Genomic DNA, 57,452 nt, shown 5'->3' on the forward strand with positions numbered 1-57,452 from the left:
GCGCGAGGGTCGCTGGATCCAGGTGCACGACGGGGTGATGGACTTCCGCCGGTTCGGCATCCTGGACGACAAGGTCCCCGCCGACGCCGCGCTGGACGCGATGGTCAACGACCCGTACGTCCACCGCGTCGAAGCGCACAGCGACCTGCTGTTCGTCAAACGGCACACCTTCGGCCGCTCCCGGATCGTGCTCGACTTCGGCGGACACACCGTCCGCACCACCGGCATCGAGAAGAACACCCACGACAACCCCTTCGGCGCCGTCCTGTACTTCAAGGGCAAGGTCACCGACACGGTGATCAAGTACCCGCTGGCCGAGACCGTCATCGAACTCACCGACGCCTTCCCAGTCCCCGACTCGGGCGCGTTCAAGGTCGGCGAGTGGTGGACGGTCGAGATCGATGCGATCGCCGGTGGCGGCACCTACGAGCGCGAGTTGCAAAAGCTTGTCGAGATCACCCAGATCGTCGACGGCAAGCACATCCGGGTGGACTATCTCAACGGCTGGGAACTGGCCGCCGGACGCGGCATCACCTGGACCCGGGTCGAACCGGTCCGGCGCGCGGACGTGCGCAACATGGTGTTCTTCGGAGCAGGCCCAAACGACGACGAGTACACCGGCTCGCATCCGATCGCCTACGAGTACGCGGTGCGCTGCGACGTGAGCGGGATCGAGGCCACCGGGTCGTTCTGGCCGGTGATCATGCGCCGTTGGTGCACCCACTTCCACACCGCGCGTTCCTCGCTGAAGAACCCGCCGACGGTGATGTACGGCGGCGCGGGCTACCTGACCCAGCAGATCTACTGCCTGTACGGCCGGGTCGAGGACTGCGTGTCGAGCAACGCCCGGCACCTGAACGACCTGACCGCGTCCGCCTACTGTCACGTGGTCAACTGCCACGGCGACGGCGACGACCAGGGCGGCAATCCGTTCACCACGCACGGCCAGTACGAGCACGACCTGCTCTTCGAGGGCAACTCCGGGCTGATGGACATCGCCAACTCCGGTGTTCTGTGGGGAACTTCGGCCAAGCGCATCACCGTGCGCGACCACACCTGCTCGTGGTTCGTCGCGGGCACGAAGATCACCGACCTGACCCTGGAGAACGTCCGGGTGGTCCCCCGGCCGACGTTCGACCCGGGCGGCACGCTCCAGGTGAACGCGGACGGCGTGCAGCTGCGCGGGTGCGTGGCCCGTACGTTCGCGATCGGACAACGCTCGGCCCGCTCGACCCGGCCGAACACCATCGAGGGCTGCACGTTCGACCTGCCCGCGAAGCAGGTGCTCGTACAGACTCCGGTGACCAACACCGTGCATTTTCGGGACTGCACGTTCACCGGCGTGGACGGTGCGATCCTGCGCGGCTCGGGCGAGGTCGACTTCGACGGGTGCACGATCGTCGGGGCCTCGCCCGCGGCCGCGCCGCTGGAGGTCGGCTCGGCCGTGCTGCGGCTGACCGCGAGCACGCTGAGCAACACCGGCGTACTGCTCTCCGCGGTCCGCGACCAGAGCGTGCACGTGAGTGCCGGCACCCGGATGACCGGCGGCAACGGCGCCGGCGCGCTGCTGTCCCGGGCCGCCGGAACGGGCGTGGCACGCTGGCAGTTGCACGATGCGGCGTCGACCACCGACGGCGCACACGTCCGCCTGGACTCCGGGGTCAACCACTGGATGGCCACCGGAACCCGGTTCACCGGCGGCCGGTTGGAGCTGCGCCCGCAGGCGTTCGCCGGCGCGTCGTCGGTGCTGCACACCACGTGCGTGGAGGACGGCGTCACCCGGACCGCGCTGCCGGCCGACGGCGCACGAGTGGTCACCACCGGGAACCTGGCGATCTGAGATGGAACTGCGCACCACCACCGCGGCCGACGACCCGGCGCTGCACGCCCTGTGGGCGGTGGCCTTCCCGGACGCGCCCGGTCTGCCGGCACTGCACGCACACGACCCGGGCCGGCACCGCCGCACCCTGGTCGCGGCCGACGAGGGCACGATTCTCGCCGTCCTGCACTGGCAGCCCCGCGCGATCCGCGACGCGGCGGGCGGAGTCGCGGTGGTCGGTTGCGTGGGCAGCGTGGCCAGTGCACCCCGGGCACGCGGCCGGGGACTGATCCGCCGGCTGCTGGCGATGGCGATCGACGACATGACCCGGTACGGCTGCGCGTGGTCGCTGATGTTCAGCGGCACACCGGGCGTGTACACCGGGTCCGGATGGGAGACGTTCCCGGCGCCGTACCTGCGCGGCGTGGCCGGTCCCGAAGCCGGGTGGGGCGACCTTCGGGTGCGGTTGGCGCAGCCCGCCGACCTGCCCCGGATGGTCGCGGCGCACGCCGCCTCGAATGCGAACCGGGCGCTGACCACGGTGCGTTCGTCGGCCGACTGGGCGCACCGCTTCCCGCACTGGTACGCCACGCCCGCCCGGGTGTTGGTCACCGAGGACGGCGACTACGCGGTGGTGCGCCCGGACGCCGGCGAGGTGGTCGAGCTGGCCTGCGGCCCGGGCCGTCCGTACGCGCTGCCCGCGCTGTTGCGTCAGGCGCTGTGCGAACTCGGCGGCCCGGGCACGGTGGTGACGTTGCGGGTGCCGATCGATGCGGCGCTCACCCGGGCGATCGGCACGCTGCTCACCGATCTGAGCACCGGCCACACCACGTTCGGCCTGGCCCGGCCGATCCAGAGCGACCGGGCGCGAGTGCGCGCCACGGTCACCGCCCCCGGTGCGATCCACTGGCTGGGGGATGCGTTCTGATGGATCGTCAGGACGCTCGCACACCGCCCGGCTCGGCGAGGAATCACCCCGTGCCGCCGAGCCGGGCACCGATCCTGATCGGCGCCGACACCACCGTGGTGTGCGAAGCCGATCCGGACACCGGCACGCTGGTCGAGACCGGGTCGCCGCTCCCGGTGCGCACCGCGTACGCGGCCGCTCATCCGCGCCTGGATCTGGTCTACGGCGTGGACGAGGCACTCGACGGCTCGATCACCGTGATCGAGCCGGGCCCGGACCCGCGACTTCGCCATCGGGCGTCCTCGCGCGGCTCGGTCCCGTGCCATCTCGCGGTCTGCCCGGACGGCGGGCATCTGATCACGGCCAACTACGGCAGCGGCGACCTGATCGTGCATCGCCTCGACGAACACGGCTCGCTCGCGGGCGTGAGCGAGCAGGTCGCCCTGCCCGGGCCGGGGTCGAGGGCGCACCCGAAGCGGCAATCCGCGGCGCATCCCCACCAGGTCGTGTTCGAGGACCACGACACGCTCACCGTCGTCGACCTGGGCGGCGACGTCCTGCTCACCTACCGGCTGAGCGCGGGCCGACTTCGGCTGCGCTCCACGCACCGCGTCCCGACCGGCACCGGACCCCGTCACCTCAGCGGCCGTTGGCTGCTGGGCGAGCTCGACCCGGCGATCCTGAGCCTGCCCGATCTGACCCGCCATCCGCTCGCCGCGCCGGGCCTGCCCTCGGCCATCGTCACCTCCCCCGACGGCGCGCACGTGTACGCGGCCAACCGCGGCCCCGGCACGATCACCACCCTGGCCACGGCCGCCCCGCACCCGATGTCCGACCTGCCCGCCGGCGGCGCCGACCCGCAGGACCTGGCGTTCGTCGGCGACCTGCTGTACGCGGCCCTGCCCGACGCCGATGCCGTCGGCGCGTTCCGCTGGACCCCCGGCACCGGCATGCTGCGCCCCCTCGGCACGGCGCTGCGCACCCGCGATCCGCGCTGCCTGTTGCCGCTCCGCCGGCTGCGCCCGAAGGCACCCCGACCCCGCCGGGGCTGAGCCGACACGTGCCTGGCCCACGGATCCCGGCCGCCCGGATCAGCGCCCCTCGCCCGCCCGCACCACGCCGTTCTCGTACGCGAACACCGCCGCCTGGGTGCGATCGCGCAGATTCAGCTTGGCCAACAGTCGGCTCACATGCGTCTTGACGGTCTGTTCGCCGACCACCAACCGCGCGGCGATCTCGGCGTTGGACAACCCCTGCGCGATCAGCGAGAGCACCTCCGTCTCCCGCTCGGTGAGTTGCTCGACCCGGGCGCGCGGCCCGCCGGTGGGTGGGCCGAGTCGGGCGAACTCGGCGATCAGCCGGCGCGTGACGGTGGGCGCGAGCAGCGCATCGCCGGCGGCCACCACCCGTACCGCGTGCGCGAGTTGCAGCGCCGAGGCGTCCTTGAGCAGGAATCCGCTCGCACCCGCGCGCAGCGCCTCGTAGACGTACTCGTCCAGGTCGAACGTGGTCAGCACCAGGACCCGGGTCGTACCGCCCGGGTCGGCGGTGATCTCGCGGGTCGCGGCCAGCCCGTCCAGCACCGGCATCCGCACGTCCATCAGCACCACGTCCGGGCGCAGTGCGGCGACCTGCTCGACCGCGTCGCGTCCGTGCACGGCCTCGCCGACCACATCGATCCCGGGCTGCGCGCCGAGCAGGACGGAGAAACCCTCGCGGACCATCATCTGGTCGTCGGCGATCAGTACCCGGATGGCCATCGATGTCACTGCTCCTCGGTCGGCAGGAAGACGTCCACGTGGTAGCCCCCGTCGGGAGTATGCCCTGCCTCGAGGGTGCCGCCGATCATCGCCGCCCGTTCGCGCATGCCCATCACGCCGTGTCCGGAGCCGTCCCGCGCGGGTGCTTCGGGGTGCGGCGCGGGCTCGTTGTACACGCGCAGACCGATCCCGGTCGGTACGTACGCGACCTCGACCCGCACCCGGGCACCGGGTGCGTGCCGCAGCGCGTTGCTCAGTGCCTCCTGGCCGATCCGATAGGCGGACAGGTCGACGCCCTGTGGCAACGGGCGCGGGACGCCGACCGTGACGCAGTCCACCGTCATACCGGCCGCGCGCACGTTCTCGATCAGCTCGGGCAGCCGCTCCAGGGTGGGCAGCGGAGCCGGCCGGCCCTGCCCGTCGAACTCGCCGCCCTCCTGCTCGGTGCGCAACAGACCCAGTACGCGGCGTAGTTCGGCAAGCGCGTCGACCGCGTTGGCGCGGATCGTGACGAAGCTCCGGACCAGTTCGGGCGGTGGGTCGGCGACCCGATACCGGGCCGCCTCGGCCTGGATCGCAATCACCGACATGTGATGTGCGACCACGTCGTGCAACTCACGGGCGATCCGCGCACGTTCCTCCAGGAGCGCGCTGCGCTCGCGCTCGGTGGCGGTCAGATCGGATTGCAGCGCGAGTTGGCGGCGCGCGTCGCTGCGCCCCCGGAAGGCGACCACGACCACCATCACGATCGCGGTCAGCATCGCGACCGCCGGCATCGTGCCCCAGTGCGAAGGGTCGTGCTGCGCGTTGCGGACCAGCACCAGGCCGAGCAGCGCGGTAATCATCCACGTCTCCACAACGATGCGCAGCCGGGCGTGGAAGGCCACGTAGGCCATCACCACGACCTGCGCAAAGATACCCACGGCCGTCCACGGCCACTGGATGTGGTCGTGCCCGTTCGACTCGCCGGCGAGGGCACACGCCACCGTCGCGCCGAGCGACATCCACCACGCGACGAGCGGCCGTTGCGGCGCGAGCAGGATCGGCACACCGGTGGCCAGGCCCAGCACGAAGGCCAGGCCGCCGGACACCCCGGGGTAACCCGCCAGGACCGCACCCTGGATGCCCACGGTGATCACGACCGCCGCGTAGAGCAGGCCGCGCGCGACCGCCACGCTGCTGAACGGGGCCGGCGGGCGCTTGGTCCGGACCCGGACGTCGAACAGGTCCTCGCGCAGCGCGGTCAACCCTCGGTTCACCCGACCGGCCCGAGCCGCAGCACCGCCGGCCACGTCGAACGCCCCGGCATCGCCCACTCGCTTCGCTCTGCCCGCCTCGACGCTCACTCGCAGCAGGCTACGAGGCGCCGCCGGTGCGCGGCATCCCCGCCCCGGGTGATCCGGGGTGTCCCTCTCAGGAGTTACTCCGGGGGTCGCCGCGGCCCGGGGCGCCCGTTTCCCAGCGATGGAACACCGCCCACAATCCGAGCAGCACGCCCGCGAACACCGGCATCCACCCGATGCGCGCCCCGACCCAGGGCACCTCGTCCGGCACCGTGCCCAGGCCGGGCAGCCCACCGAGCGCGATGCCGAGCGAGGTCACCGCGAGCATCGCGCTCTGGTGCCACAGGAACACCGTCATCGCGGACAGGTTGACCAGCGCGACCACCGCCCACGTACGCGGGTGCCGGCGCAGTGCCCGCCGCAGCGGGGCTCGGACCAGCAGCGCGAGCCCGCACTGGGCCAGGCCGAAGGCGACCGCGGCCGACGTGGGCGGGTTCAGGTTGGAGATCGCCTCGCCCGGGACACCCACCATGCTGACCGGGTATCCGCCGTAGCGGATCAGCCCGGCACAGGCGATCGTGCCCGCCACCAGCAGCGGGCCGCCGAGCCGCTCGATCCGCGCCCGGTGCGGCCCCGCCCAGAGCACGCCCAGGCTGTACGGGACGAGCCACCCGGCGAGCACGTTGAGCCAACCGACCACCGCCGGCCCGTCGGCGGCGAAGCGGATCAGGTCCACCGCCAGGACCGTGCCGATCGCGAGCACGGGCCCGGTCCGGCCGAGCCGGACCACGAGCGGGGTGAGCGCGGTCAGGCCCGCGTAGACGAGCACGAACCACAGCGGTGACAGCACGAGTCTGCCGACCGTGTACAGGGTCTCGCCGGCCACGAAGTCGGCGAGCAGCGCCATCGAGACGGTCCACACCACGAGCAGCGCGGCGATCGGCCGGCCGAGCCGGATCATCCGCCGCCGGGCCCACGGTCGGTAGCGGTCCGCGCGCGCCTGGGACTGCGCGGCCACATACCCGCCGACCAGGAAGAACACCGCGAGCGGCTGGAGCAGCCAGGTGAGCGGCGCATAGTCGGGCAGGTGTCGCAGCGGGCTGTCGGTCTGCCAGTGGTCGGCGCCCGCGTACACGCCCGTGACGATCCAGTGGCCGAACACGACGCCCAGGATGGCGATCGCCCGCAGGCCGTCCACCTCACGCTCGCGCTCCACCGGTGTCGAGCTTTCGATCCGACGAACCAGGACGCCGGGTTCACGCATGGGTCACCTCCGTGGCGCGGCCGCGCGCGATCAGCGCGAGGTTGTGCAGGGCCGGCCCACCGGGCCGCAGGTAGTCGGAGTGGCCACCGCCGCCGGCCGCGAACTCGCGGGCGCCGAAGCCGTCCGCGGTCGGGTCGGCGCCGAAACCGACGGTGGTGTCGAAGAACGGGATGCGCACGTTGGGCACCAGGTCGATCCAGTCCGAGCCGCCCCGCCCGGCCCAGACCCGGGCGCCGGTGCCCAGTTCGTCCCGGTCGCCCACGCCCAGCCCGGGGCTGCCGAACACGGCCAAGTCGGCGACGTCGATTCGGGAGACCACCCGCCCGCAGACCACCGAGCCGTACGAGTGGCACAGCAGCGAGAGCTGCGCGGCCGGCGCCACCGCGTAGAGCCCGGCAACGAATCGGCGCAGCTCGCGCGCGCCGTCGTCGGCTCGGCCGGTGGTGAGCACGTCGAGGCTGATCGTGTGCGGCGGCGAATAGCCCAGCCAGGCGATCACCGCGACCCGCGCGCTCGGGTCCTGGGCGCGGATCTCGTCGTACAGCGCGCGGGCGCCGCCGGCGGGCGTGGAGTACGGCTTGTCGCCGCGGGTGTCGAAGTGGTCCAGGTCGCTGTCGCTGCCCGGAACCAGGACCGCGATCCGGTCCGCGCCGGCCAGGTCGCCGAGCACCTCGACCGCGCGGACCCGGCCGGCGCGGCCGTCGAAGGCCAGGAAGGTCCGGGCCGGGTCGGCCATCCGCGCGAGGTGGTCCGCGCGTCCCGCGTGTCCGGTGTCCCGGGCCAGGCCGGCCGCCTCGGCGATGGCCCGCTGATTGGCCGTGTAGCGCTCGACCAGGGTCGCCGCGGACATCGCGGGCAGCGTCGGCGGCTTCGGTGCCGCGGCCTGCGCCGCGCCGACGCCGGGTCCGGCCAACGTTCCGGCCACCAGCGCCGCGACCAAGCCCATTCGCAGTCGACCCCGCATGTCCCGCTCCCGTCCTCGAAGTACCGGACACGAAGCTAGGAATGGGCGTCGGTAGCCTGCGTCGCGCCAGGGAGTGGACTCGACGGGTAGCTCTCGAGGACTACGCGGGTCAGCCGCGCGCCACCGAACCGGACAAACCGCGATGGGCATGCCTGCCCGCGATTCACGCGGCGGCGGACCGGCCGACGCGGGGGCGAGCCTCAGGTACCACCCCGGCTCTCCTCCGCTGGGGTGACGCGCGCCGGCCCAGGCCGGCTACCGTTGAATCCGTGACTTTTCGCCCCGTCGAGTCGGCCCGCCGCCCGTTCCCGTCCTGGTCCCCGGCCCGACGCTCGCGCGTCTTCGACGTCACACTCGCGGTCTCGGTCGGGACGCTCACCGCCGGGCTCAACTTCGCCCAGCACCTTCGGGATTCGGGCGGCGACTTCACCGACGCCGGCGCCCGGATGTCCTTCGCCGTCGAGTTGATCGCCGGGCTGGTGCTGGTCATCCGGCGGCGGCATCCCGTGCTGTGCGCGTGGATCGCCGCGCTCACGCTGTTGCGGGAGCAGGCCCTGGGCGGTTGCTTCGCGGCCTACGCCGTCGCGGTGTACGTGAGCGATCGGCGCAGGATGTGGCTGACCATCGGGGTGCTGTGCGTGGCCACCTGGCACCCGTGGGATTGGCGGGATCTGGGCAACGGCACCGCGAACATGCTCGCGATCCTCACTCCCGCGTGCTACGGCCTGTACATCGCCTCCCGCCGCCGACTCATCGCCGCGCTCGGCGAGCGCGCCGAACGCGCGGAGCGGGAACAGGAGTTGCGTGCCGAGCAGGCCCGCGAGGAGGAGCGCAACCGGCTCGCCGGGGACATGCACGACATCGTCACGCACCGGGTCAGCCTGATGGTTTTGCAGGCCGGCGCCATGCGCTCGCGCGCGCCCGACGACGCGACCCGTTCGGCGGCCGAGGACCTGCGCTCGACCGGCTGTCAGGCGTTGGCCGAACTGCGGGACCTGGTCGCGGTGTTGCGCACCGCCGAGGAGCGCAACGCGGGAGCTCCGGTGGAGCCCGCCGTGCTCGACCTGTCCGCCCTGGTCGACGAGTCGCTCGCGGCGGGTGTGGATGTGCGGCTGGACGTGGAGGGCAGCGTGCGGCCCGCCTCGCCGGTGGTGGTGCGCACCGCGTATCGGGTGGTCCAGGAGTCGCTGACCAACGTGCACAAGCACGCCCCCGGCGCCTTCGTCCGCGTACTGCTCCGGTATGCCCCCACCGAGGTGCGGATCACCGTCACCAACACCGCGGCCACCCGTCCTCGCGAGATCGAACTGGGCGCCGGCGGCACCGGACTGGTCGGCCTGGCCCGGCGGATCGAGTTGACCGGCGGCACCTTCGGTGCGGGCCCGCGGCCGAACGGCGGTTTCGCGTTGGACGCGCGGCTGCCCCTCGCGCCGGCGGAGTCGGGCGAGCCGACGAACCGGCCGACACCGGGCCCGACCCCGCCGCAGCGCGCCGCGGCGTCGGACCCGGTCGAATCGCCCGGCGCGGCCGAGCGGCCGACGCGATCGCATGCGTTGCGGGTCGCCGGCCGAGCACAGCGACCGGCCGTGCGCCGATCGCAGGAGGAACCGGAATCGGCACCCGGAGTGCTCACCGGGTCACGCCCCGAAACCGGCTGATACCCGGCGGAACCGGCGGCGCCCGTTTCCGCATCCTCGACACGTGTCACCGGCGCTTGGGTGTTGACTTGGCAAGCCCTCGGATGGACCCTCGGGCCAGCCACATCGCGGGCCGCCGGCGGCGGGCGCCGACTCGGCATCGCACCGTCCAGGCACGCCGTCACGTCGTGGAGCCGGGCACGCGCACCGGACACGGCGCAGCACCGACATCGCGATCCACCAGGTAAGTCGGCACCGCAGCATATCGATCGTCCGGAATCGGAATCTCCGCTTCCGCATGTCGAATTCCCCCGGGCTGCAGGCCCTCGGGACGCCCCGAAAGGCGACCTGATGCCACGACCGAGCGACACGAATCCGGATCACCCCACCGACCCCCCGGCCGGCGCGTCGAACCCCCTGCCCGGCGTACCCTCGCGCCGGGCGATCCTGGGCGGCATCGCCGGCGCCGCCGCACTGGCCGCGACCGGGTGGACTCCCGTCGGCCTGATCCCGGCGACCCGGGCGGGCGCCGCGCCCGCTCCGCCGAACTTCCCGCCCGGCATCACGCTGGGCGTGCAGCAGTACCGGAACTGGTCCGGCGAACTGCGCGCCGACGACGTCTGGACCGCGGTACCCGCGCGCCCCTCGGATGTCGTGGTGTTGGCGAACTGGGCGCGGGCCAACGGCTATCGGCTGCGCCCGCGCGGAATGAGCCACAACTGGTCGCCGATCCTGATCCCCGCCGGCGCGGACACCTCGCACACCCTGCTGGTCGACACCACGCAGAATCTGACCGCGCTGGTGGTCAACCCGGGATCGCCCACCACGGTGACCGTGCAGACCGGGTGCAGCGTCGAGCGCCTGCTGACCCAATTGGAGCAGGCCGGGCGCGGGATGATCGCGACCACGGCGCCGGGCAAACTGAGCGTGGGCGGCGTACTGGCCATCGGCGCGCACGGCAGCGGGATCCCGACACCGGGCGAGACCCTGCCCCAGGGCGGCACCTACGGCACGCTGAGCAATCTGGTGTTGTCGCTGACCGCGGTGGTGTGGGACCAGGCCGCGGGCGCCTACGTACTCAAGACCTTCCAGCGCAACGACCCGGAGATCGGCCCGTTCCTGGTCCACCTGGGCCGCGCCTTCGTCACCGAGGTCACCCTCCAGACCAACGCGAATCAAAGGCTGCGCTGCCAGAACTTCTACCACGACCAGATCGGCACGCTGCTGGGCCCACCCGGCGGCGGCGGCAAGAAGCTCGCCGACTACATCCGCGACTCGGGCCGGGTCGAGGTGATCTGGTTCCCGTTCACCACCGTGCCCTGGCTCAAGGTGTGGAGCGTGGCACCGAGCAAGCCGTGGGTCTCCACCCGGATCGACAGTCCGTATCCGTACACGTTCGCCAACTTCGTCACCGAGGACCAGGCCCACTTCCTCGCCGACATCGCCACCGGCAATGTGAGCGCCACCGAGGTGTTCACCAACGCCGAGATGGCGGTGGTGGGTTCGGGCCTGATCGTGACCTGGACCTGGGACGTCTGGGGGTGGTCGAAGAACACCCAGCTCTTCGTCGAACCGACCACACTGCGCATCCACGAGGGCGGCTGGGCGGTGTTGACCGCGCGGGCCGACGTGCAGCGGGTGCTCAACGAGTTCTTCGCCAAGTACACGGCGTTGTTGGGCGCGTACAAGGCCAACGGCCAGTATCCGTGCAACAGTCCGATCGAGCTGCGGGTGACCGGCGTCGACCGGGCGAGCGAGGTGGTCACCGCGAACGCGGTCGAGCCGACGTTGTCCGCCGCCCGCCCGCGCCCCGACCACCCCGAGTGGGACACGGTGGTCTGGCTGGATGTGGCCACCCTGCCCGGGACGCCCGCCAACCACGACTTCTACCAGCAGATGGATGCCTGGATCTGGGGCAACTACACCGGCGACTACGCGTGCGTGCGGCCGGAGTGGTCCAAGGGCTGGGCGTACGGGGTCGGCGGCGCGTGGACCGACACGGCTGCCGTGACCGGCCGAATCCCGAATTCCTTCCGCACCGGCCTGCCCACGACGAGCAACTTCGACGCCGCCCGAGCCACGTTCGCCAAGTACGACCCGGGCCGGATCTTCTCCAACTCCTTCCTCGACGTCCTGCTGCCCTGACGGCACCATCCCGGCACCCGGCCCCGGTCACCCGCCTGCCGCGGAGCGACCCGCGCGGCGCCCTCCCCACCCGGTCCCGGCCGGGCGGGGAGGTACCGTTTTGCGGTGCGCACCGTGGAACTGACCCTGGACGAACCAACCGAACTGGCGGTCCGTCGGGTGTGGGACGAGTTGGCCGAGCTCGGCCTGCCCGGGCAAGGGCTGCGGCCGTCCGCCGCCAACCGCCCGCACCTCACCCTCGGCACATGTCCCGAACTCACCGACCCGATGCGCGCGTCACTCGCCGAGGCGCTCACCGCACTGCCCCTGGAGGTGGAGTTCACCCGCCCGGTGCGCTTCGGTGGCAGATCGCGCACCGTCGCGTGGGAGGTGTCGCCGACCGACGCGCTGCTCGCACTTCAACTGCGGGTGTGGCGCATCATCGATGCGCCGAACCCGTACCACCACCCGGCGGTCTGGACCCCGCACGTCACGCTCGCGCGCACGCTGCGCCCCGGTGACGCGTGGCAGGAGCGCGCGTGGCGGCTGCTTCGGGGACGGCCCGCCATGCCGGCCGTGCTGACCGGCGCGCGCAGCTACGACCATGCCACCGACTCGGCCGAGGACCTGCCGCCCGCCGACCGGGCCGCGCCGACAGAGGAGTGACCCGACTCGACCGGGCCGGCCTGGGCCGGCCGGGTCGTCACCGCGCGTTGGCGCCGGCGCCGTCGAGCCAGCCGTCATCCAACGCACCGTTGTCGTCGTGGACGACGAACTCGCGTTCCACCGAGGCGATTTCGTACCCGGTCAGCGCGCTCACCAGGGCCGCCGCCGCGGCTGCGGCAAACTCGTCGCCGACCCGGTGGCAGCGCTGGGTGACGAACCGTTCGGATCGCCCGTCCGCCCGGACGCGACGCGCGTTGTGCGACAGGTGCGCGCCGTGCCCGACCACCTCGGCGGCCAGTGCGGCCAAGTCGGCATCCCGGGTCAACACGAGCTTGAGGTGGTGCTCGAAGTACAGGTCGGGCCCGAGCGCACGCGCGTCCGCGTCCGTGCGCGGCACGCCGGGATGCCACGGCGCCGCCTCGATCTTGGTCCGGGTCACCGCGTATCCGTCCCGGCGCAGCACCACCGCCAACGCGGCGGCTCGCTCGCGGGCCCGGGCCAGGGTCGTGGTCGCCCGTTCGGTCAGCATCGGCTGGGACGTCGTGCGCCCGCGCGCGAGCACGATGTGGGTCAGCCCGACCCCGTATCCACCGGCCCTGCGAGCCAGTGTGTCCACGTCGTCCGTACCCACCGTGACGTGTGTCTCGAACTCCCCGACCAGGTCCGCGGGGAAGGCGCGGAGCTCGTCGCCGGCTCGGTGGGCCCGGCTGGTCTTCGTGGTTTCGGTCGACGCGTGCACCGCTTCATCCTCGCAGCAGGCCGCGGAGGGCACCGGGAATAATCGGAGCGCGGGCCACCTGCTCGGCTCCGCATAATGGCCCGCATGCCGACCCGAGCGGAAGAACTCGCCAGCACCCTGGACGCGCTGCCCCACCGCGAACGTACGCGGGAGATCGCCCGCGTCGCCCGGCAACTCCGCGACTCGGCCGAACTACCGACAATGCTGGGGGAGTTGGCCGGCCCCACCGGCTACGAGCGCGGGCTCGCGTTGACCATGGCGATCGTCGCGGGTGACGTCGAGTACGTGGTGCGGGCCACCCGCGATCGTGATCTCGCCCTGGCCCGGCGCGCGGTGAGCGCGGCCCGGACGCTCCCGGTGCCCGACGCGGTGTTGGCCGATTTGCTGGACGACGCCCCCTCGGCGCTGCGCGACACGATCTACCGCACCATCCGCACGGGCCGGCGCACCGCGCCGGCGGATCGCCTCATCGCGCGGGTGCTCGCGGTGCGCGGACCGACCGAGGCGGCCCGGGTGCTGCCGGCGTGCGGTCCCACCGCGGCGGCCGAGTACGTCGGGGTGCTCGGCCACGTCGACCGGGTCTGGGACACGTTCGTGCGCCGGTATCCGGCACTGGGCCTGGACGACGCGGAGCGCCGGCTGGCCGCCCTGCCCGTCTCGGACCGGGACGGGTGGTGGGCTCGGCACTGCGCCGGTGTGGTCGCGGCCGGTGAACGGTTCCCGCATCGGGTGCTCGACCTGATCGAGCGTCACCCCACCCGCGGGCCGCTGCCCTGGGCCTTCGTCGGCGGCGTCCAGCCGTTCGTCACCGCCGATCGGGCCCGGGTGCTGCGGCTGCTCGCCGCCTCAGAGCGGCGCGGTCGCACGTTGTCCGGGGTGAGCACGAGCGCGCTGCGCCGACTGGCCGCCGCCGGTCCCGGCTCCGCCGAACTGCTCGCGCTGGGCCGCGCGGTGCGCGACGACGAGGCGAGCACGGTCCGGCTGCTCAAGGCGCTGGCACCGAGCCTGCGCTCGGCTTTCCTCGACGCCGTACACGCCGACCGGGATCGCAGCCGGGACCTGCTCGGCGGTGCCCTGCTCGACGTGCTCCCGCACGCGCGTCGCCATGCCGAGGCGCGTCGGATGCTCGCGCTGCCCTCGATCGCGGCCGACGAACCGCGTCGGCTGCCCCTGCTCGCCTACCTGCCGCTCGCCGAGGCGCGAGCCGAACTCACCGCGACCACCCGGCTGCCCGACGCCGGTGCCCGAGCCGAGGGCTATCGGCGGCTGATCGCGTGTGCGGCCCGGTCCGGTGACCTCGAGCAGTTCGGCGCGACGCTGCGCACACTGACCCGACTGCGCAACGAGCAGGACCCGGTGCGCGGGGCCGCGTTGTCGGCGATCGCCGAGGCGCATCCGCGCCTGTTCGGCGCGGATGCGGTGGACGTGCTCACCGAGTTGGTGCGCGACACACTGGAGGCGCGGGACACCTCCTATCGCACCCGAGCCGCGCTGACAGACCTGGCCGGACGGCTGTTGACCCATCATGTCGTGGGCGGCGCACCGGAGTTGACCGGCTGGTCGCTGACCACCTTCGAGCGGGTGGCGGGCCGGTCGGGCACGATCCGCCTGGCCGGGCTCGCCGACAATCTGCGCCGAGGTCGCGAGCGGGAGATCCTGGAGGCACTGCTGCCGTGGATTCGGGCCCAGGTCGCCCGGGGCGACCTGTGGCTCGCCTTCGCCCTCGCCGGGACGCTGGGCCGGCGGGCCTGGGCACTGGAGCCGTTGCAGGAGATCCTGCACGAGGCCACCGGCGCCGGGTCGGACGCCGTCGCGAGCACCGCGATCTCGCTCTGGTTGGCCGATCCGCGGCGGCGCGCCGAACGGGTCGCCGAGCTGATCGGCCGGGACGAGTCGACAGCGACCCTGCCGGTGGTCCTGCGCGCGCTCGCCCAGCGGCGGACCGACCTGCTCGACGGCTACCTCGACGGCCGCACGTTGCGTGGCCGATTCGCCACGCGTGGCGTGCGGTGGATTCCGTACCTGCCGTTCGAGGCCATGGCCCGGCTGTTGCCCAGGCAACAGCGCGCCTATGCGGCGCGCTTGGTCGAACTCGCCGACGACGTCCGCCAGCACGGCGACACCCGGGTGGACGCGATCCGTCGGCTGGCCCGGGTGCCTCGGTTCGGCCGCCCGGAGTTGCTGCGCTATCTGACCGCCACCGAGGTGCCGTTGGTCGAGGCCGCACTGAGCGGGCTCACCCATACCGACGACCCCGGCGCGGCACTGCCGATCCTGCTGGCACACGTCGGCGACGACCGGGCCCGGGTGGCCGCGTACTCGATGGCGCGCGCCGCCCGGTACGTGGCGCCGAGCGTGCTCGAACCGGCGCTGCGCCGGGTGTTGTTCGAGCCGGCCAAGGTGACCTCGCGCAAGGAGGCGGCCCGGATCGCGTTGCGCGAGGCGCTGCCGGGCGCGGTGGAGCTGTTGGCGCAGGCGTGGTCGGCACCGGATCAGCATCGTGACGTGCGTGGCGCCATCGCGGCCCGATTGTCCACCCGACTGGACGACGAACGGTCGTGGGCCGTGCTGCGGGCGGGGATCGAGGGTCCGCGGGAGGCGGCCCAGGCGATCGTGGCCCGGCCGCCGGCCGCACTGGCGCCGGCCTGGCGGCCCGGGTACGCGCAGTTGCTCACCGCCGCGTGTGCGAGCGAGGACGTCCAGGTGCGGCGGGCCGCCTATCGGGCCTTCCCGCGCTGGGCCCGATACTCGCCCGCCGGTGTCACCGCGATCGCGAACGCGGTCCTGGACCCGACCGACCCGATCGGCCGGCGCGAGGCGGCCGACGCTCTGCACACCTTCACCACGGACGGCGTCGCACCGACGACCTACCTCGACGTGATCACGTCGTTGATCGCACAGGACGGCGCACCGGACGCGCCGAACGCCGAGCCGGATCGGGATCGACCGGCCCGGCGGCGGCTGACCGTGCTGCTCGACCGGGCGCGAGCGTGGGCGGAGCACAGCCCGGCCGAGTCCGCCGCGGTGTTGCGCCCGGTGCGCGCCGCGCTGGCCGCCGTGCCGGAGTTGCGGATCGAGGCGGCCACGCTGACCGCGTCCGGTCTGCCGTTGACGGGCGACGCGGTCGAGGCCGAACTGACCGACCTGGTCGAGCTGTGTGCCGGCCGGGCGTTGCCCGCGATCGCCGCGGCCGGCGTACTGCGTGATCGCCTCGCTCGGGCCGGCGCGCCGATCGAGTCGGCCGCGTCGGCGGCCGCCGCACGCGCGCTGGCCGCGCATCCGGCCCTTGCGGCCGGACTGTTCGGCTGCGAGCTGGTCCGGGCGCTCGGCGCCCGGGCCGGTTGGCCGGCCGAGTGGCGCGCGCTGCTGCGCGAGTTGCGCGCGCACCCGGACCCGGACGTGCGTGAGACGGCGTTGGCGATGCGCACCACCTCGTCCTGAGCCGCCGGCGAGGCGAGCGCACCGAATCGGGCGATCAGCTCTGTTCGGTGCGCAACAGCCGCAGGAACGCCTTGATTCCGGAGATCACTTCCTGGTTGTCCGTCAACCGGCTGATGGTGTCCTCGAATCGCCGACCGAGGGCGTCGATCTTGTGGTCGGTCGCGTGGAATTGCTCGGTCGTGCGCTCGGCGTCCTGTCCGGTCGTGGTCTTGAGCGAGCCGACCGTCTCGATCAGTTCCCTGGTCCGCTCGTCCAGGCCGTCGACCCTGCGCTCCAACGTGCCGACCCGCTCGATCAGCGCGAGCACGTCCTCACGCGGATGGGTCACCTCGCGCAGCATGTTCCGCAGCCGCTGACCCAGGTACTCCAGGTATGCCTGGCTGGGTCGGAACAGGGTGCTGAGCAGGTAGAACCCGGCGAACCAGTAGCCGACCACGCCACCGGAGGCCCAGGTGACCACCGCGATCACGGCCGCCGAGACGACATGCGCGCCGATCGCTCCCCACAACAACCGACGGGCGATCCGGCGCGCCTCCGGGTCGCGCCCCTCCGGGACCGCGAGGCCCTTCTCCCGGCTGATCGCGATCTCCTGGATCAGCTGTCGGGCCCGAAAATACAGATTCCACGGCACGGTCAGCACCGCGATCAGCCAGAACAGGCACAACGCGCCCGCGCCCAGCGACAACAGATCGGCCAACGACGTGTCGTTGACGAAATACAGGACGATGCCCAACACCGTCGTCCCGACCAGCAGCAAAGCTCCCAAGCCTTTGGCCGCGCTCACCCGAACTCCACTCCCCCACCCGGCGATCCGGTCGCCCGTGCCGGGCGACCTGCTCGGACTGTAGGGCAAGCCGGTCCCGCCCGCTGTGCCACCGGGGCGAACGGGCACACGCGTGCCCGGGATCCCGCGCCGGGCGGGCCGCGCGTCTCGCCGGCAACTTCGCACCGGCCCGACGAAAGGCGGGCCGGGGCAACAAGCCCCGACCCGCCGATCATCCGTGCCGATGGCCTACCGCGCGCCCAACTCCTCGGCGAGCGCGCTCGCGAACGCGTCGACGTCACCCTCGGTGGTGTCGAACGCAGTCATCCAGCGCACCTCACCGATCGACTCGTTCCACGTATAGAACCGGAACCGCTTCTGCATGCGCTCGGTGACGTCCGCGGGCAACACCGCGAACACCGCGTTCGCCTGCGGCATCCGGCTCAGCGTCACGCCGTCGAGGTCGGCGACCTTCTCCGCGAGCAGGGTCGCCATCGCGTTGGCGTGCCGCGCGTTGCGCAGCCACAGGTCGCCCGCGAGCAGCGCCTCGAACTGCACCGACACGAAGCGCATCTTCGAGGCCAGTTGCATCGCGGCCTTGCGCAGATACCCGACGCCACGCGCCGCGTCGGGGTTGAGCACCACGACGGCCTCGCCGAACATCAGGCCGCTCTTGGTGCCGCCGAAGGACAACACGTCCACACCGACGTCGGTGCTCAGCGCGCGCAGCGGCACGTCCAGCGCCGCGGCCGCGTTGGCCAGACGCGAGCCGTCCAGGTGCGCGAGCATGCCGTTCTCGTGCGCGTGCGCGACCAGCGCGGCGATCTCGTCCGGCGTGTAGACCGTGCCCAGTTCGGTGCTCTCCGCGAAGGAGACCACACGCGGCTGCGCCCGGTGCTGGTCACCCCAGCCCCACGCGTGGGTGTCCACGAGTTCGGGGGTGAGCTTGCCGTCGGGAGTTTCCACGGTGAGCAGTTTCAGGCCGGCCACCTTCTCCGGCGCCCCGCACTCGTCCACGTTGATGTGCGCGGACGCCGCGCAGATCACCGACTCCCACCGGTCGGTCATCGACTGGAGGCCGACCACGTTGGCACCGGTGCCGTTGAACACCGGGAACACCTGGGCGCGTTCACCGAAGTGCGCACGGAAGACGTCGGTGAGGTGCTCGGTGTACACGTCCTCGCCGTACGCGATCTGATGCCCGCCGTTGGCCGCGCCGATCGCGGCCAGCACCTCGGGGTGTATGCCCGCGTAGTTGTCGCTGGCGAAGCCGCGCGCGTCGGGGTCGTGACGCGGGGTCAGGGAACGTTCAGGCACAGTCTTTTCCCGTTCAGGTCGATTGCCGCGGTGGTCCACAGGCCGGCGATCTCGTCGGCCAGATCGGCCACGTCGGTGAAGCCGGCGAATTTGGCGTTGGGTCGAGCCTCTCGCATCGCGTCGTTGACGAGCGCCTTGACCACGAGGATGGTGGCCGCCGCGTCCGTCTCGGCGAACGCGTCGGCGAGCGCGAGCGTCCAGGTCTCCGCGGCCGCCTTGGCCGCAGCGTAGCCCGCGTTGCCCTGGGTCGGTCGGCCGGCCGCCGCCGCGGAGATCAGCACGAACCGCCCGCGCGCACTGCGGGCGAGCGCCTCGTGGAAGGCCAGGCTGGTGTGTTGCACGGTACGCACGAGCAGGTCGTGCAGGAACGCCCAGTCCTCCAGCGAGTTGTCGCCGAACTTCTTGCCCCCGCGCCACCCGCCGACCAGGTGCACGAGCCCGTCCACGCGCCCGTGCTCGCGCTCGACGTCCGCCGCCCACCGGTGGGTGGCGGCCACGTCGAGCAGGTCCACCACCGCGCCGTGTGCGCCGGGCGCCGCGTCCACGCTCTCCCGCAACCGTTCGGCGTCCGCGTCCGCGCCGTACACATGCGCACCGGCCCGCGCCAGCCGGGCGAGCACCGCGCGTCCGGTCGGCCCACCCGCGCCCGCGACCGCGATCACCGCGCCGTCGAGACCGTTCATCACACCCACTCCTCGTTCACCGTGCCGTTCGTCTCGGCCTTGCCCAAGCTCGCCGCGCGGGCCCGGCGGGCCCCGCGACCTCGTTGCGCGCACCCTCGCCGAGCCGGGTGCGGCGTACCGGTCACGACGCCTCGGCCGCCCGCCCCGTCGAATCCTTCGCGAGGTCCTGCATCGGGCTGTCCGAGGTGATCCCCCGGGTCGAGGCGATCACGTCGCGCAGCCGCCGGTTGAGCGCCTCGTAGAACATGCTCAGCGGGAACTCGTCCGGCAACACCGCGTCCACGAGCGCCTTGGGCGGCCCGTCCATCGGCAGCGCGGCGGGCCCCTTCGCCCACACCGAGCCGGGGTGCGGCGGCACGTACTCGGCGACCAGCGTGTAGCCGGCCAGCCAGTGGCCGACCTTCGAGCGATCCACACCCTCGCGGTAGAGCCGGTCCACCTCGTCGTAGAGCCCGAGCACCGCGTCGGTGATCCGGTCCCAGTCCACGACGAGCCGATTGTCCGCCCACTCCAGCACGCCCGCCCGGTGCAGGTAGGCGAACAGCAGTTGCCCGCCCAGCCCGTCGTAGTTGCGCACCCGGCCACCGGTGACCGGGAAGCGGAACAGCCGGTCGAAGATCACCGCGTACTGCACCCGGCGCGCGGTCGACACACCCTCGGCGGCCAGCGTGACCGCCTCGCGGAACGCGGTCAGGTCACACCGCAGCTCCTCCAGCGCGTACATCCAAAACGGCATGCGCTGCTTGATCATGAACGGGTCGAACGGCATGGGGCCGCGCATGTGGCTGCGGTCGTGGATCAGGTCCCACAACACGAACGCGTCCTGGGCGAGCTGCTGACTCTGCACCAACTCCGCGGCTTCCGACGGAAGGTCCAGGCCGAGCGTCTGCGACGCGGCGGCCGCGACCCGACGAAAGCGCGCCGCCTCACGGTCGCAGAAGATGCCGCCCCAGGTGTACGTGGGCACCTCGCGCACGGCCACCGTCTCGGGGAAGAGCACCGCCGAGTCGGTGTCGTAACCGGCGGTGAAGTCGACGAACGCGATCGGCACGAACATCGCGTTGTCGTAGCGCCCGGCCTCCAACTCGGCCAGCCACTGCGGCCACACCACGCGCAACAGCACCGCCTCGACGTTGCGGTTCGGGTTGCCGTTCTGGGTGTTCATCGGAAACACCACGAGGTGCTCCAGTCCGTCCCGGCGGTCCCGCTCCGGGCGGAACGCCACGAGCGAATCCAGGAAGTCGGGGCGGCCGAAGCCCCCCGCCGACCAGCGCCGGAAATCGGCCACGACCGCGTCGAGGTACGCCTCGTCGTGCGGGAACAGCGGTGCGAGCCCGGTGATCGAGGAGGTGATGTCGGCGACCAGCGCCCGCGCGGACTCATGGCCCGACGGCTCGATCGAACCGTCCTTGGCCTGCAGCGGACGCAGGTCGGCGACGGATTGCTTGAGCACGGGCCACAACGGGTGATCGACGGCGGTACGGACGGCTACGGGGGTCATGTTGGACATGGAACCCTCTCAGGAGAAAGCAGGAACCACGGTCAGATGAACCTACGTCAAAAGATTTTAACGCCGCAAGGCCCTTTCAAACGCAATCTTATCGTCACGGGTACGTTTTGCCCGAAAAAGTTGAGATTGCGATCAAGGTGCTTCCGATCACATCCGCAGGTCGACGCACCTCGGGACGGCGCTTGGCGGAAGACACAAGGTTTCGCCGGCTCGGCCGGCGAGGGCTGTGGCTGTGGCTGTGGCCGTCGACCGTCCATCCGACGCCTCCCTACAGTCTCGTTCCATTGAACGGAATATTGACTCCGCATAACGGAATAGTGGCCAGGGGGACGCCCCGGCCCCGTATCCACTCCCACTGCCCGATCCTGCGATCCCATACATCCGATGCGCCGGGCCGTGGCGCGACGGCACGATCCCGGCCATCCCGCCGGGTCGGGGGGACGGCAGCGCCCCGGGCCGCCCATCGTCGGCGGCCCGGCCGCTCCGGTCCCGCAACCGGTCCTCGGCGGCGCGGGCATCGTGCCGATCCCGGGGCCGGCAACGCCCTTCGGTCGCGGGCCACTTGCCTCGACGGCGCCCGAACACGGGCGTAGGCCCCGCCGAAGTACTCGGCGGGGCCTACGTCGTGACGGTGGATCAGATGGCGAGCTGGGTGCCCACGGCGATCACGTTCGGGTTGCCCCCGATGACGCTCGCGTTGGCGGCGTACAGGGCCTTGTAGCCACCCTTGACGCCGAGCTTGGCGGCGACCCCGGACAGCGTGTCACCGGCCTTGACGGTGTAGGCGCCGGAGCCCGAAGACTGCTTGGTCGCGGCGGACTTCGGCGCGTCGTGCTTCGGTGCGGCCTGCTTCGGCTGCACCCGGACCTTGGCCGTGTCGTCGGCGGGGGTCTTCGGCGCGTTCTCGGTCACGGACTCGGCCTTGGGTGCGGCCTTCGGCTCGACCTTGCTCTTGGTCTTGCCGGTGGTCGACGAGTCGGCCGTGGCGGAGGCGTTGCCGCCCTTGCCCAGACCGGCCTTCTGCGAGCAGATCGGCCAGGCGCCGGGACCCTGGCTCGCCAGGACCCGCTCGGCGACCGCGATCTGCTGGTCCTTGGTGGCGTGCGCGGCGCTGGGGGCGTACTGGCTGCCGCCGAACGCGTTCCAGGTGCTCGGGGTGAACTGCAGACCGCCGGTGAAGCCGTTGCCCGTGTTGATGCTCCAGTTCCCGGTGCTCTCGCACTGGGCGACCGCGTCCCACGTGGACGAGGACGCGGCGCTCGCGCTGCCCGCCATGCCCATGAGGGGAAGGACGAGACCCGCACCGGCGGCGACGGCGATGCCGGCGCGACGGCCACGAGAGAGCGAGCGAACGGGAGCGGTGATGGCACGGAAGGTCATTGATTACCTCGTCGGGCGCCTACGAAGTTAGCTGTCGGGTTCGGACGATTGGCCCGGCCTCGCCTGGAACAGGCATGGCTTCACCCCAGACATCGACATGGCCGATGTCGGCACTCACTTGGTTCCCCCGCTCCTGCCGCCAGTCGATATCGACTGCGTCCCTCGGGCGGCGGCAGGATTCGGCGTACCGCCCGGGGAGTCCGCTTGTGCGAACAACCACGAAGCTACGCACCGCTCCGCCGGGCCGGCAAACATTTCGGGTGATTTGTGAGGTGCCCCATAGGGAGGAATAGCACCGATTTGCCCGATATGTCGCCAACCTTGCAGGTCACGGCGCCGGCGCCCACGGTGCGCGGCCGCGTGATCACCCGTGCTTCAGCGACGAGCTATTCCGTCGCGGGCAGCTCCACAGGTACGACTACCCGTTCCTCGTCCCAGAGGAACGTCGCACCGCCGGTCGCGAAATTGGCGAGATCGGCCACCGTGGCCCGGCCCTGCGGCGAATCCAGGGTCGCTTCGATACCCGCGCGAGTCGGTGCGTACAGCCCGACCACCAGGTAATAGGGCGGCTGCGCGCCGGACGGATCCGGTTCGCACTTGCCGATGGTCCAGCCGGTCAGCCCGGGCATGGTGCGGGCGAGCGGCAGGTGCTTCTCCCAGTAATAGGTGTCGAACGCCGCCGGGTCCTCGGGGCGGCCATAGAGCACGGTCAGCTTGTACACGCCGACTCCTCACGATCGTGCGGTGGATGTGTGTCCTGCGGGTGGTGCCCTGTGCGTCCGGCGGATGGTGCCCGGATGGGTTCGCGCGTGCGCTAGCGGACGGCGATGCCCTTGAACGCCCGTGCCTGGTCGGTAATGGCCACCTCGGTCGGCAGCCGTTCCATGCTGGAGGCGCCGAAGAAGCCCACCACGCCGGTGGTGTGGGCCAGCACGTACGCGGCGTCCTCGGGTTCGGCGATCGGCCCGCCGTGGCACAGCACCAGCACGTCGGGGTTCACCTCCGCCGCCGCGTCGCGCATGCGTTGCACCCGCTCCACGGCCTGGTCGAGCGAGACCGCGGTGGTCGCGCCGATGCTGCCCTTGGTGGTCAGCCCCAGATGCGGGACCAGGATGTCGGCGCCCGCCGCGGCCATCGCGCGGGCCTGCTCGGCGTCGAAGACGTAGGGGGCGGTGAGCAGACCGCGCTCGGCGGCCAGCCGGATCATCTCCACCTCCAGGTCGTAGCCCATCCCGGTCTCCTCCAGGTTCTGCCGGAAGACGCCGTCGAACAGGCCGACCGTGGGGAAGTTCTGCACACCCGCGAAGCCCATCGCGGCGAGCTGGTCCAGGAAGTGCGGCATGATCCGGAACGGATCGGTGCCGCACACACCCGCCAGTACCGGGGTGCGCCGGACCACGGGCAGCACCTCGCCCGCCATCTCGACCACGATCGCGTTGGCGTCGCCGTAGGGCAGCAGCCCGGCGAGTGAACCCCGGCCGGCCATTCGGTAGCGGCCCGAGTTGTAGATGATGATCAGGTCCACGCCGCCGGCCTCGGCACACTTGGCCGACAGTCCCGTGCCCGCGCCCGCGCCGATCACGACGCCGCCCTGCTCGACCGTCCGGTGCAGCCGGCCCCGCGCCTCGCGTCCGTTCATCTCAGTCCACACGTCCCTTCGTGATCATTTCGTGCAGTCGATCCGCAGCCGCCGTGGCGAACTTCGGATCGTTGATGTCCGTCGCCGCCTCGTGCAACTCGACGGAGCTATCCGCGAGTCCGGCTCGCAGTTCGTCGAACAGCGCCTTGTCGGCGACGGAATCGTAGAAGGGCGCGCCCTCGACGTCGATCGCCGAGACCCCGTGCAGTGGCAGGTAGAGCGCGGTGGGACCGGTCGCGGCGGCCAGCTTGGCGGCGATCCGGCGACCCAGCTCGGCGTTCTCCGCGGGTGTGGTGCGCATCAGCGTCACCGTCGGGTTGTGCACGTACAACTGCCGCTCCTCGAACCGCGCGGGCACGGTGTCGCGCGGGCCGAAGTTGACCATGTCCAGCGCTCCCACGCTGACCACCTGCGGCAGCCCCATCCGCCCGGCCGCGGTCAGCCGCTCGGGGCCCGCGCTGAGCACCCCGCCGACCAGGTCGTCGGCCAGCTCGGTGGTGGTCAGGTCGAGGATCCCGGCCAAAAAGCCCGCCTCGGCCAGATTCTCCATCGACGTGCCGCCCGCGCCGGTGGCGTGGAAGACCAGCACCTCGTAGCCCAGCTCGGTGAGCCGCTCGCGCGCGGCGTCCACCGCCGGGGTGGTCACCCCGAACATCGACGCGGCAACCAAAGGACGCCCCTCGCCGGTCACTCCCGCGACCGCCGCGCGATCCTCCGCGTAACCGCCGGCCATCCCCGCGATCGCATCCGCCGCGTTGCCCAGGATGCGCTCGGAGAGCCGGTTGATCCCGGCGATGTCCACGACGCTGTACATCATCGTCACGTCCACCGCGCCGACGTACGGCGACACGTCGCCCGCCGCCATCGTGGAGACCAGCAGCTTGGGCACGCCCACCGGCAGCGCCCGCATCGCGTGGGAGGCGATGGCCGACCCGCCCGAGCCGCCCATCGCGAGCACGCCGTCCACCCGGCCCTCCTCGTAGAGCTCGCGCAGGATCGACGCGGCTCCCTCGGCCATCGCGGTGGTCGCCGCACCCCGGTCGGCCCGGGTGCGCAGGTCGGCCAGATCGGTGCCGGCCGCCGCCGCGACATCGGCCGCCTGCACGTCGGCCTGGGCGAGCGACTCGCCGAGCACGCCCACGTTCATCAACACCACCTCGGCTCCCCTGGCACGCAGCCGGTAGGCCAACCACGCGTATTCGGATCCCTTGGTGTCGAGCGTTCCGATCAGTACGACGGTGGGCATCGGTGCCTCCGGTGGGTCGGTAGGGCTGGCCGGGTTGACGCTTCGGCGGCGAACGGCCGCGCACAGTAACCCAACCGGATGATCATGGCGATTGAAAGCACCGTGCGGTAGGACGGGAGGCGAGTTCCGAAGATTTGGCACGTCACGGAGGTATCGATGACGGAGGAACCGGACGGACGGGTCGCAATCGTCGCCGGAGCGGGCGACGGCATCGGGCGCGCCTGCGCGCTGGCCCTGGCCCGCACCGGTGCGGATCTGGCGCTGGCCGCGCGACGACCCGAGCCGTTGCGGCAACTCGCGGACGAGATCCGCGAGCTGACGGGCCGTCGGGTGATCGCGGTGCCGACCGACCTGGCCGACCAGGCCGGGTGCCAAGCGCTGGTGGACACCGCGGCGGGCGAACTCGGCCGGGTGGACGTGGTGGTCAACGTCGCGACGTACAACCCGCCGGGCCGGCTGGAGGAGTTGGATCCGGCGGAGTTTCGGCGGGCGTTCGAGATCAACGTGCTCGGCGTACTGGCCGTCTCGCGTGCCGCGCTGCCGTACATGCGCGCGGTCGGCGGTGGGTCGATCGTGCAGATCAGCTCCGAGGCGCCGCGCGCGAAACTGGTGAACCTGGGCGCCTACGCGGCGACCAAGGCCGCGATGGAGGTCGCCTCCGGTGTGCTGGCCAAGGAGGTCGGCCCGGACGGCGTGCGGGTCAACGTGGTCGTCGCGGGCTACACCGACAACGCCAAACTGGCCGCGTACATCGCCGACATCGCCGCACGCCGGGACGTGCCCGAGGCGGAGGTACGCGCCGAGATGACCAAGTCGTCGGCGCTGCGCCGGATCACCCGGCCGGAGGACATCGCGGACGCGGTCGCGTTCCTGGCCTCGTCCGGGGCCCGGGCCATCACCGGCACGATCACCCCGGTCACCTCGGGCGTCTCCTTCGGCTGACCGCGGAGCTCGCGGCGGCGCACGGCGGCCCACATCCGCCACACCCGCCACACCCGCGAGCGCGCTCAGCGCAGCTTGAGCGCCAGGAAGAAGTCCACCTTGTCCTCCAGCCGGGCCAGTCGACGCCCGGTCAGCTCCTCGATCCGGCCGATCCGATAGCGCAGCGTGTTCACGTGTACGTGCAACCGCGCCGCGCACCGGGTCCAAGACCCGTCGCAGTCCAGGAACACCTCCAGCGTGCCCGCCAGATCGGCCTGGTGGCTCGCGTCGTACGCGCGCAGCGGCTCCAGCAGCCGCCCGCGAAACGCCCGCCGCACGTCCTCTGGCACCGCGGCCAACAGCGCCACGTGCGAGGCGAGTTCGGCGTGCCCGACCACCTCGACCCGGCCGGACCTGGTGCCGGCGATCCGGCCCGCGTGCCAGGCTTCCTCGAGCGCGCCGCGCAGCCCGTCCGCGCGGGCCACCGGCGCACTCACCCCGATCCGCACCCGCACGCCGCCCGCCGCCGGTCCCTCCAGCGCGGCCAACCGCTCGCGCAGCAGTCGGGTGGTGGAGTCCGGCTCGGTGCCGTCCCGATCCGGTGAGCCCTCACCGGGAACAAGGGCCACCGCGCCCGGCCCGGTCTCCGACACCAGGGCGTCACTCGGTTGATCCGCCAACGCCTCCTCAAGGAGCACCCGGGCCAGCCGCCGGGCGTCGCGCGAGGGCAGATCCGCGATGGTGGCGGTGACGAACCGCCAGTGCGTCCGGTCCGCACCGTCCGGTTCCGCGACCCGCAGCCGCGCGGCCACCTCGACCGGGTCGGCGCCGGCCGCGAGCAGGTTCAGCACGTCCTCGGACAACCGCCGGGTGCGCCGGCGCCGATCCTCGACCCGGTCCCGGCCCACCGACACCAGCCGGACCAGCTCACCCAGCAGCGCCTGGTGCCGGTCCGGCCAGTCGGTGACGTCGTCCTCGACCGCGAGGAACCAGTCGCCCCACGTGTCCAGGTCGACCGAGCCACCCGCCTCGGGCACCGGAAGCAGCGAGAACGAGCGCCCGTCGACCCGATGGCGATACGGCACTCCGGCCTTGCGCTCGCGCGCGGCGAAGTGCGCGCGGGCCATCTTCACCCGCAGCCCCGGCGCCAGATCGGGCCCACCGGCCGCGGCCTGGCGCCCGGTCAGCGAAAGCACCCAGCAGTGGATGTCGATGTCGGCCGCGATCAGCCCGAGCACCCCGTCCAGGCCCGCCCCGCCGGCGGCGGCCTGCACCAGCCGTCGATGCCGGTCGACCACCGCGGTCAGGTCGGTCGCCCGTTCGGCGGAGATCCGACGAATCACGAATTCGGTCAGATGCGCGAAGGAGAGCTCCTCCTCGACCGCGAACAGCGGCAGGTGGTGCCGCTCGCACGCCCGCATCAGATCCACCGGGATGTCGCCGATCTCGGCCTGCCCGGCGGCCAACGCGGTGGCCCCATGCGCGGTCAGGACTCGGACGAAGCGATCCGAGTCCTCAGGCCCCGCACGCCAGCCCATGCCGGTCAGCACCAGGGCGCCGGCGGTCAGGTATCGACTGGGATCGTGCAGGTCGGTGGTCATCACGGCCCGCACCGACCGGTCCAGCTCCTCCTCGCCCACCAGCAGCCGGATCCCGGGTATGCCGACACCGGTCATGCCATCGCCGAGAAGTGCGCGCAATCGCATCGACGGCCCCCTCTCGATCGTGCCGGCACGGCCCGGGCGCACACGGCGGATCCGTCATACCGGTTCGACGACCGGACCGACACTTGGAGAAAAGTACGGGAACCACGCCCACTTGACACGCCTGGGTCATGTCTTTGGTGGGTACTCACAGTGACCCTCGTCTCGGTGTACTGGTACGCACCCTTCGATCCGTCAGGCCCGAAGCGAAGCGCCCCCGCGGCGGGTACAAGGACGTCAGGGCCATACGCAAGGCAGAAGGAGACACCCGTCATGGAATTCCTGCGGCCCGCGACGTGGGAGGAGGCGCTCGCCGTCAAGGCGCAGCACCCGTCCGCGGTTCCGATCGCCGGTGGCACCGACGTGATGGTCGACCTGAACTTCGACCGCCATCGTCCCGACGCACTGCTCGATCTCAACCGTATCCACGAGCTGCACACATGGCAGATCGCGGACGACGACACCGTGCGCCTGGGTGCCTCCGTGCCGTACTCGAAGATCATCGACGCATTGCCCGACCGGCTCCCGGGCCTGGCGCTGGGCGCGCGCACGGTCGGGTCACCACAGATCCGCAACCGGGGCTCGGTCGGCGGCAACCTGGGCGGCGCATCGCCCGCCGGCGACGCGCACCCGCCGCTGCTCGCGTCCGGCGCCACGGTCGAGGCCGCCTCGGTACGCGGCACCCGACTGATCCCGATCGACGACTTCTATCTCGGGGTCAAGCGCAACGCACTGGAGCCGGACGAGCTGATCCGGGCGATCCACATCCCCTCGGCGACCGGGCCGCAGCAGTTCGCCAAGGTCGGCACGCGCAACGCGATGGTGATCGCGGTCTGCTCGTTCGCGGTCGCGCTGCACCCGCGGGCCCGCGACGTGCGCACCGGGATCGGCTCCGCGGCGCCCACCCCGCGCCGGGCGAGCGAGGCCGAGGCGTTCATCCGTGCCGAACTCGACGACACGGGCCTGTGGACCTCCGCCGGCGAGCTGCCGCTGTCCACCGCCAAGCGCTTCGGCGAACTGGTGGCCCGGGCCGCCGCGCCGATCGACGACGTGCGCGGCTCGGCCGCGTATCGCCGGCATGCGCTCGCCGTAATGGCCCGCCGCACCTTGCTTTGGACCTGGAACGACCACCGCGCCACCGGGAGGGCCGCCGCATGAAGGTCACATTCACCGTGAACGGCCGCCCGACCGAGGCGGACGACGTGTGGGAGGGCGAGAGCCTGCTCTACGTGTTGCGCGAGCGGGTCGGGCTGCCCGGTTCCAAGAACGCGTGCGAGCAGGGCGAGTGCGGTTCCTGCACGGTCTATCTGGACGGCGATCCGGTCTGTTCGTGTCTGGTCGCGGCCGGCCAGGTGCAGGACCGCGAGGTCGGCACCGTCGAGGGCCTGGCGCAGGGCGACACGCTGGACCCGGTCCAGCAGGCGTTCGTGGACGCGGGCGCCGTGCAGTGCGGATTCTGCACGCCGGGCCTGCTGGTCCAGACGCACGACCTGTTGAACCGGGCGCATCACCCCTCGGACGCGGAGATCCGCGAGGCGCTCTCCGGCAACCTGTGCCGCTGCACCGGCTACGAGAAGATCATGGACGCGGTCCGCCTGGCCGCCGCCCGCAAGGCGGACGCCCGCGATGCGGCCCCGACCGGCCTGGAGGGCTGAGCCGTGGCCGCTCTGACCAAGCCGAAGAACCTTCAGGACGTGGCCGCGCCCGGCCGGGACGGCGTCGGCGCCTCGCCGCTGCGCCCGGACGGCATCCTCAAGGTCAAGGGCGACTTCGCCTATTCCTCGGACCTGTGGCACGAGGACATGTTGTGGGGCATGGCGCTGCGCAGCCCGCACGCCCGGGCCCGGATCCTGTCCGTGGACGTCTCCGCGGCACTCGCCCAGCCGGGTGTGTACGCGGTGCTCACCCACGAGGACATCCCCGGCAGCAAGTTCTACGGCCTGGAGATCCGGGATCAGCCGGTGCTCGCCATCGACGAGGTGCGCTTCCACGGCGAACCGATCGTGATCGTCGCGGCCGACCATCCCGAGACGGCGCGGCGCGCGATCGCCAAGATCGTGGTCGAGTACGACGTGCTGCCCTCGATCGGGCCGGTCGAGGCGTTGGACCCGGAGCGGTACGGCTACGTGCACGCCCCCGCCGACTACAAGGCACACGCCTTCGGCAACATCGTGCACAGCCAGCACATCCACCACGGCGACGGGGACTCGGCCGAGGTGCGCGCGCTCGCCGACGTGATCGTGCGCGGCGAGTACGAGGTCGGCATGCAGGACCAGGCGTTCCTGGGCCCGGAGTCCGGTCTCGCGGTGCCCGCCGAGGACGGCGGCATCGACCTGTACATCGCCACCCAGTGGCTGCACGTGGACCGACAGCAGATGTGTCCGGTGCTGGGCCTGCCGCCGGAGAAGGTGCGGCTCACCCTGGCCGGCGTCGGGGGTGCGTTCGGCGGGCGCGAGGACATCTCGATGCAGGTGCACGCGTGTCTGCTCGCGCAACACACCGGCAAGCCGGTCAAGATCGTCTACAACCGCGAGGAGTCGTTCTTCGGCCACGTGCACCGCCACCCCGCGACGATGGTGTTCGAGCACGGTGCCACCCGGGACGGCAGGTTGGTCTTCGTCAAGGCCGAGATCGTGCTGGACGGCGGCGCCTACGCCTCGACGTCGCCCGCGGTGGTCGGCAACGCGGCCTCGCTGGGCATCGGCCCGTATGTGATCCCCCATGCGGCGGTCGACGCGACCGCGGTGTACACCAACAACCCGCCGTGTGGCGCGATGCGCGGCTTCGGCGCGGTGCAGATGTGCTTCGGCTACGAGACGCAGATGGACCGACTGGCCGCCGAACTTGGCCTGGATCCGGTCGAGTTGCGCCGGATGAACGCGATGGAGCAGGGCTCGGTACTGCCCACCGGGCAGGTCGTGGACGCCCCGGCGCCGGTCGCCGAGTTGCTCCGGCGGGTCAAGGAGATGCCGCTGCCGGAGGTGGAGAACTGGCGTACGGCGGACGGGCCGGACGTGCGCGAGCTGCCCGGCGGGCTGTCCAACACCACGCACGGCGAGGGCGTCGTGCGCGGGATCGGCTACGCGGTGGGCATCAAGAACGTCGGCTTCTCCGAGGGCTTCGACGACTATTCGACGGCCCGGGTCCGACTGGAGGTGATCGGCGGCGCGCCGGTCGCGCTGGTGCATACCGCGATGGCCGAGGTCGGGCAGGGCGGGATCACCGTGCACGCGCAGATCGTGCGCACCGAGTTGGGTGTGGACCAGGTGACCATGGCGCCGGCGGACACCCGGGTGGGCTCGGCCGGTTCGACGTCCGCGTCCCGGCAGACGTACATGACCGGCGGTGCGGTCAAGCAGGCGGCCGAAGCGGTGCGCGCCGTGGTGCTCGCCCGGGGTCGGGACCGGTACGGCTGGGCGCCCGCGTTCGCGGCGGGCCTGCGCCTGGCCGGCGGCAAGGCGCTCACCGCCGCGGGCGAGGTGGTCGCCGACCTGGTGGACCTGCTCGGCGACGAACCGGTGGACGAGACCACCGAGTTCCGCCACCGCCCGACCGAGGCGTTCGACAAGGTCACCGGGCAGGGCTTCGGGCACGTCCAGTACACGTTCTGCGCCCACCGCGCGGTCGTGGACGTGGACGTGGAACTGGGCCTGGTCAAGGTGATCGAGCTGGCCGCCGCGCAGGACGTCGGCAAGGCGATCAACCCGCTCGCCGTGGTCGGCCAGATTCATGGCGGCAGTACCCAGGGGCTGGGCCTGGCGGTGATGGAGGAGATCATCGTCCGGGACGGCAAGGTCCGGAACCCGTCGTTCACGGACTACCTGATCCCCACCATCCTGGACACCCCGCCGATGCCGGTGGACGTGCTCGAACTGGCCGATGCCCACGCCCCGTACGGGCTGCGCGGGGCCGGCGAGGCACCCACGCTCTCCTCCACGCCGGCCATCGTCGCGGCGATCCGCGCGGCGACCGGACTGCCGCTGAACCGGGTGCCGGTTCGGCCGGAACACCTCACCGGGACCTGAGACACCGTCAGTTCCGGTTCTTCGACCGCGGTACGGTCCCGGCGGCGGCGCAGACGTCTCCCCCGGGACCGGACCGGACCGACCGAGCACGGCCGATCGCCGTGTCGTCGAACGGACGCGCCCCCACGCAGGAAGGTCGCCGCACTCGCCTGCCCGAAGGAAGGACTCGGGCGGCTTCGACGCGGCGATCGGCTCCACCCCAACAACGCCTAGGACACTTGGGAGTGGGAAGTGGCTCAGACCTCCCCGCGTTCGCGGCGGGCCTGCGCCTGGCCGGCGGCAAGGCGCTCACCGCCGCAGGCGAGGTGCGCCGTACGCCCTGGCCATCGTCGTCGACGTCGGCGGGAGCGCGCCCCGCCTTCCGGGCGCGGCGCTCGCGGTGGCCGCCGACGGCACGGTCGTCGGCAGCGTCTCGGGCGGGTGTGTGGAGGGCGCGGTGTACGAGCTGTGCCGCGCGGCGCTGGAGAGCGGTCTCCCGGTGCTCCAGCGCTTCGGCTACAGCGACGAGGACGCCTTCGCCGTCGGGCTGACCTGCGGCGGAGTGCTGGACGTGTTCGTCCAACGCGGCGGCGACCCCGCTGCGGAGGCGGCCTTGGCCGCGGCCGAGCGGGACATCCCCGTGGCCGCGGCGTACGGGCACGACGCCGCTCCGGCCCCGACGGGGTGAGGCCCCCGGCTGGAGCCGGGGGCCTCACGACATACTGGCGAGAGCAGGGTCAGTCGCGCTTCATCGACCCCTTGATCTTGTTGATCGCCTCGTTGGCCTTGTCCTTGGCGCCCGCGACGGCTTCCTTGGCTTTGGCCGAGCCCTGGTCCTGCTGACCCTCGTCGCGCAGATCCTCGTTTCCGGTCGCCTCGCCGAGCTTCTCCTTGGCCTGGCCGCTGACGTCCTGGGCCTTGTTGCGGATGTTGTCGTCGGTGCCCATGTCTCGGGTCTCCTGTCGCGATTGACCGCGCGCGTCCGTTGATCGCGCGACGTCCAGCCCGACCTATAACCGCAATCGACCCATTCGACACACTTTCGTGATACTCGTGACCTTTGTCACCTGGGTCGGGAGATCTCCACGTTCTCCAGCACACCCAGCGCGTCGGGCACCAGGACCGCCGCCGAGTAGTACGCCGTGACCAGGTAGGAGATCAGCGCCTGCTCGTTGATACCCATGAAACGCACCGACAGGCCGGGCTGGTACTCGTCCGGCAGCCCGGTCTGATGCAGACCCACGACACCCTGGTCGTCCTCACCCGTACGCAGTACCAGAATCGAACTGGTGCGCGCCTCGGAGATCGGGATCTTGTTGCACGGGAAGATCGGTACGCCGCGCCAGGCCGGGATCTGGTTGCCGCCCACATCCACCGTGGTCGGGTACAGGCCGAGCCGACTGCACTCGCGGCCGAACGCGGCGATGGTGCGCGGGTGGGCCAGGAACAGCCGCGAGCCGCGCCGGCGACTGAGCAGTTCGTCCATGTCGTCCGGCGTCGGCGGGCCGGCCTGGGCCTGGATCCGCTGTTCGTAGTCCGCGTTGTGCAGCAGACCGAACTCGGGGTTGTTGATCAGCTCGTGTTCCTGCCGCTCGCGCAACGCCTCGATGGTCAGTCGCAGCTGCTGCTCGATCTGATCCATCGGGTGGTTGTACAGGTCGGCCACCCGGCTGTGCACCCGCAGCACGGTCTGGGCCGCACTCAACTCGTACTCGCGCGGGTGGAGTTCGTAGTCCACGAAGCTGCCCGGCAGCACCGCCTCGCCGTGATGGCCGGCGGACATCGGGATCTCCGCCTCGCCCCTCGCGTTCTGCGGGCGGGCGCTGCTCTCGGCGTATTCCGCGAGGTGCTCGCGCAGGCTGTCGGCGTGCAGCCCGTCGAACGCGTCCCTGGGCAGCTCCAGCACGATCACCGAAGTGGCCGCCGTGGCCGTGTAGTCCCACGACGATTGACGGTCGACGAGCATCTTCTCGCCGAAGTGGTCACCGTCGCCGTGCAGCCCGAGCGAGGTGCGATCGCCGTAGGGGCCCACCCCGGATTTGGCGATCTTGCCGTGCACGACCAGGACCACCCGGTCGTTCGGCTCGCCCATCGTCGCGAGCGTCTCCCCCGCCGCGTATTCCCGGCGTACGAAGCGGTCCGCCAGCGTGCGCAGCACCTCGTCGTCCGCGAACCCGCGCAGCGGAGCGAGTTCGCACAACTCCGCCGGAATCACCCGGACTTCGGATCCGGTCTGGACGAACTGCACGCGCCCGTCGCCGATCCGGTAACTCAGCCGCCGGTTGACCCGATACGTACCACCCGACACCTGGACCCACGGCAACATCTTCAGCAGCCACCGCGACGTGATGTCCTGCATCTGCGGGACCGTCTTGGTGGTGGTCGCGAGATTTCGCGCCGCCGCCGTCGCAAGGCTCGAACGAGCCTGCGTGTCCCGGGCTTCACTTTCCGTGCCGGCCCCAGCATCGATCGACAACGATTTCGCCTCCCCTGGATGAGCCGGCCCGCTCCCCTGGCTGAACCGGTCTGCGCGAACAATCGTTGCGGGTGTGAAGGCAGCCGGCCATTACCCGATCGGGTGAGACTGGACAGGCGCGGAAGTGGCTAAGTAACTACGGTCGCCTGTGCGGTTCGCGCCCGGGTGCCCCGGCTCCGGTGCCCGCTCGGGCGCCTGCTCCATCAGCCGTTCCGGAAAGGTGCCGGCGCCGGCTGGTTCGGGGTGTCGAAACGCTTTCGAAGGGCCGTCAGGCCGGCCTCGGTCAGCCGGCCCGGCAGCCGCAGTCGGGCCACCCCACCGTCCGGGAAGACCTCGATGCGGACGTGCGTGACGGGCCGCACGTCGGCGAGTCGAAAGCGGTGCCGGGTGTCCGGCTGGACCCGGGTGCGTGGCAACAGGTCGAACCACACGTCCGGGTCCTCGCCCGCGTCGCTGCCGACGAGCGCGACCCAACCAGGCGCATTGCCCAAGTAGTTGTCGATGTCGATCTCCGCGGCCAGGATCTCGGCCTGCCCGACCAGGCGCACCCGCACCCAGTCGTGCCCGTCGTCGCGCCGGCGCCGGGTCTCCCAGCCCTCGCCCATCACCCGCGAGCGGCCCGGCGCGTTGAGGTTGTGCGGCGAGGAGAAGTAGCGGTCACTGGCCGCCTCGGCCACCGCACCGTACTCCTGCGCGGCCAGATCCACGGTGAGCCCGTCCAGCCAGGCCGGATCCGGCACCGCCTCGCCGTATACACGCAGCCGGGCCACTCCGCCGTCCGGGAAGATGTTCAGCCGCACGTGGGTGAACCGCCGCGCGGCGGTGATCGCGAACGGGTGCGCCGTATCGCCCTTCAGGTCGGTGCGCGCGACGATCGTGGTCCACCGCACGGCCGGGTCGAGCAGTTCCTCCACCGAGGGTGTGCCGGGTACGGCCGCGGCCTCCACCGAGGCACTCGGCGGGTAGTTGCCGGTGAAGAACGCGGTGTCCACCACGATCCCGCGCAGCACGCCGGGCACGCCGAGCCGGATGATCGCCCAGTCGTGCGCGTCCGCGTCGGGATGCGGGTGCTCGGCGGAGGCACCGCGCCGGCGGCGGGTCTCCCATCCGTCCATGATCTGACCCTTGGGCCCGAACGTATGCGGGGTGAAGACCGGCGGTTCGGCCCTGAGCAGGTTCTCCTTCTCGGCGAACCACTCGTCGTTGGCGGCCACCACGCCTGCTCCGAGGGCGCGCGCGGCGAGGTTGACGTACTCGGTGAAATCGGCGGTCACGGTCGATCTCCTTGTACTGAGCGGGAATTGGCGGATCGGTGACGACTCGGGACGGTGCGGGGCGGGCCGTGGCCGCGCCGGCGGCGGCGGCGGCCCATCCTTGCGGTGCTCACCGGGCGGTCCGCGTCCGGTCCAGAAGCCGCCCGCGCGGGCTGCCGTGCACGTCCACGGGCGCGCCCGCGAGCCACGTGGTGCGCACCGCGCCGGTGAGCGAACGGCCCGCGTACGGGGTGACCGGGTTGCGGTGGTGCAGTCCGGCCGGGTCCACGGTGAACTCCGCGTCCGGGTCGAACGCGACCAGGTCGGCGTCGTATCCGGGCGCGATCGCGCCCTTGCGAGCCAGGCCGACCAGTCGGGCCGGACCGGCGGACATCAGCGCGACCACGTCGGCCAGCGCGAAGCCGCGGGCCCGGGCCTCGGTCCACACCGTGCTCAGGCCCAGTTGCAGCGACGCGATGCCGCCCCAGGCCGCGGCGAAGTCGCCGACGTCCAGCCGTTTGAGGTCGGCGGTACACGGCGAGTGGTCGGAGACCACGGCGGCGAACGAACCCGCCCGGATCCCGCGCCACAGCCGGTCGCGGTTGTCCCGGGAACGAATCGGCGGGCAACACTTGAACGCGGTGTCACCCGCCGGGACACCCTCGGCGACCAGGGTCAGGTAGTGCGGGCAGGTCTCGGCGGTGACCGCGACCCCGGCCGCGCGGGCGGCGTCCAGGAGCGGCAACACATCGGCCGAGGACACGTGCAGGACGTGTACGCGGGCACCGACGCGTCCGGCCGTGTCGAGCAGTTGCCCCACCGCGACGGTCTCGGCCGCGTCGGGCCGCGATGCCAGGAAGTCGGCGTACGCCCGGCCGGGCACCTGCGGCGCGGCGTCCAGCACGTGCGGCGCCTCGGCGTGGATGATCGCCAGTGCTCCGAGCCGGGCCTGCTCGGTCAGCGCCTCGGCCAGTCGGGCCGCGTCCACGTGCGGGAACTCGTCGACGCCGGAGGGCGCGAGGAAACTTTTGAAGCCGTACACGCCGGCCCGATACAGGGACTCCAATCGGTCGGTGTTGCCCGGAATCGCGCCGCCCCAGAAACCCACGTCCACGTACACCCGGCCGCGCGCGACCTCCTGCTTGACCCGCAGCGCATCGAGGGTGACGGTGGCCGGGATCGAGTTCAGCGGCATGTCGATCAGCGTGGTGACGCCGCCGGCCGCCGCGGCCCGGGTCGCGGTGGTGAAGCCCTCCCACGCGGTGCGGCCCGGCTCGTTGATGTGTACGTGGGTGTCCACCAGGCCGGGCAGCAGGGCGAGTTCACCCAGGTCCTCGACCGGTGCGCCGTGGGCGGTGCGGTACGGCAGCACATCCGTGATCCGGTCGCCGGCCACGGCCACGTCGGCCGGCCGCTCGCCGGTCGGGGTGAACACCCGGCGCGAGCGCAGTACGAGAGTGGGGGTGCGGGTCACGACGCGTCCTCCGGATCCGCTCGGTGCGCCTGCTCGGCCCGATCGGCCGGCAGGTCCCGGGCCAGTAGCTCGCCCGCGTCCTCGACGAGTTCGCCCGCGCGGGTCATGCTGTCCGCGCCGAGGTCGGCCAACGCATAGGCCGCCACGATGCCGGCCGCGTCGAGCTGAGCCCGGCTCAACTCGACGCGGCCGCAGACCACCGCCACGGGTACGCCCCGTTCCCGGGCGGCGGCGGCCACCCCCGCCGGTGCCTTGCCGTGCAGGGTCTGCCGGTCCAGGCTGCCCTCCCCGGTGACCACGAGCTCGGCCCCGTCGAGCAGTTCGTCGAAGCCGAGGAGTTCGAGCAGCAGGCCGATGCCGGGCCGCACGCTCGCGTCGAGAAACGCCAACGCGCCGTAGCCGGCCCCGCCCGCGGCTCCCGCGCCGGGCACGTCGGCCCATTCCGGCCCGACCACCTCGGCCCAGCGCGCGAGCGCGGCGTGCAATACGCGCACATCCTGCGGCGTGGCGCCCTTCTGCGGCCCGTACACCGCCGCGGCCCCCTTCGGACCGAGCAGCGGATTGTCCACGTCCGAGGCGATCACCACCTCGACGCCGGTCAAGCGGGCCGCCGGGTCGTCCCGCTCGATCCGGTCCAGCCGCAGCAGTGCGGCGCCGCCGGGAGGCAACTCCGCGCCCGCCGCGTCCAGCAGCCGAGCCCCGAGGGCGCGGGCCGGCCCCGAGCCGCCGTCGGTGGAGGCCGCGCCGCCCAGTCCGAGCACGATCCGGGTGCAGCCCAGCTCCAGCGCCCGGGCGATCAGCTCGCCCACACCGGTGGTGTCCGCCGTCAACGGCGCGGGCCCGGCCGGGAGCAGCGCGAGTCCCGAGGACTGGGCCAGTTCGACCACGGCGGTGCGACCACGCACGGCCGGCGCCGCGTCCACCGGCCGCCCGATGGGGCCGGTGACCCGCGCCGGGATCCGCGCGAAGCCGGCCGCCACCGCCGCGTCCACGGTGCCCTCGCCGCCGTCGGCGATCGGCAACATCCGTACGTCCGCGTCCGGACGGACCCGCCGGATCGCGGCACCGATCCCGGCTGCGGCCTGCACCGCGGTCAACGTGCCCTTGAACTTGTCGGGGGCCAGGACGACGACCGGTCCCATGTACCGCTCCTTCGGGTGGGCTGTCCAGAGGCACAGTCAACTACGTGGCCGCCGCTCCCGGAGGGATCGACGGGGCCGGCGACCGCCCGGTGACGCGGGCGCGACACCGGTGATGGGATCAGCGTCCCCCGGCGGCATCGGGTGCTCGATGCCGCCGACCGCCTCCAGTGCGGCGTAGAGGGGCAGGATCGCCGCGCCGGGGCAGCCGAACGCGGTGTCCACGCCTTCGGACTTGAGCACCTCCACGACGGCGTTCATGACCGGTACACGACGCGGTGCCATCAGTTGTCTCCCTGCTTCGAACCACTGGCGACGGGGCGGCCGTTGAGCCGTTCCAGGCCGAGCAGCAGACCGCAGTGGTCCAGGCCGCCGCCGCCCTGGGCGCGCAGGGATGCCACCAGTCGCGCGGTGAGGCCGGCGAGCGGCAGCACGAGGCCGAACTCGCGGGCCGACTCGGTGACGATGCCCATGTCCTTGTGGTGCAGGTCGATGCGGAACCCGGGCTTGAAGTCGCGGTCGCGCATCACCCGCGCCTTGCGATCCAGGACCGTGCTGCCGGCCAGGCCGCCGGCGAGCACTCTCAGACCGGCCTCGGTGTCCACACCCGCGCGTTCGAGGAACAGCAGCGCCTCGGCGACGAGTTGGATGTTGCCGGCGACGATCAGCTGGTTCGCCGCCTTGACCGTCTGGCCGGCGCCGTGCGGGCCGACGTGTATGACGGTCTTGCCGAGCACCTCGAACAGGGGCAGCGCGGCGGCGAAGTCCGCCGCCTCACCGCCGACCATGACGGACAACACCGCCTCGATCGCGCCCGCCTCGCCGCCGCTGACCGGCGCGTCCAATACCCGCAGCTCGCGCTCGGCGCCGGCCTCGGCCACCGCGATCGAAGTGCCGGGCTTGATCGAACTCATGTCGATCACGAGGGTGCCGGGCTTGACGGTGCGCAATACGCCGCCGCCGCCGAACATCACCTTCTCGACGTGTGGGTCGGCCGGGACCATGGTGATCACCACGTCCGCGTCGCGCACCGCCTCGGCGATGGTCGCCGCGCCCTTGCCGCCGAGCGCGATCAGCCGGTCGATCGCGTCCCGTTCCAGGTCGAACCCGGTCACCTCGTGGCCGGCCCGAACCAGGTGGGCGGCCATCGGGCCACCCATGATGCCGAGACCGACGAATGCGATCCTCTTGCGTACGCCGGTCATCCGGCCCCTCCCCGGGTGCCGCGCAACTCGCGCGGGAGCCAGCCGAAGCTGTCCGCGCTCGGGCCGACGGGCTTGTATTCGAGGCCGACGCGCCCGGTGTATCCGGCGGCCACGAGTCGGCGGAACAGGTCTGCGAAGTCCGTTCCGCCGGTGCCGGGTTGCCCCCGTCCAGGGCTGTCGGCGAGCTGCACGTGGCCGAACCGGTCGGCGTGGCTGTCGATCACGGCGGTGAGGTCCTCGCCGTTGCGGGCGAGGTGGTACAGGTCGCACAGGAAGGCCGCGTTGCCCAGGCCCGTCTCGGCGTTGACCTTGTCCACGACGGCCACCGCGTCGGCGGCGGTGACCAGCGGGTAGCGCGGGTTCTCCGGTGCGCCGAGTGCCTCGATCAGCACGACCGCGCCGATTCGGTGCGCGGCCTGGGCAGCCAACGTCAGGTTCTCCAGGGCCAGTTCGTCCTGTGTCTTCGGCTCCACGCCGTCCTGCCGGTTGCCGTACAGCGCGTTCAGCGCACGGCAGCCCAGGCGCTCGGCGAAGCCGGTCGCGACGGCGATGTTGTCCCGGAAGCGCGCGGAATCGGAGGGCCGGGACAGCAGGCCCCGGTCGCCGGCGGGCATGTCACCGGCGTCGAAGTTCAGGCCGACCAGATCGACGCCCGCGTCGCGGATGGCCCGGGAGAGCGCATCCAGGTCGGCGTCGGCGGGGATCGGGCCGGCGAAGGGCCACCACAGCTCGATCTCGGTGAAGCCGGCCGACGCGGCGGCAGCGGGCCGTTCCAGGAGCGGGAGTTCGGTGAAGAGGATCGAGAGATTGATGTCGAAGCGCAGTCCACGAGCGCTCACGGGATCACCTCTTCCACGTCGGTTCCACAATGCGGAAGGAAGATTCCGCTGATCGGAATCATGCCACGCGACTTCAACAGTTTGTCAAGGGCGGCCCGGCGCGGAGTTCGGCCGGACGCTAGGGTTTCGGCGTGCGATTGCGGATTGAGTTCTCGACCGAACCGTTCGACCTGGACGGCGTACCGGCCCATGCCCTGGAGGCCCGACGAGTCATCGGCGAGGCGGGCCTCGACGTGGAGGTCGGCCCCTTCGGCACGACCGCCGAGGGCGAGGCGGACCTCGTCCTGGCGGCGCTCGACAAGGTGTTCCGAGGCGCGCTCGGCGTCGGCGCGACCCGGATCTCGGTACAGCTCACCACCATGCCGGAAACACCGGGAGGCCGCGCGTGAGCCCCGCCGAACACCCGCTGTCCGCCGCGATCAAGCCCCTGGTGACCGCGATCGGCGCCCGGTTCGTCACCCCGGAGGAGGCCGGCCCCGAGGACGTGGTCCTGGACTGGGAGGGCGAGCCGGTCGTCGCCGTCCGCCTCCCGGGCCTGGCCACCGCCCTCGACCGCCTCCTCGGCGACGCGGAACGCCAGTACGGCCCCCTGACCGACCTCGACCGCGAGGCCAAACAACGCGTGGTCCGCACCCTCGAACAGCGCGGCGCCTTCACGATCCGCCACGGCGTCGAAACCGTAGCCGCAGCCCTCGGCGTAAGCCGCTTCACCGTCTACAACTACCTCAACCGAGAAACCCGAACCTGACGCCCCATCACCGCAAGAACCGGTTCCGCCACGCCCAGCCGATCCGCGCCCGGGCCGCGCGCGCCTCCGCCTCCAGCCCGGCGGCCCGCTGTTGCAGGTGGCTCAACTGGTCGGCCCATGCCTGCAACACGGCTCGCGTCGACGTGAAGGCAGCGTCCATGCCCACGAACTTCGGCCGCAGCAAAATCAATCGCGCCCGCATCCCGTCGGCCGCCGGGCCGGTCCACGCGGCCGTGGCCCCCGCGGCCTGATCGATGGCGTTCAGGATGGTTGCGGACCGGTCCACCGCGCGCTGCACATTCGACGCCAACGCGCCGATGGCTGCCGGAAGACCCGGGGTCGGATTCACCAGCAGCCCCGGGAAGTTCGGGTCCGCAGGCACGCCAAGACCACCAAGACCGCCCCCGGCACGCCGGACGGCCCAGAGATAGTCCTCGTCCGCGCTCATGACTCGGGGTTCAACACGGCCCGGATCGTGCTGCGCTCAGGAGCGGGAGGCGTCACGGGAGCGGCCCGGGGCGTCGGCCCCTGACCCGAACCGCCGGGCACGGCCTGCGACGCGCCAGGCGCGACAGGTCCGCCGGACGCACCGGGTGGCGTGAACACCGACTGCACCGCCCCCTCCGTCTGCGCGTAGTTCGCCCGTGCGAGCCGGATCGCGTCCGCGACGTGCCCGAGGTCCTCGCGCATGAATTTCAGGCCGTGGTTCCAGTTGTCGTGAAACTTGCCGCACGCGTGGTCCAGGTCCTTGTGGCCGGTGCGGATCGGGCCGGTTTCCTTGAGCGCGTCGAGCGACTGTTCGAGTACATCAGTGCCCTGTCGCAAGTCGCTCGCGAGTCGATCGAGCCAACTGAAATCGACCGCGAATTGCCCATCAGGCATGAGCCCCCCGCTCACTTCGAACGCCTGTTGCACGAGTCGCGACGAAGCTGGCACAGTGCGTGATCCGCGGTCGTGGGATTCGCCCGCGTGCGTCCGCTTCGCGAATATCCGGAAGCTGCGGCTCCGTTCGAGGTGTTGCGGGTGGTCGAAGACCGCGGGCCTCGGTGATCTGCTTCAACAAACTGTTGACGGCGGTGATTGGGAGCACCTAGCGTTCCGGCCATCGCCGCATCGGGGTACCCGCTCGGGTGCGGCGTTCACCTCTGGTCGGGGAGACCCGCCGAGTGAGGAGGTTCCCGAGATGTCGTCAGCGCCAGGACTCGACAGGCTCAACGACGCGTCCGCCGACGAGGCGATCCGGCTGCTCGGCGAGGTTTGTGCGAGTGGTGCCTGGATCGGCGCGGTGCTCGTGGCTCGGCCCTACGGCGACCCGGACGAGCTGTACGCGTGTTCCGACCGGGCGGTCGCGGCGCTCACCGCCGACGATCTCCGGGAGGCGATCGACGGCCATGCCGTGATCGGCCGGCCGCGCCACGACGATCCGCAGTCGGCGCGCGAGCAGTCGGGCGTGCACCAGGCGGGTGACGCGGTGTTGGCCGACCTGCGGGCCGGGAACATCGCGTACCGGAACCGGTTCGGCCGGGTCTTCCTGATCTGCGCGAGTGGTCGCAGCGCCGCGGAGATGCTCGCCGAGCTGCGGCACCGACTCGACAACGACCCGGCGTCCGAGTGGGAGGTCACCCGCGAGGAGCTGCGGAAGATCAACCGCCTGCGTCTGAAAGGGCTGATCTCCGCGTGATCTCCACCCACATCCTGGACACCAGCGAGGGCCGACCGGCGACCGACGTCCCGGTCGAGTTGTCCCGGCGCGCGGCCGACGGAACGTGGACCGTGCTCGGCACCTCCGCGACGAACGCCGACGGCCGCTGCCCGGACCTGCCGCCGCTGGACGTCGGACCGGACGCCGGACCGGTCGACGTCCGACTGGTCTTCGACGTCGCCGCGTACCGCCGCGCCCGCGGCGAGACGCCGTTCTTCCCGGAAGTCCAGGTCGTCTTCACCGCCGACCCCGGCACCCGCTACCACGTACCGCTCTTGCTCAACCCGTACGGATACTCCGTTTATCGAGGGAGCTGACAGGCATGCCCATGGTGCTCGGCCAGAACCAGTACGGAAAGGCGGAGACCCGCGTGGTCCGGGTCCGCCGCGACACCGAACGGCACGAGGTCAAGGACCTCAACGTCAGCGTCGCACTGTCGGGCGAGTTGTCCGACACCCACCTCACCGGCGGCAACGACAAGGTACTGCCGACGGACACCATGAAGAACACCGTGTTCGCGTTCGCGCGGGAACACGGCATCGAATCGGCCGAGGGCTACGGCGTGCGCCTGGCCCGGCACTTCGTCGAGTCGCAGCCCTCGATAACCCGGGCTCGGGTGCGGATCGAGGAGTACCCGTGGAACCGGATCCCCACCGCCGAATCGCACAACCGCTTCATCGGCGCGGACAAGATCCAACACTCGTTCGTCCGCGACGGCGGCGAGACCCGGACCACCGAGGTCGTCTGGGAGCACGGACGGGTCCGGGTGATCTCCGGCCTCGACGATCTGACCGTGATGAACACGACGTCCTCCGAATTCCGGGGCTACATCAAGGATCGGTACACCACCCTCCAGGAGGCGTACGACCGGATCCTGGCGACTCGGGTCCGCGCCCGCTGGCGGTTCTCCTTCGACGCGGGCGAGGGCGCGGTCGAGCCGAACTGGGAGCGCTCGTACGCCCAGGTGCGCCGACACCTGCTGGAGGCGTTCGCCGAGACCTACTCCCACTCGCTCCAGCAGACCCTGTACGCGATGGCCAACCGGGTGCTCACCCAACGCCGGGAGGTGGACGAGGTACGGCTGTCACTGCCGAACAAGCACCACTTCCTCGTCGACATGGAGCAGATCGGCATCACGAACGACAAGGAGGTGTACTACGCCGCCGATCGACCCTACGGTTTGATCGAGGGCACGGTGCACCGCGAGGGTGTCACGCCATTGATTCCGGTGGACTGAACACCGGGCCGCTCGGGCAGTCACTCCCGGAGGATTCTCCATCCGCCGTCCCGCCTCCGGGGCCCGCACGCAGGATCAGACGGCGGTACGTTCGCACGTTGGACCGCTGCCGCGAGGGGACTTGCCCATGTCTGTAGGGAAATCCATAGGGAAATCCGCACGGAACGCCGCAGAAAGCGCCGCCGGGACCTCCGCCGGGCCCCCCGTCGACGCCCCCGCCCCCGGACGTATCGTCATCGAGAACTGCGCGATCGCGACCGTGGACGCGCGAGACACCGAGCACGCCTTCGGCCACATCGTGATCGCGGGCAACCGCATCGAGTCGGTCGGCGCCGGGGCCGCCCCCGCCGGCCTCGAAGACGTCGTGCGCCGGATCGACGGAACCGGCCACCTGGTCACGCCGGGCCTGGTCAATACGCACCACCACTTCTACCAATGGATCACCCGCGGCCTCGCCCAGGAGTGCAACCTCTTCGACTGGCTCGTGACGCTGTACCCCACCTGGGCGAAGATCGACGACGAGATGTGTTACGCCGCCGCGCAGGGCTCGGCGGCCGCGCTGTTGCGCTCGGGCTGCACCACCTCGACCGATCACGCGTACGTCTTCCCCAAGGACGGCGGCGACATCCTGGGGGCGGAGATCCGCGCACTGGCCGAACTGGGCATGCGCTTCCAACCCACCCGGGGCTCGATGGACCTCGGCCGCTCGCAGGGCGGACTGCCGCCGGACGCGTGCGTCGAGGACACCGACGCGGCGCTCGCCGCGACGGCCGAGGCGATCGACACGTGGCACGACGCGTCCTTCGACTCGATGGTGCGGATCACCGCCGCGCCCTGCTCGCCGTTCTCGGTCACGCCGCAACTGCTCGGCGGGGCTGCCGAGTTGGCCCGTGCGAAGGGCGTCCGACTGCACACCCACGGCTCCGAGACGGTGGAGGAGGAAGCGTTTTGCCACGAGAAGTTCGGCATGGGCCCCACCGACTACCTGGAGAGCGTGGGCTGGCTGGGCGAGGACGTGTGGATGGCGCACTGCGTACACATGAACGACTCGGACATCACCAAGTTCGCGGCCACCGGCACCGGCGTGGCGCACTGCCCGTCCTCGAACGCCCGGCTGGCCGCGGGCATCGCGCGTGTTCCGGAGATGGTGGCCGCTGGCGTACCGGTCGGCCTGGGCGTCGACGGCACCGCCTCCAACGAGTCGGGAGAGCTGGGTACGGAACTGCGCAACGCGCTGCTGATCGCCCGACTGCGCGGCGGCCCGGCCGCGATGACGGCCCGTCAGTCGTTGCGGCTGGGCACGATGGGCGGCGCGAAGGTGCTCGGTCGCGAGCGCGAGATCGGCTCGCTGGAGCCCGGCAAGCTCGCCGACCTGGCGATGTGGCGGGTGGACGGCGTGCTGCACTCGGGCATCGTCGACCCGGTCGCGGCCCTGGTCCTGGGCGCGGCTGCGCCGCTGACCCTGCTGCTGGTGAACGGCCGCGAGGTGGTCGAACAGGGTCACCTGTCCCGGGTCGACGAGGAAGAGATCGCCCGCAACGTGGCCCACGCGGCGGCCCGGCTGCGCGCCGAGTGAACCACATGCACCCCTGACATACCGTCACGCGGCCGAGCACCCCCGGGACTTCGGCCGCGCGACGGCCCGGCCGGTGCAGCGGGTACAGCCGGCGTGGACGGTGCGGCCGACACAGCCGGTCCCGCTCAGCCGCCCGATGTCGCGGCCTTCGCGACCAGTGCCAGCGGTACGGTCGCGCACTGCGTCGCGGAAGCCACCGTCATGGTGCGCACCCCGGTCCGCCCGGCGATGTCGACCAGGCGCGCCGCATCGCACAGGTAGGGCTGGGCATGCGGCACGTCCCGGGCGCAGGTGGCCGCGTCGACGAACGCGGGCAACCACGGCTGCCCGTCCTGCCCGTGGATGAAGACCACCGACTCGGTGTCGTCGACCGGGATCACCACGCCGCCGGCCACGATCTCCGTGAGCAGGTCGGCGGGGTCGGTCTCGGTGTCGTCGGCGCGGTCGAGGATGGCGGCCAGGGCCGGGTTCGCGACAGTCATGCCAAGATCATATGGGCCCCGATTGTCGGGATTGGGCACCGCCGATCACCACGGCGCCCGGCGGACGCCGCAACGGGCGGGTCCGACCCGGTCGGACCCGCCCGTCGTCCTCGAAGCCGGGCGGGGCGGCCCTACACCTCGCGCCCCAGCGTCCGCAGATAGGCGCGCCAGCCGCCGAACTCGGTGATCTCCTTGTGCCGGCCCGACTCCGATTCGCCGCGCCGCAGGATCATCGAGAAACAGGCCGAGCCGTCCTCCAGCTTGATGATCCCGAACTCCAGCTCGGCCGGCTCGGTCGGCAACAGGTTGTCGCGCAGCACCTCGTCCGGCACCTCGTACACCTCCCCCGCGATCTGCGCCTCGCTCGCCGGGTCGGGCAACAGCCCCGGGCAGCGGTCGCCGATGGAGAAGAAGCGATAGCCGGGCGCGGTGCGGGCCTTGGCGAGCAGCGGCGCACCGTCGAGGTGGTGATGGAACGGACCACCCTCCATCGCCTGGCCGTTGAGGAACATCCGTGCCATGTGCTGCCTCCTGTTCGATGTCGCGGCCGAAGCGCTGCGAGAAGGTGCGGAACGACCGGGCCTGCCCGATTGCACGCGCCCCCACGACCCCCGGGGTGGGACCGGCCGTTCCGCGTATCGGGGAAACCGCGAACGGCGTGACTCAGTCGAGGAGTTCGCATCCCGGCAGGGTGAGGAAGTCGACGAACTCCTCGGCGAGAGCCACCGTGAGGAACAGGTCACGGGCGGCCGTCCAGCGGCCCGCCTCGAACCGAGCGTCGCCGATCTCCTCGCGCAGTGCGCCCAGTTCCTCGACGACCAGGCGTCGGACCAGGTCCGCGGTCACCTTCTCGCCGGTGTCCGAGAGCAGCACGCCGTTGTTGATCCACTGCCATACCTGGGACCGGGAGATCTCCGCGGTCGCCACGTCCTCCATCAGGCCGAAGACGCCGACCGCGCCGTATCCGCGCAGCCACGCCTCCAGGTAGCGCAGCCCGACCCCGACCGCCGCGTGCAGTCCGGCGCCGGTCGGCGACCCGTCCGCGGACGCCACGTCCAGGAGCTGATCCGCCGTCACCTCGACGTCGTCCCGGGTGCGTTCGATCTGATTCGGCCGATCGCCGAGCACCGCGTCGAACGCCTCGCGGCAGACCGGCACCAGGTCCGGGTGGGCCACCCACGAGCCGTCGAATCCGTCGCCGGCCTCGCGGTCCTTGTCGTCCCGCACCTTGGTCAGCGCCGCCGCGTTGGCCGCGGCGTCCCGCCGGGAAGGGATCACCGCCGCCATCCCGCCGATCGCATGCGCCCCGCGCCGATGGCAGGTGCGCACGAGCAGTTCGGTGTACGCGCGCATGAACGGCGCGGTCATGGTGACCGCGTTGCGGTCCGGCAACACGAACGCGTCCCCCGCGTCGCGGAAGTTCTTCACGATGCTGAACAGGTAGTCCCAGCGACCCGCGTTCAGGCCCGACGCGTGCTCGCGCAGTTCGTACAGAATCTCGTCCATCTCGAACGCGGCCGTGACCGTCTCGATCAGCACCGTGGCGCGGATGGTGCCGCGCGGGATGTCGAGCAGATCCTGGGCATGCCCGAACACGTCGTTCCACAACCGCGCTTCGAGGTGGCTCTCGATCTTCGGCAGGTAGAAGTACGGGCCCAGGCCCCGATCGAGCAGGCGGGCCGCGTTGTGGAAGAAGTACAGCCCGAAGTCGACCAGCGCACCGGCGGCCGGCGCCCCGTCGACCAGGATGTGCCGTTCGTCCAGGTGCCAGCCGCGCGGGCGCATCACCACGGTCGCCAGTTCCTCGTCCGGGCGCAGCCGGTAGGTCTTTCCCTCGGCGGTGGAGAAGTCGATCCGCCGGTCGTAGGCGTCGATCAGGTTGAGCTGATGCGCGACGACGTTGTGCCAGGTGGGCGCCGAGGCGTCCTCGAAGTCGGCGAGCCAGATCCGGGCACCCGAGTTGAGCGCGTTGATCGTCATCTTGCGATCCGCCGGCCCGGTGATCTCCACCCGCCGGTCGCGCAGCGCGGGCGGCGCCTCGGCCACCCGCCAGTCGGCGGCGCGCACGTCGGCGGTCTCCGGCAGGAAGTCCAGCCGCCCGGTACGCGCGATCTCCTCGCGTCGGGCCCGGCGCAGGTCGAGCAACGCGTCGCGCCGGCCGCCGAACCTGCGCTGCAGGCTCGCCACGAAACGCAGCGCCTCGGTGGTGAGCACCTCGTCCGCTCGCGGCACGGAGCCGCCGGTCGCCGTGCCGTGCTTGACCACGATGGCCGGTGCGCTCATGGGTGGCTCTCCTTCGCCGTAGACGCTCTTTTGTAGAGTGGACATTAGTTTCCGGGAAACGGAAGTTCAACAACTTGTTGAAATATTCTCGACGGAGGATCGCGCCGTGGCCGCACTCGACTCAGGTAGCAATGGCACGAGCGGTGGCGTGCAGTCCCTGGAACGCGCGTTCGACCTCCTCGAACTGCTCGCCGACGCGGATGGCGTGTTGACGCTCAGCGAACTCGCCGCGCGTTCAGGATTGCCCATGCCCACCATCCACCGCCTGGTACGCACGCTCGTGTCGCTGGGCTATCTGCGCCAGGACGCCTCCCGCCGCTACACCCTCGGCCCGAGACTGATCCGGCTGGGCGAGACCGCGGGCCGACTGCTGGGCAGTTGGGCCCGGCCGTACCTGGCCGAACTGATGGAGACCACCGGCGAGACCGCCAATCTCGCGGTGCTCGAGGCGGGCGAGGTGGTCTATGTCGGCCAGGTGCCCAGCCGGCACTCGATGCGGATGTTCACCGAGGTCGGCCGACGTGTGCAGCCGCACTGCACCGCGGTGGGCAAGGTCCTGCTCGCCCAACTGCCCGAGGCCGACGCCGCACGTATGCTCGGCGGTCGACCGCTGGCCGCGCACACCGCGCACACGGTCACCGATCCCGCCGAGCTGCTCGCCCAGTTCCCGCGAATCAGGGCGCAGGGTTATGCGATCGACGACCAGGAGCAGGAACTGGGCGTGCGCTGCGTCGCGGTCGTGGTGCCGGGAGCGCCCACCGCGACCGCGCTGTCCGTATCCGGGCCCGAGGGTCGGATCCGGGCGATGGAGGAGCAGTGGATGACCACCAGGATGCAGGGGATCGCGGCCCGCCTTGGCGCGCGCCTCGGCGGCACCGAGCCGGACGCGCGGCCGGTGTCCACGGGCTGACGCGCACACCGCCCGGCCGATGCCCGGCGCGCCCGACCGCGCCTTCGCGCGAATCCACCACACGGCACCCGGGAGCGGTCAACTGCCGGCGCGCGGCGGCGGGTTCGGGCTGCCCGACCGGATCCAGCCCGAGCACCGCGCCGGCCACCGCGGCCGGCGTCGCGGCCACGCCGGCGGTGTCGCGCAGGTGTCGGGTGCGCGCCACGTCGTTGATCGCGGTCAGCGCGGCGTGCACCCGGATCCGAGCCCGCGCCGTGCCGTACTGCGGGCGCACGGCGCACAGCAGGTGCGCCCACTCCATCAGGTAGTCCGCCTGCGACTGCCGCGCCCGGTGCCGAGCCGATGTCGGCAGATGCGACACCTCGGTGAGCAACAGCGAGACCAGGTCGCTGTGCTCGGCCGCGAACCGGATGTATGCCTCCAGCAGGGCGCGCAGCGCGGCCTCGGGATCCCCGGCGCCGGCGAGCGCGCACGTCATGTCCATCGCCAACCACTCGATGCCCCGGGTCATCGCCGCCGAGAGCAGGTCGCCCTTGCTCTCGAAGTGGTTGTACACGCTCGGGCCCGCGATCCCGGCCGCCGCCCCGATGTCCTCGATGGCGACGCCGGCATACCCCTGCTCGGCGAACATCCGTACGGCCGCGGTCAGCAGCGCCTCGCGTCGCGAGCGCGGCGTGATCCCGACCGGCTGCTGCGGGCGGGCGATCGGCGCCGGTTCGGCGGGCGGTGCGGCGACCGCCGCCCGGCCCAGTTCCACGAGCAGCCGCACGTACTCCGGGCGGGGGAGTTCGATCCGATGGAAGGACGGACTGAGCAGTACGCCCAGGCCGCACCACGCGAGCAACTCGGCCTGTTCGGGCGACAATCGCGGGCGGGCGTCCCGGATCAGCGCGGCCACCGCGGCGGTCACCGCACGGATCTCGCGACGGACCTCGGCCCGCTCCGCCGCCGGCAACAACCGGCCCTCGCGCTGCCACAACACGCCCACCTCACGATGGTCGAGGGTGACCACGACCACCGCACGCGGCACGGTGTCCGGATCTTCGACCGTGCTGCGGGCCAACGCGTCACGCACCGGCGCGACTCCGTCGAGCACGACCTGCACGAGCAGGTGCTGCTTGCTCCGGAAGTGCCGGTACAGAGCAGAGGGCCCCATACCCACCGCCTCGGCGATGTCTCTCATGCCCACGTCCGCGTACCCGCGGCGGTGGAACAACTCGGCCGCCGCGGCCAGGATCAGCGCGCGCCGATTGCGTGGCCGGGTCCCCCGGGCGGGCGGCACGAGTCCACCGACCTTGCGTGCCGCAGCCACCATCGCGTACTTCCTTCCGGGATCCGCCCCGGCGCCATTGTTTCAGCCTGCCGCGCCGCGCACCGCCCGTGCGCGAACCGGGCCGCCGGAGCACCGGAGGGGCCGCCGCCGACCCGATGGGCACACATGCTCGACCGGGCCGCGGTGCCGGCGCTCACCGGCAGTGCCGCGGGCGTGCCCGGCGGACCGCGGTGCGTCCGGTTACTACGCTGGGCGACATGACGACCTCACTGATCACCGGCGCCACCTCGGGCCTCGGCGCCGCGTTCGCCCGACGGCTCGCCCACGAAGGGCACGCCCTCGTCCTGGTCGCGCGCGACCGGGAACGGTTGGCCGAATCCGCCCGCGACCTGCGCGAGGAGCACGGCGTGGCGGTGGAGGTGCTGGCCGCGGACCTGTCCCTGGACGAGGGAATCGCGGCGGTCGAGGCCCGACTCGCCGATCGTGCCGCGCCGGTGGACGTGTTGGTCAACAACGCCGGCTTCGGCAACCGGGGCGGTTTCCTGGACGCGTCCACGGCCGACGAGGTGCGCATGCTCAAGGTGCACTGCGAGGCGGTGCTGCGGCTGACCACCGCCGCGAGTGCGGCGATGCGCGAGCGCGGCCGCGGCTGGGTGATCAACGTGGCGTCCGTCGCCGCCTTCCTGCCACGCGGCACCTACGGCGCGAGCAAGGCGTGGGTGGTCAGCTTCACCGAGGGCGCTGCCCGCGAACTCGCGGGCAGCGGCGTGCGGTTGATGGCGCTGTGTCCGGGCTTCGTGCGTACCGAGTTCCACCTGCGGGCCGGGATGGGCACGTCCAACATCCCCAACTGGATGTGGTTGGACGCCGATCGGGTGGTCGCCGCCGCGATCCGCGACCTCGCGGTGGGCCGCACGGTCAGCGTGCCGGACCTGCGCTACAAGGCGGTGGTCGGGTTGGCCAAGCTCACTCCCCGCGGCCTCTTCGGCAGCGTGTCCACCAGGACCGGCCGGGTGTACGGGCCGACCCGCACCTAGGGAGTTCGGCACACGCCACAGGCCCCGCCGACACGAGGTCGACGGGGCCTGCGGGCGCGTACCGGGCGGGGCGGTGGGGTCCTCACGCCCCTCCCCCGGGCATCCGCGAGGTCCCGGGCCGGTCACCTCGGGCCGAGCGCCCGGGGCGCCGTCCGAGACGCCGGGCCGTCAGCGCCTCGGGCGGCCCTTGGGCCGGTCGCTCTTGCCGCGCCGGGCGGCCTTGGGGGATTCGACAGCGTCCGTCGCCTCAGCTGCCGGTGCCGGTGCGGAGTCTGCACGCTCGGCTTCGACGAACAGCGAGTTCTTGTTCTGAAGGTGGGGTTTCGACTTCTGCTTGGCCATGGCCTTTTCCTCCTACGGAGAACCGATGGTCGGTCGTCATCCACTCTCACACCGATCATCACGCACCGCATGTCGAGAACTACCTGCTGTGACCACCCGATTCGCGATGACGCGACGCACCTCCGGTCGGCGGACACGCTCCCGGCGGCTGTCCACGTATGGGCGTCGACAAACCCTTTACCTCGTAAGGGCAATGTGACATTTTACAGACGTGAGCGAACTCCGTCCCAGTGATGTCGTCGTCATCGGCGCGGGCGTGGTCGGCGCCGCGTGCGCCCACTACGCCGCGCGTGCCGGCCTGTCGGTCACCGTCCTCGATCGTGGTCCGGTCGCGGGCGGGACCACCGGAGCCGGCGAGGGAAACCTGCTGGTCTCCGACAAGCAGCCCGGGCCCGAGCTGGAGCTGGCCCTGCTCTCGCTCCGCCTGTGGGCCGAACTCGCGGATGGCGAACACGATTTCGAGTACCAGCGCAAGGGCGGTCTGATCGTCGCCCGGACCGACGCCGAGGCGAGCGCGATGGCCGCCACGGCCGCCACGCAACGTGCCCGCGGAATCATCGCCCACGCCGTCGACGCCGCGGACCTGCCCGCCTATGAACCACACCTGTCCCCGGACCTGACCGGCGCGACGCACTACCCGCAGGACGCCCAGGTGCAACCGGCACTGGCCGCCGCCGCGCTGCTGCGTTCGGGGGTGCGGCTGCACACCGGGGTCACCGTCACCGGCTTCCGACGCGGGCGCGACGATCGAGTGCTCGGCGTACGCACCTCGCACGGCGAACTCGCCGCCGGCGCGGTGGTGAACGCGGCCGGCACCTGGTCCGGTGCGGTGGCCGCGCTCGCCGGCGTATCCCTGCCGATCCTGCCCCGTCGCGGCTTCGTGCTGGTCACCGAGCCGCTGCCGCCGATGGTGCGACACAAGGTGTATGCCGCGAGCTACTCCGGGGACGTCGCCGGCGACGACGCGGACCTGGCCTCGTCGGCCGTGGTCGAGGGCACCCCGGCCGGCACCATCCTGATCGGCGCGAGCCGCGAACGGGTCGGCTTCGACCGCTCGTTCCCGATCCCGGTGTTGCGCCGACTGGCCGCGCAGGCGATCGAGTTGTTCCCGTTCCTGGCCGGTGTCTCGGTGCTGCGCGCCTATCGGGGGTTCCGGCCGTACTGCCCGGACCACCTGCCGGTGATCGGCCCGGATCCGCGCGTGCCCGGCCTGTGGCACGCATGCGGCCACGAGGGCGCCGGCGTGGGCCTGGCGCCCGCCACCGGACACCTCGTCGCCCGGGGTCTGACCGGCAAGGACCCCGAGTTCGACCCCACCCCATTCGCCCCGACCCGCTTCGCGGAGGTGTCCTCGTGACCGGCGCACCCGAACCCACCCCGGTCCACCCACCCGGCACGGACCACTTCCGGATCGGCGTGGACGGCCGGCACATCCCCGCGGAGGCCGGGCAGACCGTCGGCGCCGCGATGCTCGCCGCCGGGATCCGGTCCTGGCGCACCACCCGTTTCGCCGCCAAGCCGCGCGGGTTGTTCTGCGGCATCGGAGTGTGCTTCGACTGTCTGGTCACGGTGAACGGCACCCCGTCCCTGCGCGCCTGCCTGGTCGACGCCCGTCCCGACGACGAGGTGAGCACCACATGATCCACGACCTGGTCGTCGTCGGCGCCGGGCCCGCCGGCCTCACCGCAGCCGTCACCGCCGCCGGCTTCGGACTGCGCGTCGCCGTCCTGGACGCCGGCTCCCGGGCGGGCGGCCAATACCACCGACACCGCGCCGGCCGGCCGCCGGCCTGGCCGCCGCTCGCCCGTCTGCACACCGTCGAGCACCTCGCCGAACATCGCGTCTGGGCGGTCGAACGCGTGGCCGACGGGTTCGCCGTACATGCCGTGGCCGGCGAACGGGAGGGCACGCCGGTGACCGTGACCGGCCGCCGGCTGCTCCTGGCCACCGGGGCCTACGACCGGCAACTGCCCTTCCCCGGTTGGGATCTGCCCGGCGTGCTCACCGCAGGCGGCGCGCAGGCCCTGATCAAGGGCAACGGCGTGGCGCCCGGTCGACGCGCGGTCGTGGCCGGCACCGGCCCGTTCCTGCTGCCGGTCGCCGTCGCGCTGGCCGACGCGGGTGTCGAGGTGAGCGCCGTACTGGAGGCGTCCCGGCCCACGCCGCGCGCCGCCGCGCTCGCGCCGCACAGCCCCGCGCGCGTGGTCGAGGCGGCCGGCTACGCGGTCGCCCTGGCCCGGCGGCGCATCCCGTACCGGACCGGCCGGGCCGTGATCGCCGCGCACGGCGACCACACGGGCCTGACCTCGGTCACCGTGGCCCGCCTCGACGCCGACTGGCGGCCCCGCCCCGGGACCGCCGACGAACTGGACTGCGACACGCTCGCGGTCGGCTACGGATTCACCCCGCAACTCGAACTGGCCGAGCAACTCGGCTGCGCGACCACCCCGGACGGTTTCGTCGCGGTCGACGCCCGGCAGGCGACGGACATCCCGGGCCTGTCCGCCGCCGGCGAGAGCACCGGCATCGGCGGGGTCCATCTCGCCGCGGCCGAGGGGGAGTCGGCCGGGTACGCGATCGCCGGCCGGACGCCGCCGCGCGCGCTGCTGCGTCGCCGGGCCGCACTCACCCGGTTCGCCGCCGGGTTGCGCGCGCTCTACCCGGTCCGACCCGGGTGGCTGTCCTGGTCGGACCCGGACACCCTGGTCTGCCGTTGCGAGGAGGTACCGCGGGGCCGGATCGAGGACGCGGCCCGCCTCGGCGCCGACGACGTGCGTTCGGTCAAGCTGCTCACTCGCGCCGGAATGGGCTGGTGTCAGGGCCGGATGTGCGCCGAGGCCACCGCGTGCGTGTTGTCCGACGTGCTGGACCGACCGATCGCCGCGCCACCGCCCACTCGTCCGATCGGTGTGCCCATCCGTCTCGGAGACCTAGCCCAAGGAGCCTCATGAGCCCGCACCCTGCCTCCTCGTCCCCGGCCGCCCCGGACCACCCCGCCGGCCGGCAGCCGTGGCACGGCGTCGTGGTGGCCACCGCGCTGCCGCTGCGCGAGGACCTGTCCGTGGACTTCGACGCGTATGCCGAACACGTGCGATGGCTCGTGGATTCGGGCTGTGACGGGGTCTGCCCGAACGGCTCGCTCGGCGAGTACCAGTCGCTCACGCCACAGGAACGGGCCAAGGTGGTCAGCGTCGCGGTCGAGGCGGTGGGCGGGGACCGGGTGCTGCCCGGCGTCGCGGCGTACGGCGCGGCGGAGTCGCTGCGCTGGACCGAGCAGGCCGCCGAGGCGGGCGCCCGGGCGGTGATGCTGCTGCCGCCCAACAGCTACCGAGCGGACACCCGCGCGGTGCTCGACCACTACCGCACGGTGGCCCGCGCCGGCCTGCCGATCGTCGCGTACAACAACCCGTTCGACACGAAGGTCGACCTGACCCCCCGACTGCTGGCGGACCTGTACGAGGAAGGTCTCGTGGTCGGCGTCAAGGAGTTCACCGGGGACGTACGCCGGGCCTACGAGCTGGCCGAACTCGCGCCCGGCCTGGATGTGTTGATCGGCAGCGACGATGTGGCGCTGGAATTCGGGCTGGCCGGCGCGGTCGGCTGGATCGCCGGCTACGCGAACGTCTTCCCGCGGGCGAGCGTCGAGTTGTATCGCGCGGCGATCGGCGGCGACGTACGCGCCGTGCTGCCGCTGTACCGACTGTTGCATCCGCTGCTTCGGCTGGATTCGCGCACCGAGTTCGTGCAGTCGATCAAGCTGTCGATGGACCTGGCCGGGCGCCGCGGCGGCCCGTCGCGCGCGCCGCGACTCCCGCTGCTGCCCGAACAGGAGGCTTCGGTGCGCGAGTTCACCGAGAAGGCGCTCGCGGAGGGACTGGCCTGATGCGTTCACGACACGTCTTCCACGCGGTCGACTCGCACACCGAGGGCATGCCGACCCGGGTGATCACCGGTGGCGTCGGTGTGATCCCCGGCGCCACGATGGCCGAACGGCGAGTGCACTTCATGGCCCATCTGGATCACCTGCGCACGCTGTTGATGCACGAGCCGCGCGGACACGGCGCGATGAGCGGCGCGATCCTGCAACCACCGACCCGCCCGGACGCGGACTACGGCGTGCTGTTCATCGAGGTGTCGGGCTGTCTGCCGATGTGCGGGCACGGCACGATCGGAGTGGCCACCGTGCTGGTCGAGACCGGCATGGTCGAGGTGGTCGAACCGGTCACCACGATCCGGTTGGACACGCCCGCCGGGCTGGTGGTCGCCGAGGTCGAGGTGCACGACGGCGCCGCTCGCTCGGTGACGCTGCGCAACGTGCCCTCGTACGCACACACCCTGGACGCGACCGTGGACGTGCCCGGGCTCGGCGCGGTCGGCTACGACATGGCCTACGGCGGCAACTTCTACGCGATCCTGCCGATCGACAAGGTCGGCCTGCCGTTCGACCGGGCCGAGGGCGGGCGCATCCTGGAGACCGGCCTGGCGATCATGGCGGCGATCAACGAGCAGGCCCGGCCGGTGCATCCGGAGGATCCCGCGATCGCGGGCTGCGCCCATGTGCAGTTCCTCGCGCCGGGCTCGGACGGCACGCTCTCGCGCAACGCGATGGCGATCCACCCGGGTTGGTTCGACCGTTCGCCGTGCGGCACCGGAACCAGCGCGCGGATGGCCCAGTTGGCCGCACGCGGCGAGCTGGCGCCCGGGCAGCCGTTCGTCAACGAGTCGTTCATCGGTACCCGGTTCCACGGGCGGATCCTGGAGCGGACCGAAGTGGGCGGGTATCCGGCCGTGGTCCCGCAGATCACCGGACGGGCCTGGATCACCGCCACCGCGCAATACCTGCTCGACCCCGAGGACCCCTTCCCGGCCGGGTTCCGCCTGTGAGGGCGACCGAACCGGGGTCGGCATCGCGGCACCCGATCGCCCGAATCGCCCGAATCGCCCACTCACGCTCCGTGGTTGCCCGTACTCACAGTTCCGATCCCGCCCACAGGGTGACTGACCGTCAGTAGCATGGCGGGAGGAGGCACCATGGAGACGGGACACGGAGCGCTCGCGCTGCCGTCCTTCGACGATCGACCGATCCTGCGGGACCGGGTGGCACGAGAGTTGCGCGCGGCGTTGATCGCGGGCGAAATGCGGCCCGGCGTGGTCTATTCCGCGCCCGCGTTGGCCGCGCAGTTCGGCGTGTCACCGACGCCGGTCCGCGAGGCGATGCTCGACCTCGCCAACGAAGGGCTGGTCGAGGCCGTTCGCAACAAGGGCTTTCGGGTCACCGAGCTCTCCGACCGCGAGTTGGACGAGTTCACCGAGGTCCGCGCGCTGATCGAGGTACCGGTGGTGGCCCGCCTCGCGGGCGTGGTCACCCCGACCCAACTGGCCGCGCTGCGCCCGGTCGCCGAGGAGATCGTCGCGGCGGCGGAGGTGGGCGACCTGATCGGGTACGTGGAGGCGGATCGTCGGTTCCATCTGTCGTTGCTCGCGCTGGCGGGCAACGAACACCTGGTCCGGGTGGTCGGCGACCTGCGCAAACGCTCGCGCCTGTACGGCCTGTCCCGGCTCGCGCAAAACGGCCGCCTCGCCGCGTCCGCCGCCGAGCACCTCGAACTCCTGGACGCGCTCGCCACCGGCGATCCCGCCCGGGCCGAGGATGTGATGGCCCGGCACATCGGCCACGTCCGCAACCTGTGGGCGGATCCGCCCGAC

The 57,452-nt window shown here is 71.9% G+C and carries 53 protein-coding genes, 2 pseudogenes and 1 riboswitch (1 of these 56 running past the window's edge); of the genes and pseudogenes, 26 read left to right on the plus strand and 29 right to left on the minus strand.

The window, feature by feature from the left end; all coding sequences use genetic code 11:
• From A3IC_RS0116405 to A3IC_RS68700, 3 genes are all read left to right on the plus strand, one after another.
• On the plus strand, positions 1-1,840 hold a 1,840-nt coding region (locus A3IC_RS0116405; protein ID WP_020551132.1), incomplete at its 5' end, for a hypothetical protein.
• A 1-nt stretch (position 1,841) separates the two neighbouring features.
• The gene (locus tag A3IC_RS0116410) at positions 1,842-2,747 is read left to right on the plus strand and encodes a GNAT family N-acetyltransferase (protein ID WP_020551133.1); all 906 of its coding nucleotides are present in this window, start codon (positions 1,842-1,844) and stop codon (positions 2,745-2,747) included.
• Positions 2,748-2,797: 50 nt separating this feature from the next.
• Positions 2,798-3,778: a lactonase family protein gene (locus tag A3IC_RS68700; RefSeq protein ID WP_020551134.1), complete on the plus strand. Its 981-nt coding sequence runs from the start codon at positions 2,798-2,800 to the stop codon at positions 3,776-3,778.
• Positions 3,779-3,817: 39 nt separating this feature from the next.
• Here the strand turns inward: A3IC_RS68700 and A3IC_RS0116420 are convergent, their stop codons facing one another.
• The 4 genes from A3IC_RS0116420 to A3IC_RS0116435 all read right to left on the minus strand — a co-directional run bounded on the left by A3IC_RS0116420 (position 3,818) and on the right by A3IC_RS0116435 (position 7,997).
• Positions 3,818-4,486, minus strand: a complete 669-nt coding sequence (locus A3IC_RS0116420; protein WP_020551135.1) for a response regulator — start codon at positions 4,484-4,486, stop codon at positions 3,818-3,820.
• 5 nt (positions 4,487-4,491) lie between these two features.
• A complete protein-coding gene (locus A3IC_RS54835; RefSeq protein WP_158695971.1) occupies positions 4,492-5,832 on the minus strand; it encodes a sensor histidine kinase in 1,341 nt (446 codons plus the stop codon).
• 67 nt (positions 5,833-5,899) lie between these two features.
• Positions 5,900-7,033, minus strand: a complete 1,134-nt coding sequence (locus tag A3IC_RS0116430; protein WP_052173516.1) for an acyltransferase family protein — start codon at positions 7,031-7,033, stop codon at positions 5,900-5,902.
• On the minus strand, positions 7,026-7,997 hold the full coding sequence (locus A3IC_RS0116435; RefSeq protein WP_040876738.1) for an alpha/beta hydrolase: 972 nt from the start codon (positions 7,995-7,997) through the stop codon (positions 7,026-7,028). Before A3IC_RS0116435 ends, A3IC_RS0116430 begins: the two co-directional genes overlap by 8 nt.
• 269 nt (positions 7,998-8,266) lie before the next feature.
• Here A3IC_RS0116435 and A3IC_RS54840 point away from each other — a divergent pair, with 269 nt between their 5' ends.
• The 3 genes from A3IC_RS54840 to A3IC_RS0116450 all read left to right on the plus strand — a co-directional run bounded on the left by A3IC_RS54840 (position 8,267) and on the right by A3IC_RS0116450 (position 12,424).
• Positions 8,267-9,655 (plus strand): sensor histidine kinase, encoded by a 1,389-nt coding sequence (locus A3IC_RS54840; RefSeq protein WP_020551139.1) that lies wholly within the window; start codon positions 8,267-8,269, stop codon positions 9,653-9,655.
• A gap of 330 nt (positions 9,656-9,985) precedes the next feature.
• The gene (locus A3IC_RS0116445; RefSeq protein ID WP_020551140.1) at positions 9,986-11,779 is read left to right on the plus strand and encodes a cholesterol oxidase substrate-binding domain-containing protein; all 1,794 of its coding nucleotides are present in this window, start codon (positions 9,986-9,988) and stop codon (positions 11,777-11,779) included.
• 105 nt (positions 11,780-11,884) lie between these two features.
• On the plus strand, positions 11,885-12,424 hold the full coding sequence (locus A3IC_RS0116450; RefSeq protein WP_020551141.1) for a 2'-5' RNA ligase family protein: 540 nt from the start codon (positions 11,885-11,887) through the stop codon (positions 12,422-12,424).
• A gap of 37 nt (positions 12,425-12,461) precedes the next feature.
• On the opposite strand, the gene A3IC_RS0116455 is transcribed toward A3IC_RS0116450, so the two are convergent.
• A complete protein-coding gene (locus A3IC_RS0116455) occupies positions 12,462-13,163 on the minus strand; it encodes a hypothetical protein (RefSeq protein ID WP_245599320.1) in 702 nt (233 codons plus the stop codon).
• 84 nt (positions 13,164-13,247) lie between these two features.
• On the opposite strand from A3IC_RS0116455, the gene A3IC_RS0116460 reads away from it, so the two are divergent.
• Positions 13,248-16,604, plus strand: a complete 3,357-nt coding sequence (locus tag A3IC_RS0116460) for a hypothetical protein (RefSeq protein ID WP_026218342.1) — start codon at positions 13,248-13,250, stop codon at positions 16,602-16,604.
• A 34-nt stretch (positions 16,605-16,638) separates the two neighbouring features.
• Here the strand turns inward: A3IC_RS0116460 and A3IC_RS0116465 are convergent, their stop codons facing one another.
• From A3IC_RS0116465 to A3IC_RS0116500, 8 genes are all read right to left on the minus strand, one after another.
• Positions 16,639-17,388 (minus strand): hypothetical protein, encoded by a 750-nt coding sequence (locus A3IC_RS0116465; protein ID WP_026218343.1) that lies wholly within the window; start codon positions 17,386-17,388, stop codon positions 16,639-16,641.
• 228 nt (positions 17,389-17,616) lie between these two features.
• Complete coding sequence (locus tag A3IC_RS0116470) at positions 17,617-18,684, minus strand: threonine aldolase family protein (protein WP_020551145.1); 1,068 nt, start codon at positions 18,682-18,684, stop codon at positions 17,617-17,619.
• Complete coding sequence (locus tag A3IC_RS0116475; protein ID WP_020551146.1) at positions 18,666-19,367, minus strand: SDR family NAD(P)-dependent oxidoreductase; 702 nt, start codon at positions 19,365-19,367, stop codon at positions 18,666-18,668. Before A3IC_RS0116475 ends, A3IC_RS0116470 begins: the two co-directional genes overlap by 19 nt.
• Before the next feature lie 121 nt (positions 19,368-19,488).
• The gene (locus A3IC_RS0116480) at positions 19,489-20,877 is read right to left on the minus strand and encodes a DUF6421 family protein (protein ID WP_020551147.1); all 1,389 of its coding nucleotides are present in this window, start codon (positions 20,875-20,877) and stop codon (positions 19,489-19,491) included.
• Positions 20,878-21,513: 636 nt separating this feature from the next.
• Positions 21,514-22,257, minus strand: a complete 744-nt coding sequence (locus tag A3IC_RS72545) for a transglycosylase family protein (protein WP_020551148.1) — start codon at positions 22,255-22,257, stop codon at positions 21,514-21,516.
• Positions 22,258-22,436, minus strand: a riboswitch (cyclic di-AMP (ydaO/yuaA leader).
• Positions 22,437-22,643: 207 nt separating this feature from the next.
• The gene (locus tag A3IC_RS0116490; RefSeq protein ID WP_020551149.1) at positions 22,644-22,979 is read right to left on the minus strand and encodes an EthD family reductase; all 336 of its coding nucleotides are present in this window, start codon (positions 22,977-22,979) and stop codon (positions 22,644-22,646) included.
• Positions 22,980-23,071: 92 nt separating this feature from the next.
• Positions 23,072-23,896, minus strand: a complete 825-nt coding sequence (locus A3IC_RS0116495; RefSeq protein WP_026218345.1) for a phosphoenolpyruvate hydrolase family protein — start codon at positions 23,894-23,896, stop codon at positions 23,072-23,074.
• 1 nt (position 23,897) lies between these two features.
• On the minus strand, positions 23,898-25,142 hold the full coding sequence (locus A3IC_RS0116500; RefSeq protein WP_020551151.1) for a Tm-1-like ATP-binding domain-containing protein: 1,245 nt from the start codon (positions 25,140-25,142) through the stop codon (positions 23,898-23,900).
• Positions 25,143-25,298: 156 nt separating this feature from the next.
• On the opposite strand from A3IC_RS0116500, the gene A3IC_RS54845 reads away from it, so the two are divergent.
• Entirely contained in the window at positions 25,299-26,084 is a 786-nt protein-coding gene (locus A3IC_RS54845) for an SDR family NAD(P)-dependent oxidoreductase (RefSeq protein WP_020551152.1), read from the plus strand.
• 65 nt (positions 26,085-26,149) lie between these two features.
• Here A3IC_RS54845 and A3IC_RS0116510 read toward each other — a convergent pair whose 3' ends face one another.
• Positions 26,150-27,769 (minus strand): PucR family transcriptional regulator, encoded by a 1,620-nt coding sequence (locus tag A3IC_RS0116510; RefSeq protein WP_026218346.1) that lies wholly within the window; start codon positions 27,767-27,769, stop codon positions 26,150-26,152.
• 270 nt (positions 27,770-28,039) lie between these two features.
• On the opposite strand from A3IC_RS0116510, the gene A3IC_RS0116515 reads away from it, so the two are divergent.
• The 4 genes and pseudogenes from A3IC_RS0116515 to A3IC_RS71075 all read left to right on the plus strand — a co-directional run.
• A complete protein-coding gene (locus A3IC_RS0116515) occupies positions 28,040-28,924 on the plus strand; it encodes an FAD binding domain-containing protein (RefSeq protein WP_020551154.1) in 885 nt (294 codons plus the stop codon).
• Complete coding sequence (locus A3IC_RS0116520) at positions 28,921-29,421, plus strand: (2Fe-2S)-binding protein (RefSeq protein ID WP_020551155.1); 501 nt, start codon at positions 28,921-28,923, stop codon at positions 29,419-29,421. Before A3IC_RS0116515 ends, A3IC_RS0116520 begins: the two co-directional genes overlap by 4 nt.
• Positions 29,422-29,424: 3 nt before the next feature.
• The gene (gene pucD / locus A3IC_RS0116525; protein ID WP_020551156.1) at positions 29,425-31,791 is read left to right on the plus strand and encodes a xanthine dehydrogenase subunit D; all 2,367 of its coding nucleotides are present in this window, start codon (positions 29,425-29,427) and stop codon (positions 31,789-31,791) included.
• Between the two features lie 301 nt (positions 31,792-32,092).
• Positions 32,093-32,422, plus strand: a pseudogene (locus tag A3IC_RS71075) (XdhC family protein); the annotation flags it as partial.
• Positions 32,423-32,507: 85 nt separating this feature from the next.
• On the opposite strand, the gene A3IC_RS0116535 reads toward A3IC_RS71075, so the two are convergent.
• The 8 genes from A3IC_RS0116535 to A3IC_RS0116570 form a co-directional block, all read right to left on the minus strand.
• A complete protein-coding gene (locus A3IC_RS0116535; protein ID WP_020551158.1) occupies positions 32,508-32,717 on the minus strand; it encodes a CsbD family protein in 210 nt (69 codons plus the stop codon).
• A 116-nt stretch (positions 32,718-32,833) separates the two neighbouring features.
• A complete protein-coding gene (locus A3IC_RS0116540) occupies positions 32,834-34,246 on the minus strand; it encodes a family 2B encapsulin nanocompartment shell protein (protein WP_026218347.1) in 1,413 nt (470 codons plus the stop codon).
• A gap of 203 nt (positions 34,247-34,449) precedes the next feature.
• On the minus strand, positions 34,450-35,520 hold the full coding sequence (gene alc / locus A3IC_RS0116545) for an allantoicase (protein WP_020551160.1): 1,071 nt from the start codon (positions 35,518-35,520) through the stop codon (positions 34,450-34,452).
• 109 nt (positions 35,521-35,629) lie between these two features.
• Positions 35,630-36,973, minus strand: a complete 1,344-nt coding sequence (gene allB / locus A3IC_RS0116550; protein ID WP_020551161.1) for an allantoinase AllB — start codon at positions 36,971-36,973, stop codon at positions 35,630-35,632.
• Positions 36,970-38,115 (minus strand): glycerate kinase, encoded by a 1,146-nt coding sequence (locus tag A3IC_RS0116555; protein ID WP_020551162.1) that lies wholly within the window; start codon positions 38,113-38,115, stop codon positions 36,970-36,972. Before A3IC_RS0116555 ends, allB begins: the two co-directional genes overlap by 4 nt.
• A 36-nt stretch (positions 38,116-38,151) precedes the next feature.
• Positions 38,152-38,397: a thiamine pyrophosphate-binding protein gene (locus A3IC_RS73515; protein ID WP_020551163.1), complete on the minus strand. Its 246-nt coding sequence runs from the start codon at positions 38,395-38,397 to the stop codon at positions 38,152-38,154.
• Positions 38,397-39,317, minus strand: a complete 921-nt coding sequence (locus A3IC_RS0116565; RefSeq protein WP_020551164.1) for a 2-hydroxy-3-oxopropionate reductase — start codon at positions 39,315-39,317, stop codon at positions 38,397-38,399. The genes A3IC_RS73515 and A3IC_RS0116565 overlap by 1 nt, the downstream gene beginning before the upstream one ends.
• The gene (locus A3IC_RS0116570; protein ID WP_020551165.1) at positions 39,314-40,156 is read right to left on the minus strand and encodes a hydroxypyruvate isomerase family protein; all 843 of its coding nucleotides are present in this window, start codon (positions 40,154-40,156) and stop codon (positions 39,314-39,316) included. The genes A3IC_RS0116565 and A3IC_RS0116570 overlap by 4 nt, the downstream gene beginning before the upstream one ends.
• Before the next feature lie 131 nt (positions 40,157-40,287).
• On the opposite strand from A3IC_RS0116570, the gene A3IC_RS0116575 reads away from it, so the two are divergent.
• Positions 40,288-40,545: a thiamine-binding protein gene (locus A3IC_RS0116575; RefSeq protein ID WP_020551166.1), complete on the plus strand. Its 258-nt coding sequence runs from the start codon at positions 40,288-40,290 to the stop codon at positions 40,543-40,545.
• Positions 40,542-40,904 carry a helix-turn-helix domain-containing protein gene (locus A3IC_RS0116580; protein WP_020551167.1) on the plus strand — a complete coding sequence of 121 codons (363 nt, stop codon included), beginning with the start codon at positions 40,542-40,544 and terminating at the stop codon, positions 40,902-40,904. The genes A3IC_RS0116575 and A3IC_RS0116580 overlap by 4 nt, the downstream gene beginning before the upstream one ends.
• A gap of 7 nt (positions 40,905-40,911) precedes the next feature.
• Here A3IC_RS0116580 and A3IC_RS54850 read toward each other — a convergent pair whose 3' ends face one another.
• Entirely contained in the window at positions 40,912-41,352 is a 441-nt protein-coding gene (locus tag A3IC_RS54850; RefSeq protein WP_040876739.1) for a hypothetical protein, read from the minus strand.
• Positions 41,349-41,819: a hypothetical protein gene (locus A3IC_RS0116590; RefSeq protein WP_158695972.1), complete on the minus strand. Its 471-nt coding sequence runs from the start codon at positions 41,817-41,819 to the stop codon at positions 41,349-41,351. The genes A3IC_RS54850 and A3IC_RS0116590 overlap by 4 nt, the downstream gene beginning before the upstream one ends.
• A gap of 268 nt (positions 41,820-42,087) precedes the next feature.
• On the opposite strand from A3IC_RS0116590, the gene uraD reads away from it, so the two are divergent.
• From uraD to A3IC_RS54855, 4 genes are all read left to right on the plus strand, one after another.
• The gene (gene uraD / locus A3IC_RS0116595) at positions 42,088-42,585 is read left to right on the plus strand and encodes a 2-oxo-4-hydroxy-4-carboxy-5-ureidoimidazoline decarboxylase (protein ID WP_020551170.1); all 498 of its coding nucleotides are present in this window, start codon (positions 42,088-42,090) and stop codon (positions 42,583-42,585) included.
• Positions 42,582-42,923: a hydroxyisourate hydrolase gene (uraH, locus tag A3IC_RS0116600; protein ID WP_020551171.1), complete on the plus strand. Its 342-nt coding sequence runs from the start codon at positions 42,582-42,584 to the stop codon at positions 42,921-42,923. The genes uraD and uraH overlap by 4 nt, the downstream gene beginning before the upstream one ends.
• 5 nt (positions 42,924-42,928) lie before the next feature.
• Positions 42,929-43,843: a factor-independent urate hydroxylase gene (gene pucL / locus A3IC_RS0116605; RefSeq protein WP_026218349.1), complete on the plus strand. Its 915-nt coding sequence runs from the start codon at positions 42,929-42,931 to the stop codon at positions 43,841-43,843.
• Positions 43,844-43,970: 127 nt separating this feature from the next.
• Positions 43,971-45,419 carry an 8-oxoguanine deaminase gene (locus A3IC_RS54855; protein ID WP_079026480.1) on the plus strand — a complete coding sequence of 483 codons (1,449 nt, stop codon included), beginning with the start codon at positions 43,971-43,973 and terminating at the stop codon, positions 45,417-45,419.
• A gap of 125 nt (positions 45,420-45,544) precedes the next feature.
• On the opposite strand, the gene A3IC_RS0116615 is transcribed toward A3IC_RS54855, so the two are convergent.
• The 3 genes from A3IC_RS0116615 to aceB all read right to left on the minus strand — a co-directional run bounded on the left by A3IC_RS0116615 (position 45,545) and on the right by aceB (position 48,184).
• Positions 45,545-45,901, minus strand: a complete 357-nt coding sequence (locus tag A3IC_RS0116615; RefSeq protein WP_020551174.1) for a hypothetical protein — start codon at positions 45,899-45,901, stop codon at positions 45,545-45,547.
• Positions 45,902-46,032: 131 nt separating this feature from the next.
• On the minus strand, positions 46,033-46,422 hold the full coding sequence (locus A3IC_RS0116620; RefSeq protein WP_020551175.1) for an allophanate hydrolase-related protein: 390 nt from the start codon (positions 46,420-46,422) through the stop codon (positions 46,033-46,035).
• 142 nt (positions 46,423-46,564) lie between these two features.
• On the minus strand, positions 46,565-48,184 hold the full coding sequence (gene aceB / locus A3IC_RS0116625; protein WP_020551176.1) for a malate synthase A: 1,620 nt from the start codon (positions 48,182-48,184) through the stop codon (positions 46,565-46,567).
• Between the two features lie 106 nt (positions 48,185-48,290).
• On the opposite strand from aceB, the gene A3IC_RS71085 reads away from it, so the two are divergent.
• On the plus strand, positions 48,291-49,094 hold the full coding sequence (locus A3IC_RS71085; protein WP_281174487.1) for an IclR family transcriptional regulator: 804 nt from the start codon (positions 48,291-48,293) through the stop codon (positions 49,092-49,094).
• Positions 49,095-49,305: 211 nt separating this feature from the next.
• On the opposite strand, the pseudogene A3IC_RS71090 reads toward A3IC_RS71085, so the two are convergent.
• A pseudogene (locus A3IC_RS71090) lies at positions 49,306-50,409 on the minus strand (TetR/AcrR family transcriptional regulator); the annotation flags it as partial.
• A 215-nt stretch (positions 50,410-50,624) separates the two neighbouring features.
• Here A3IC_RS71090 and A3IC_RS0116640 point away from each other — a divergent pair.
• The gene (locus tag A3IC_RS0116640) at positions 50,625-51,404 is read left to right on the plus strand and encodes an SDR family NAD(P)-dependent oxidoreductase (RefSeq protein ID WP_020551179.1); all 780 of its coding nucleotides are present in this window, start codon (positions 50,625-50,627) and stop codon (positions 51,402-51,404) included.
• Positions 51,405-51,572: 168 nt separating this feature from the next.
• On the opposite strand, the gene A3IC_RS68710 is transcribed toward A3IC_RS0116640, so the two are convergent.
• A complete protein-coding gene (locus A3IC_RS68710) occupies positions 51,573-51,746 on the minus strand; it encodes a hypothetical protein (RefSeq protein ID WP_158695973.1) in 174 nt (57 codons plus the stop codon).
• A 211-nt stretch (positions 51,747-51,957) separates the two neighbouring features.
• Between A3IC_RS68710 and A3IC_RS0116645 the strand changes: the two genes are divergently transcribed.
• The 6 genes from A3IC_RS0116645 to A3IC_RS0116670 all read left to right on the plus strand — a co-directional run.
• On the plus strand, positions 51,958-53,103 hold the full coding sequence (locus tag A3IC_RS0116645) for an NAD(P)/FAD-dependent oxidoreductase (RefSeq protein WP_020551180.1): 1,146 nt from the start codon (positions 51,958-51,960) through the stop codon (positions 53,101-53,103).
• A complete protein-coding gene (locus A3IC_RS54865; protein WP_020551181.1) occupies positions 53,100-53,387 on the plus strand; it encodes a (2Fe-2S)-binding protein in 288 nt (95 codons plus the stop codon). Before A3IC_RS0116645 ends, A3IC_RS54865 begins: the two co-directional genes overlap by 4 nt.
• Positions 53,384-54,697: an FAD-dependent oxidoreductase gene (locus tag A3IC_RS54870; protein WP_020551182.1), complete on the plus strand. Its 1,314-nt coding sequence runs from the start codon at positions 53,384-53,386 to the stop codon at positions 54,695-54,697. Before A3IC_RS54865 ends, A3IC_RS54870 begins: the two co-directional genes overlap by 4 nt.
• Positions 54,694-55,629: a dihydrodipicolinate synthase family protein gene (locus tag A3IC_RS0116660; protein WP_020551183.1), complete on the plus strand. Its 936-nt coding sequence runs from the start codon at positions 54,694-54,696 to the stop codon at positions 55,627-55,629. The genes A3IC_RS54870 and A3IC_RS0116660 overlap by 4 nt, the downstream gene beginning before the upstream one ends.
• A complete protein-coding gene (locus tag A3IC_RS0116665) occupies positions 55,629-56,630 on the plus strand; it encodes a proline racemase family protein (protein ID WP_020551184.1) in 1,002 nt (333 codons plus the stop codon). Before A3IC_RS0116660 ends, A3IC_RS0116665 begins: the two co-directional genes overlap by 1 nt.
• 147 nt (positions 56,631-56,777) lie before the next feature.
• Positions 56,778-57,452, plus strand: the 5' portion of a protein-coding gene (locus A3IC_RS0116670; RefSeq protein ID WP_040876740.1) for a GntR family transcriptional regulator. It continues 12 nt past the right edge of the window; the window shows 675 of its 687 coding nt (coding positions 1-675); it begins with the start codon at positions 56,778-56,780; its stop codon lies beyond the right edge, outside the window.

This window comes from Embleya scabrispora DSM 41855 (assembly GCF_000372745.1).
Lineage (GTDB): Bacteria > Actinomycetota > Actinomycetes > Streptomycetales > Streptomycetaceae > Embleya > Embleya scabrispora.

Coding starts and splice junctions, on each gene's coding strand:
- A3IC_RS0116640 (WP_020551179.1), top strand. CDS start 50,625: ATGACGACCTCACTGATCACCGGCGCCACCTCGGGCCTCGGCGCCGCG.
- uraD (WP_020551170.1), top strand. CDS start 42,088: ATGTCGTCAGCGCCAGGACTCGACAGGCTCAACGACGCGTCCGCCGAC.
- aceB (WP_020551176.1), bottom strand. CDS start 48,184: ATGAGCGCACCGGCCATCGTGGTCAAGCACGGCACGGCGACCGGCGGC.
- A3IC_RS54850 (WP_040876739.1), bottom strand. CDS start 41,352: ATGAGCGCGGACGAGGACTATCTCTGGGCCGTCCGGCGTGCCGGGGGC.
- A3IC_RS0116445 (WP_020551140.1), top strand. CDS start 9,986: ATGCCACGACCGAGCGACACGAATCCGGATCACCCCACCGACCCCCCG.
- A3IC_RS0116430 (WP_052173516.1), bottom strand. CDS start 7,033: ATGCGTGAACCCGGCGTCCTGGTTCGTCGGATCGAAAGCTCGACACCG.
- A3IC_RS0116500 (WP_020551151.1), bottom strand. CDS start 25,142: ATGCCCACCGTCGTACTGATCGGAACGCTCGACACCAAGGGATCCGAA.
- A3IC_RS68710 (WP_158695973.1), bottom strand. CDS start 51,746: ATGGCCAAGCAGAAGTCGAAACCCCACCTTCAGAACAAGAACTCGCTG.
- A3IC_RS54870 (WP_020551182.1), top strand. CDS start 53,384: ATGATCCACGACCTGGTCGTCGTCGGCGCCGGGCCCGCCGGCCTCACC.
- A3IC_RS72545 (WP_020551148.1), bottom strand. CDS start 22,257: ATGACCTTCCGTGCCATCACCGCTCCCGTTCGCTCGCTCTCTCGTGGC.
- A3IC_RS0116410 (WP_020551133.1), top strand. CDS start 1,842: ATGGAACTGCGCACCACCACCGCGGCCGACGACCCGGCGCTGCACGCC.
- A3IC_RS73515 (WP_020551163.1), bottom strand. CDS start 38,397: ATGGCACCGCGTCGTGTACCGGTCATGAACGCCGTCGTGGAGGTGCTC.
- A3IC_RS0116565 (WP_020551164.1), bottom strand. CDS start 39,317: ATGACCGGCGTACGCAAGAGGATCGCATTCGTCGGTCTCGGCATCATG.
- A3IC_RS54855 (WP_079026480.1), top strand. CDS start 43,971: ATGTCTGTAGGGAAATCCATAGGGAAATCCGCACGGAACGCCGCAGAA.
- A3IC_RS0116480 (WP_020551147.1), bottom strand. CDS start 20,877: ATGTCCAACATGACCCCCGTAGCCGTCCGTACCGCCGTCGATCACCCG.
- A3IC_RS0116665 (WP_020551184.1), top strand. CDS start 55,629: ATGCGTTCACGACACGTCTTCCACGCGGTCGACTCGCACACCGAGGGC.
- A3IC_RS0116535 (WP_020551158.1), bottom strand. CDS start 32,717: ATGGGCACCGACGACAACATCCGCAACAAGGCCCAGGACGTCAGCGGC.
- A3IC_RS0116510 (WP_026218346.1), bottom strand. CDS start 27,769: ATGCGATTGCGCGCACTTCTCGGCGATGGCATGACCGGTGTCGGCATA.
- A3IC_RS0116435 (WP_040876738.1), bottom strand. CDS start 7,997: ATGCGGGGTCGACTGCGAATGGGCTTGGTCGCGGCGCTGGTGGCCGGA.
- A3IC_RS0116475 (WP_020551146.1), bottom strand. CDS start 19,367: ATGAACGGTCTCGACGGCGCGGTGATCGCGGTCGCGGGCGCGGGTGGG.
- A3IC_RS0116555 (WP_020551162.1), bottom strand. CDS start 38,115: ATGGGACCGGTCGTCGTCCTGGCCCCCGACAAGTTCAAGGGCACGTTG.
- A3IC_RS0116615 (WP_020551174.1), bottom strand. CDS start 45,901: ATGACTGTCGCGAACCCGGCCCTGGCCGCCATCCTCGACCGCGCCGAC.
- A3IC_RS0116420 (WP_020551135.1), bottom strand. CDS start 4,486: ATGGCCATCCGGGTACTGATCGCCGACGACCAGATGATGGTCCGCGAG.
- A3IC_RS0116660 (WP_020551183.1), top strand. CDS start 54,694: ATGAGCCCGCACCCTGCCTCCTCGTCCCCGGCCGCCCCGGACCACCCC.
- A3IC_RS54845 (WP_020551152.1), top strand. CDS start 25,299: ATGACGGAGGAACCGGACGGACGGGTCGCAATCGTCGCCGGAGCGGGC.
- A3IC_RS0116460 (WP_026218342.1), top strand. CDS start 13,248: ATGCCGACCCGAGCGGAAGAACTCGCCAGCACCCTGGACGCGCTGCCC.
- A3IC_RS0116520 (WP_020551155.1), top strand. CDS start 28,921: ATGAAGGTCACATTCACCGTGAACGGCCGCCCGACCGAGGCGGACGAC.
- A3IC_RS0116495 (WP_026218345.1), bottom strand. CDS start 23,896: ATGAACGGACGCGAGGCGCGGGGCCGGCTGCACCGGACGGTCGAGCAG.
- A3IC_RS0116620 (WP_020551175.1), bottom strand. CDS start 46,422: ATGGCACGGATGTTCCTCAACGGCCAGGCGATGGAGGGTGGTCCGTTC.
- A3IC_RS0116515 (WP_020551154.1), top strand. CDS start 28,040: ATGGAATTCCTGCGGCCCGCGACGTGGGAGGAGGCGCTCGCCGTCAAG.
- pucL (WP_026218349.1), top strand. CDS start 42,929: ATGCCCATGGTGCTCGGCCAGAACCAGTACGGAAAGGCGGAGACCCGC.